57 protein-coding genes and 2 tRNA genes (2 of these 59 only partly in view) are annotated in these 57,671 nt (G+C 50.8%); 25 read left to right on the top strand and 34 right to left on the bottom strand.

Annotated elements, in window-relative coordinates; all coding sequences use genetic code 11:
- The 7 genes from fumD to ydhT all read left to right on the top strand — a co-directional run.
- On the top strand, positions 1–167 hold the 3' portion of the coding sequence (gene fumD / locus HUZ68_RS12085; RefSeq protein ID WP_000528342.1) for a fumarate hydratase FumD. It extends 43 nt beyond the left edge of the window; 167 of the gene's 210 nt are visible here — the last part of the coding sequence; its start codon lies off the left edge, out of view; its stop codon occupies positions 165–167.
- Positions 168–622: 455 nt separating this feature from the next.
- Positions 623–1,249 (top strand): ferredoxin-like protein, encoded by a 627-nt coding sequence (locus tag HUZ68_RS12080; protein ID WP_001070230.1) that lies wholly within the window; start codon positions 623–625, stop codon positions 1,247–1,249.
- Between the two features lie 20 nt (positions 1,250–1,269).
- The gene (locus HUZ68_RS12075) at positions 1,270–3,372 is read left to right on the top strand and encodes an aldehyde ferredoxin oxidoreductase (protein WP_097489813.1); all 2,103 of its coding nucleotides are present in this window, start codon (positions 1,270–1,272) and stop codon (positions 3,370–3,372) included.
- 12 nt (positions 3,373–3,384) lie between these two features.
- Positions 3,385–4,023 (top strand): YdhW family putative oxidoreductase system protein, encoded by a 639-nt coding sequence (locus HUZ68_RS12070; protein WP_162821849.1) that lies wholly within the window; start codon positions 3,385–3,387, stop codon positions 4,021–4,023.
- A gap of 63 nt (positions 4,024–4,086) precedes the next feature.
- Positions 4,087–4,755, top strand: a complete 669-nt coding sequence (locus HUZ68_RS12065) for a 4Fe-4S dicluster domain-containing protein (RefSeq protein WP_001349911.1) — start codon at positions 4,087–4,089, stop codon at positions 4,753–4,755.
- On the top strand, positions 4,752–5,537 hold the full coding sequence (phsC, locus tag HUZ68_RS12060; RefSeq protein WP_097489815.1) for a thiosulfate reductase cytochrome B subunit: 786 nt from the start codon (positions 4,752–4,754) through the stop codon (positions 5,535–5,537). Before HUZ68_RS12065 ends, phsC begins: the two co-directional genes overlap by 4 nt.
- A gap of 3 nt (positions 5,538–5,540) precedes the next feature.
- Entirely contained in the window at positions 5,541–6,353 is an 813-nt protein-coding gene (gene ydhT, locus HUZ68_RS12055) for a protein YdhT (protein WP_000587573.1), read from the top strand.
- Between the two features lie 11 nt (positions 6,354–6,364).
- Here ydhT and HUZ68_RS12050 read toward each other — a convergent pair whose 3' ends face one another.
- The 4 genes from HUZ68_RS12050 to HUZ68_RS12035 form a co-directional block, all read right to left on the bottom strand.
- Positions 6,365–7,969, bottom strand: a complete 1,605-nt coding sequence (locus HUZ68_RS12050) for an FAD-NAD(P)-binding protein (protein ID WP_060616596.1) — start codon at positions 7,967–7,969, stop codon at positions 6,365–6,367.
- A gap of 125 nt (positions 7,970–8,094) precedes the next feature.
- On the bottom strand, positions 8,095–8,400 hold the full coding sequence (locus HUZ68_RS12045) for a monooxygenase (RefSeq protein ID WP_000212657.1): 306 nt from the start codon (positions 8,398–8,400) through the stop codon (positions 8,095–8,097).
- A gap of 107 nt (positions 8,401–8,507) precedes the next feature.
- Positions 8,508–8,584, bottom strand: a tRNA-Val gene (locus HUZ68_RS12040).
- Positions 8,585–8,588: 4 nt separating this feature from the next.
- A tRNA-Val gene (locus tag HUZ68_RS12035) sits at positions 8,589–8,665 on the bottom strand.
- 307 nt (positions 8,666–8,972) lie between these two features.
- Between HUZ68_RS12035 and HUZ68_RS12030 the strand changes: the two genes are divergently transcribed.
- Entirely contained in the window at positions 8,973–10,229 is a 1,257-nt protein-coding gene (locus tag HUZ68_RS12030; protein WP_000534291.1) for an AIDA repeat-containing protein, read from the top strand.
- A gap of 40 nt (positions 10,230–10,269) precedes the next feature.
- On the opposite strand, the gene mdtK is transcribed toward HUZ68_RS12030, so the two are convergent.
- The gene (gene mdtK, locus HUZ68_RS12025; RefSeq protein WP_239594226.1) at positions 10,270–11,643 is read right to left on the bottom strand and encodes a multidrug efflux MATE transporter MdtK; all 1,374 of its coding nucleotides are present in this window, start codon (positions 11,641–11,643) and stop codon (positions 10,270–10,272) included.
- 214 nt (positions 11,644–11,857) lie between these two features.
- On the opposite strand from mdtK, the gene ribE reads away from it, so the two are divergent.
- The gene (gene ribE / locus HUZ68_RS12020) at positions 11,858–12,499 is read left to right on the top strand and encodes a riboflavin synthase (RefSeq protein ID WP_077039201.1); all 642 of its coding nucleotides are present in this window, start codon (positions 11,858–11,860) and stop codon (positions 12,497–12,499) included.
- A gap of 39 nt (positions 12,500–12,538) precedes the next feature.
- On the opposite strand, the gene cfa is transcribed toward ribE, so the two are convergent.
- Entirely contained in the window at positions 12,539–13,687 is a 1,149-nt protein-coding gene (gene cfa, locus HUZ68_RS12015; protein WP_000098896.1) for a cyclopropane fatty acyl phospholipid synthase, read from the bottom strand.
- A gap of 290 nt (positions 13,688–13,977) precedes the next feature.
- Positions 13,978–15,189, bottom strand: coding sequence for a purine nucleoside transporter PunC (punC, locus tag HUZ68_RS12010; protein ID WP_239594224.1), 1,212 nt, complete (start codon positions 15,187–15,189; stop codon positions 13,978–13,980).
- Positions 15,190–15,301: 112 nt separating this feature from the next.
- Between punC and punR the strand changes: the two genes are divergently transcribed.
- Positions 15,302–16,234 carry a DNA-binding transcriptional activator PunR gene (gene punR, locus HUZ68_RS12005; RefSeq protein ID WP_000269501.1) on the top strand — a complete coding sequence of 311 codons (933 nt, stop codon included), beginning with the start codon at positions 15,302–15,304 and terminating at the stop codon, positions 16,232–16,234.
- Here the strand turns inward: punR and purR are convergent.
- Positions 16,231–17,256, bottom strand: a complete 1,026-nt coding sequence (gene purR / locus HUZ68_RS12000; RefSeq protein WP_000190982.1) for an HTH-type transcriptional repressor PurR — start codon at positions 17,254–17,256, stop codon at positions 16,231–16,233. The genes punR and purR overlap by 4 nt on opposite strands.
- Before the next feature lie 298 nt (positions 17,257–17,554).
- Here purR and cydH point away from each other — a divergent pair, with 298 nt between their 5' ends.
- Together cydH and HUZ68_RS11990 are read left to right on the top strand one after the other, a co-directional pair.
- On the top strand, positions 17,555–17,644 hold the full coding sequence (gene cydH / locus HUZ68_RS11995) for a cytochrome bd-I accessory subunit CydH (protein ID WP_000102278.1): 90 nt from the start codon (positions 17,555–17,557) through the stop codon (positions 17,642–17,644).
- A 165-nt stretch (positions 17,645–17,809) separates the two neighbouring features.
- Positions 17,810–18,979 carry an MFS transporter gene (locus tag HUZ68_RS11990; RefSeq protein WP_000701040.1) on the top strand — a complete coding sequence of 390 codons (1,170 nt, stop codon included), beginning with the start codon at positions 17,810–17,812 and terminating at the stop codon, positions 18,977–18,979.
- A gap of 145 nt (positions 18,980–19,124) precedes the next feature.
- On the opposite strand, the gene sodB is transcribed toward HUZ68_RS11990, so the two are convergent.
- Positions 19,125–19,706: a superoxide dismutase [Fe] gene (sodB, locus tag HUZ68_RS11985; RefSeq protein WP_097489818.1), complete on the bottom strand. Its 582-nt coding sequence runs from the start codon at positions 19,704–19,706 to the stop codon at positions 19,125–19,127.
- 127 nt (positions 19,707–19,833) lie between these two features.
- On the bottom strand, positions 19,834–20,661 hold the full coding sequence (gene mepH, locus HUZ68_RS11980) for a peptidoglycan DD-endopeptidase MepH (RefSeq protein WP_000101186.1): 828 nt from the start codon (positions 20,659–20,661) through the stop codon (positions 19,834–19,836).
- A gap of 334 nt (positions 20,662–20,995) precedes the next feature.
- On the opposite strand from mepH, the gene grxD reads away from it, so the two are divergent.
- Positions 20,996–21,343 carry a monothiol glutaredoxin 4 gene (gene grxD, locus HUZ68_RS11975; protein ID WP_000108172.1) on the top strand — a complete coding sequence of 116 codons (348 nt, stop codon included), beginning with the start codon at positions 20,996–20,998 and terminating at the stop codon, positions 21,341–21,343.
- A 50-nt stretch (positions 21,344–21,393) separates the two neighbouring features.
- On the opposite strand, the gene HUZ68_RS11970 is transcribed toward grxD, so the two are convergent.
- From HUZ68_RS11970 to nemR, 5 genes are all read right to left on the bottom strand, one after another.
- Entirely contained in the window at positions 21,394–26,010 is a 4,617-nt protein-coding gene (locus HUZ68_RS11970) for an ATP-dependent helicase (RefSeq protein WP_097489819.1), read from the bottom strand.
- A 92-nt stretch (positions 26,011–26,102) separates the two neighbouring features.
- Complete coding sequence (rnt, locus tag HUZ68_RS11965) at positions 26,103–26,750, bottom strand: ribonuclease T (RefSeq protein WP_001718347.1); 648 nt, start codon at positions 26,748–26,750, stop codon at positions 26,103–26,105.
- A 102-nt stretch (positions 26,751–26,852) separates the two neighbouring features.
- A complete protein-coding gene (gene gloA, locus HUZ68_RS11960) occupies positions 26,853–27,260 on the bottom strand; it encodes a lactoylglutathione lyase (RefSeq protein ID WP_001237796.1) in 408 nt (135 codons plus the stop codon).
- Between the two features lie 80 nt (positions 27,261–27,340).
- Complete coding sequence (nemA, locus tag HUZ68_RS11955; RefSeq protein WP_000093589.1) at positions 27,341–28,438, bottom strand: N-ethylmaleimide reductase; 1,098 nt, start codon at positions 28,436–28,438, stop codon at positions 27,341–27,343.
- Between the two features lie 36 nt (positions 28,439–28,474).
- Positions 28,475–29,074 (bottom strand): DNA-binding transcriptional regulator NemR, encoded by a 600-nt coding sequence (gene nemR / locus HUZ68_RS11950; protein WP_001602597.1) that lies wholly within the window; start codon positions 29,072–29,074, stop codon positions 28,475–28,477.
- A gap of 102 nt (positions 29,075–29,176) precedes the next feature.
- Between nemR and HUZ68_RS11945 the strand changes: the two genes are divergently transcribed.
- From HUZ68_RS11945 to sodC, 3 genes are all read left to right on the top strand, one after another.
- The gene (locus tag HUZ68_RS11945; protein WP_000840481.1) at positions 29,177–29,416 is read left to right on the top strand and encodes a DUF1289 domain-containing protein; all 240 of its coding nucleotides are present in this window, start codon (positions 29,177–29,179) and stop codon (positions 29,414–29,416) included.
- Positions 29,417–29,464: 48 nt separating this feature from the next.
- Positions 29,465–30,361, top strand: a complete 897-nt coding sequence (locus HUZ68_RS11940) for an aldo/keto reductase (protein ID WP_000250661.1) — start codon at positions 29,465–29,467, stop codon at positions 30,359–30,361.
- 80 nt (positions 30,362–30,441) lie between these two features.
- Positions 30,442–30,963: a superoxide dismutase [Cu-Zn] SodC gene (gene sodC, locus HUZ68_RS11935; RefSeq protein ID WP_210179858.1), complete on the top strand. Its 522-nt coding sequence runs from the start codon at positions 30,442–30,444 to the stop codon at positions 30,961–30,963.
- On the opposite strand, the gene HUZ68_RS11930 is transcribed toward sodC, so the two are convergent.
- Genes HUZ68_RS11930 through HUZ68_RS11920 form a run of 3 tightly spaced genes read right to left on the bottom strand, consistent with a single transcriptional unit; the run spans position 30,964 to position 34,072 of the window.
- Positions 30,964–32,976: an FUSC family protein gene (locus tag HUZ68_RS11930; RefSeq protein ID WP_000994280.1), complete on the bottom strand. Its 2,013-nt coding sequence runs from the start codon at positions 32,974–32,976 to the stop codon at positions 30,964–30,966.
- Entirely contained in the window at positions 32,976–33,833 is an 858-nt protein-coding gene (locus HUZ68_RS11925) for an efflux RND transporter periplasmic adaptor subunit (RefSeq protein ID WP_097489821.1), read from the bottom strand. The genes HUZ68_RS11930 and HUZ68_RS11925 overlap by 1 nt, the downstream gene beginning before the upstream one ends.
- 2 nt (positions 33,834–33,835) lie before the next feature.
- On the bottom strand, positions 33,836–34,072 hold the full coding sequence (locus HUZ68_RS11920) for a DUF1656 domain-containing protein (protein ID WP_000670998.1): 237 nt from the start codon (positions 34,070–34,072) through the stop codon (positions 33,836–33,838).
- 200 nt (positions 34,073–34,272) lie between these two features.
- Here HUZ68_RS11920 and slyA point away from each other — a divergent pair, with 200 nt between their 5' ends.
- Positions 34,273–34,707 (top strand): transcriptional regulator SlyA, encoded by a 435-nt coding sequence (gene slyA / locus HUZ68_RS11915; RefSeq protein ID WP_001296943.1) that lies wholly within the window; start codon positions 34,273–34,275, stop codon positions 34,705–34,707.
- Between the two features lie 46 nt (positions 34,708–34,753).
- Here the strand turns inward: slyA and slyB are convergent, their stop codons facing one another.
- Positions 34,754–35,221: an outer membrane lipoprotein SlyB gene (gene slyB / locus HUZ68_RS11910; protein WP_000597196.1), complete on the bottom strand. Its 468-nt coding sequence runs from the start codon at positions 35,219–35,221 to the stop codon at positions 34,754–34,756.
- 273 nt (positions 35,222–35,494) lie between these two features.
- On the opposite strand from slyB, the gene anmK reads away from it, so the two are divergent.
- From anmK to pdxY, 5 genes are all read left to right on the top strand, one after another.
- Positions 35,495–36,604 (top strand): anhydro-N-acetylmuramic acid kinase, encoded by a 1,110-nt coding sequence (anmK, locus tag HUZ68_RS11905; protein WP_094317891.1) that lies wholly within the window; start codon positions 35,495–35,497, stop codon positions 36,602–36,604.
- A 97-nt stretch (positions 36,605–36,701) separates the two neighbouring features.
- Positions 36,702–37,031: a C-type lysozyme inhibitor gene (gene mliC, locus HUZ68_RS11900; RefSeq protein WP_000061974.1), complete on the top strand. Its 330-nt coding sequence runs from the start codon at positions 36,702–36,704 to the stop codon at positions 37,029–37,031.
- A gap of 58 nt (positions 37,032–37,089) precedes the next feature.
- Positions 37,090–37,746, top strand: a complete 657-nt coding sequence (gene pdxH / locus HUZ68_RS11895) for a pyridoxamine 5'-phosphate oxidase (RefSeq protein ID WP_001282319.1) — start codon at positions 37,090–37,092, stop codon at positions 37,744–37,746.
- A 128-nt stretch (positions 37,747–37,874) separates the two neighbouring features.
- Complete coding sequence (tyrS, locus tag HUZ68_RS11890) at positions 37,875–39,149, top strand: tyrosine--tRNA ligase (RefSeq protein ID WP_001295400.1); 1,275 nt, start codon at positions 37,875–37,877, stop codon at positions 39,147–39,149.
- Between the two features lie 61 nt (positions 39,150–39,210).
- Positions 39,211–40,071, top strand: a complete 861-nt coding sequence (pdxY, locus tag HUZ68_RS11885) for a pyridoxal kinase PdxY (RefSeq protein ID WP_001302086.1) — start codon at positions 39,211–39,213, stop codon at positions 40,069–40,071.
- A 43-nt stretch (positions 40,072–40,114) separates the two neighbouring features.
- On the opposite strand, the gene gstA is transcribed toward pdxY, so the two are convergent.
- From gstA to blr, 12 genes are all read right to left on the bottom strand, one after another.
- Entirely contained in the window at positions 40,115–40,720 is a 606-nt protein-coding gene (gene gstA, locus HUZ68_RS11880; protein ID WP_000765749.1) for a glutathione transferase GstA, read from the bottom strand.
- 105 nt (positions 40,721–40,825) lie between these two features.
- The gene (gene dtpA / locus HUZ68_RS11875; protein WP_000100937.1) at positions 40,826–42,328 is read right to left on the bottom strand and encodes a dipeptide/tripeptide permease DtpA; all 1,503 of its coding nucleotides are present in this window, start codon (positions 42,326–42,328) and stop codon (positions 40,826–40,828) included.
- Between the two features lie 610 nt (positions 42,329–42,938).
- On the bottom strand, positions 42,939–43,574 hold the full coding sequence (gene nth / locus HUZ68_RS11870) for an endonuclease III (protein WP_001030339.1): 636 nt from the start codon (positions 43,572–43,574) through the stop codon (positions 42,939–42,941).
- Positions 43,574–44,269: an electron transport complex subunit RsxE gene (rsxE, locus tag HUZ68_RS11865; RefSeq protein WP_001289657.1), complete on the bottom strand. Its 696-nt coding sequence runs from the start codon at positions 44,267–44,269 to the stop codon at positions 43,574–43,576. Before rsxE ends, nth begins: the two co-directional genes overlap by 1 nt.
- Before the next feature lie 3 nt (positions 44,270–44,272).
- Positions 44,273–44,893 (bottom strand): electron transport complex subunit RsxG, encoded by a 621-nt coding sequence (gene rsxG, locus HUZ68_RS11860; protein WP_097489822.1) that lies wholly within the window; start codon positions 44,891–44,893, stop codon positions 44,273–44,275.
- A gap of 3 nt (positions 44,894–44,896) precedes the next feature.
- A complete protein-coding gene (rsxD, locus tag HUZ68_RS11855; protein WP_115740028.1) occupies positions 44,897–45,955 on the bottom strand; it encodes an electron transport complex subunit RsxD in 1,059 nt (352 codons plus the stop codon).
- The gene (gene rsxC, locus HUZ68_RS11850) at positions 45,956–48,178 is read right to left on the bottom strand and encodes an electron transport complex subunit RsxC (protein ID WP_000915761.1); all 2,223 of its coding nucleotides are present in this window, start codon (positions 48,176–48,178) and stop codon (positions 45,956–45,958) included.
- Positions 48,171–48,749: an electron transport complex subunit RsxB gene (rsxB, locus tag HUZ68_RS11845; RefSeq protein WP_239594222.1), complete on the bottom strand. Its 579-nt coding sequence runs from the start codon at positions 48,747–48,749 to the stop codon at positions 48,171–48,173. Before rsxB ends, rsxC begins: the two co-directional genes overlap by 8 nt.
- Positions 48,749–49,330, bottom strand: coding sequence for an electron transport complex subunit RsxA (gene rsxA, locus HUZ68_RS11840; RefSeq protein WP_000133193.1), 582 nt, complete (start codon positions 49,328–49,330; stop codon positions 48,749–48,751). Before rsxA ends, rsxB begins: the two co-directional genes overlap by 1 nt.
- A 76-nt stretch (positions 49,331–49,406) precedes the next feature.
- Positions 49,407–49,847 (bottom strand): DUF2569 domain-containing protein, encoded by a 441-nt coding sequence (locus HUZ68_RS11835; protein ID WP_000214176.1) that lies wholly within the window; start codon positions 49,845–49,847, stop codon positions 49,407–49,409.
- 85 nt (positions 49,848–49,932) lie between these two features.
- Positions 49,933–50,148 (bottom strand): transcription modulator YdgT, encoded by a 216-nt coding sequence (gene ydgT, locus HUZ68_RS11830; RefSeq protein WP_000217950.1) that lies wholly within the window; start codon positions 50,146–50,148, stop codon positions 49,933–49,935.
- A gap of 272 nt (positions 50,149–50,420) precedes the next feature.
- Positions 50,421–50,546 carry a division septum protein Blr gene (gene blr / locus HUZ68_RS11825; protein ID WP_001300888.1) on the bottom strand — a complete coding sequence of 42 codons (126 nt, stop codon included), beginning with the start codon at positions 50,544–50,546 and terminating at the stop codon, positions 50,421–50,423.
- Between the two features lie 242 nt (positions 50,547–50,788).
- Here blr and HUZ68_RS11820 point away from each other — a divergent pair, with 242 nt between their 5' ends.
- A complete protein-coding gene (locus HUZ68_RS11820) occupies positions 50,789–51,829 on the top strand; it encodes an oxidoreductase (protein WP_001282516.1) in 1,041 nt (346 codons plus the stop codon).
- Between the two features lie 34 nt (positions 51,830–51,863).
- Here the strand turns inward: HUZ68_RS11820 and add are convergent, their stop codons facing one another.
- The 3 genes from add to malX form a co-directional block, all read right to left on the bottom strand.
- Positions 51,864–52,865 (bottom strand): adenosine deaminase, encoded by a 1,002-nt coding sequence (add, locus tag HUZ68_RS11815; protein WP_000567490.1) that lies wholly within the window; start codon positions 52,863–52,865, stop codon positions 51,864–51,866.
- A 103-nt stretch (positions 52,866–52,968) separates the two neighbouring features.
- Positions 52,969–54,141: a bifunctional maltose regulon transcriptional repressor/cystathionine beta-lyase MalY gene (gene malY / locus HUZ68_RS11810; protein WP_097490076.1), complete on the bottom strand. Its 1,173-nt coding sequence runs from the start codon at positions 54,139–54,141 to the stop codon at positions 52,969–52,971.
- Between the two features lie 9 nt (positions 54,142–54,150).
- The gene (gene malX / locus HUZ68_RS11805) at positions 54,151–55,743 is read right to left on the bottom strand and encodes a PTS maltose transporter subunit IICB (RefSeq protein WP_097490075.1); all 1,593 of its coding nucleotides are present in this window, start codon (positions 55,741–55,743) and stop codon (positions 54,151–54,153) included.
- Positions 55,744–55,917: 174 nt separating this feature from the next.
- Here malX and malI point away from each other — a divergent pair, with 174 nt between their 5' ends.
- Complete coding sequence (malI, locus tag HUZ68_RS11800; protein WP_000179513.1) at positions 55,918–56,946, top strand: mal regulon transcriptional regulator MalI; 1,029 nt, start codon at positions 55,918–55,920, stop codon at positions 56,944–56,946.
- Between the two features lie 111 nt (positions 56,947–57,057).
- Positions 57,058–57,671, top strand: the 5' portion of a protein-coding gene (hdhA, locus tag HUZ68_RS11795) for a 7-alpha-hydroxysteroid dehydrogenase (RefSeq protein ID WP_000483353.1). Its footprint extends 154 nt past the window's final position; 614 of the gene's 768 nt are visible here — the first part of the coding sequence; the start codon lies at positions 57,058–57,060; the stop codon falls past the right edge of the window.

The raw sequence follows: 57,671 nt of genomic DNA, 5'->3' as shown, positions 1-57,671 counted from the left end.
GCAGAGTTGTCGGTAAAGTTGTGCTGGAAATGCGCGATCTGGGGCAGGAACCAAAGCATATTGTTATCGCAGGCGTATTACGTACAGCATTAGCCAATAAACGCATTCAGCGCAGTGAGCTGGAAAAGCAGGCGATGGAAACCGTCATTAACGCACTGGTAAAATGACCATTCAGGATGAGGCGGTAAGCTTCATCCTGATATTCTTGCTTCAGTTGCGGTCCAGTTAATCATTCTAAATAACAACTGCTGAAATTATACGAATTGCGGTATGTATTTTAATTTATAACGATAATATTATTTTTATTTTCTGCAATGAACGTCACAAATAATTGTCGCTTAAGTTAAATTTATTTCAAATGATAATAAATATCAGTTCACTTATAATTTCTTGCTTTGTAATTTTAATTGATAACGATCAATGTTAAGGGCTCAGAATAATCACATTATTTTTTCTCCTAACCATAAAGGATTAGTTTATCGGCGTTAAATCTTTTCTCATACACTATCGGGTTAGGGAAAATATCTGGTGTTGGGGACAGAGTCAGCAGTGTATTAGTTGAATGCTTAATATCAGGCTGCTGAATTGTCAGCACTGTGTTTGCGAAGAGGATGCGAAATAAATGAACCCGGTTGATCGTCCACTATTAGATATTGGCTTAACGCGATTAGAATTCTTGCGTATATCAGGAAAAGGCCTTGCTGGTCTAACAATTGCCCCTGCGTTACTGTCACTTTTGGGTTGCAAACAGGAAGATATTGATAGCGGCACAGTAGGGTTGATAAATACACCCAAAGGGGTGCTGGTGACCCAGCGAGCGCGATGCACGGGTTGCCACCGCTGTGAAATCTCTTGTACCAACTTCAACGATGGCTCAGTAGGGACATTCTTCTCCCGTATCAAAATCCATCGCAATTATTTCTTTGGCGACAACGGGGTTGGCTCTGGCGGCGGCCTGTATGGCGATCTCAACTATACCGCGGACACCTGCCGTCAATGCAAAGAGCCGCAATGCATGAACGTCTGCCCGATTGGTGCGATTACCTGGCAGCAGAAAGAAGGCTGTATTACCGTCGATCATAAACGCTGTATTGGCTGTAGCGCCTGTACTACGGCATGCCCGTGGATGATGGCCACCGTAAATACCGAAAGTAAAAAATCCTCGAAATGTGTGTTATGCGGTGAATGCGCAAACGCCTGCCCAACAGGGGCGTTAAAAATTATCGAGTGGAAAGATATTACTGTGTGAATCTTGCAAAGGAAAAAATCATGGCTAACGGTTGGACAGGTAATATATTAAGAGTCAATCTCACGACAGGAAATATTACCCTCGAAGATTCCAGTAAGTTTAAAAGTTTTGTCGGTGGCATGGGCTTCGGCTACAAAATTATGTATGACGAAGTACCGCCAGGCACGAAACCTTTCGATGAAGCGAATAAATTAGTCTTTGCTACCGGCCCATTAACTGGATCTGGTGCCCCCTGTAGTTCTCGCGTAAATATCACCTCACTTTCTACTTTTACCAAAGGAAATTTAGTTGTCGATGCCCATATGGGTGGCTTTTTTGCAGCGCAAATGAAATTCGCTGGATACGACGTCATTATTATCGAAGGGAAGGCGAAAACACCGGTATGGCTGAAGATTAAAGATGACAAAGTTAGCCTGGAAAAAGCCGATTTCTTATGGGGAAAAGGGACGCGCGCAACGACGGAAGAAATTTGTCGATTGACCAGTCCGGAAACCTGTGTGGCGGCTATTGGTCAGGCTGGGGAAAACCTTGTTCCTCTCTCTGGCATGTTGAATAGCCGTAACCATAGCGGCGGTGCGGGAACTGGCGCAATTATGGGTTCGAAAAACCTGAAAGCGATTGCGGTTGAAGGGACGAAAGGGGTCAACATTGCCGATCGTCAGGAGATGAAGCGTCTCAACGATTACATGATGACTGAACTTATTGGTGCGAATAACAACCATGTCGTGCCAAGTACGCCGCAATCGTGGGCAGAGTATTCAGATCCCAAGTCACGTTGGACAGCACGTAAAGGGCTGTTTTGGGGCGCGGCTGAAGGTGGTCCGATTGAAACGGGGGAAATTCCGCCAGGCAATCAGAACACGGTCGGCTTTCGTACCTATAAATCCGTTTTTGACTTAGGTCCAGCGGCAGAGAAATACACAGTAAAAATGAGTGGCTGCCACTCTTGCCCGATCCGTTGTATGACCCAAATGAATATTCCTCGGGTGAAAGAGTTTGGCGTGCCCAGCACAGGTGGTAACACTTGTGTAGCCAACTTTGTCCATACCACCATCTTCCCGAACGGTCCGAAAGATTTTGAAGATAAAGACGATGGTCGTGTGATTGGTAACCTGGTGGGTCTGAATCTGTTCGATGACTACGGCCTATGGTGTAACTACGGGCAGTTGCATCGCGACTTTACCTATTGTTACAGCAAAGGTGTATTCAAGCGTGTTCTGCCTGCTGAAGAGTATGCGGAAATTCGCTGGGATCAACTGGAAGCGGGTGACGTTAACTTCATTAAAGATTTTTACTATCGTCTGGCGCATCGTGTGGGTGAGCTGAGCCACCTGGCTGATGGTTCATATGCCATCGCAGAACGCTGGAATTTGGGTGAAGAGTACTGGGGCTACGCGAAAAATAAACTCTGGTCGCCGTTTGGCTATCCGGTTCACCATGCCAATGAAGCGTCAGCGCAGGTCGGTTCCATTGTTAACTGTATGTTCAACCGTGACTGCATGACGCATACCCATATCAACTTTATTGGTTCCGGCTTGCCATTGAAACTGCAACGTGAAGTGGCGAAAGAGCTTTTTGGTTCTGAAGATGCCTACGATGAAACCAAAAACTACACGCCAATCAATGACGCAAAAATTAAATATGCTAAGTGGTCGCTGTTGCGGGTCTGTTTGCATAACGCCGTCACCCTGTGTAACTGGGTCTGGCCAATGACCGTTTCGCCGCTGAAAAGCCGTAATTACCGGGGCGATCTGGCGCTTGAAGCCAAATTCTTCAAAGCGATCACTGGCGAAGAGATGACTCAGGAAAAATTAGATTTAGCTGCAGAGCGTATCTTTACATTGCATCGTGCCTACACGGTGAAACTGATGCAAACCAAAGATATGCGTAATGAACACGATCTTATCTGTTCCTGGGTATTCGACAAGGATCCGCAGATCCCGGTCTTTACTGAAGGTACTGACAAAATGGATCGTGATGATATGCATGCCTCGCTCACGATGTTCTACAAAGAAATGGGCTGGGACCCACAGCTTGGTTGTCCGACCCGCGAAACATTGCAGCGTCTGGGGCTGGAAGATATTGCCGCCGATCTGGCAGCACACAATCTACTGCCTGCGTAAGGAATGGGTGAGATGAACCATCGGGATGAATTGCCGTTAGCGAAAGTCAGCGAAGTTGACGAGGCGAAGCGGCAATGGTTACAGGGGATGCGTCACCCCGTTGATACGGTAACGGAACCAGAACCGGCTGAAATCCTGGCAGAGTTCATTCGCCAGCATTCTGCGGCTGGGCAGCTGGTGGCGCGCGCCGTATTTCTCTCGCCACCCTATTCGGTTGCAGAAGAGGAACTGTCATTTTTGCTGGAAAACATCAAGCAGAACGGAGACTACGCGGATATCGCGTGTATGACGGGAAGCCAGGATGATTACTATTACTCAACGCAGGCCATGAGTGAAAACTACGCGGCGATGTCTTTGCAAGTTGTGGAGCAGGACATTTGTCGCGCCATTGCACACGCCGTTCGTTTTGAGTGCCAGACGTATCCTCGTCCTTACAAAGTCGCCATGCTGATGCAAGCGCCATATTACTTCCAGGAAGCGCAGATTGAAGCCGCGATCGCCGCGATGGATGTTGCACCTGAATATGCCGATATACGGCAGGTGGAGTCATCGACGGCGGTGTTGTACTTGTTTAGCGAGCGATTTATGACCTATGGCAAGGCTTATGGCTTATGCGAATGGTTCGAGGTAGAGCAGTTTCAGAACCCCTGAAATTTCAGGGAGATGTCATGGATAGGGTGGACAGTTGCAGCCACTGCATTAGGGGATAATCAGATGTCCTTCACTCGACGCAAATTTGTTCTGGGGATGGGAACAGTAATCTTTTTTACTGGTTCTGCGTCTTCTCTGTTAGCGAACACGAGGCAAGAAAAGGAAGTTCGGTATGCCATGATTCATGACGAGTCACGGTGCAATGGCTGTAATATTTGCGCCCGCGCATGCCGTAAAACCAATCACGTCCCCGCTCAGGGAAGCCGTTTATCGATAGCACACATTCCAGTCACCGATAACGACAACGAAACGCAGTATCACTTTTTTCGCCAGTCATGTCAGCACTGCGAAGATGCTCCGTGCATCGACGTATGCCCGACAGGGGCGTCGTGGCGTGATGAGCAGGGGATCGTGCGGGTAGAAAAATCGCAGTGCATCGGCTGCAGTTATTGCATTGGCGCTTGTCCGTACCAGGTTCGCTACCTTAACCCTGTCACTAAAGTGGCAGATAAATGTGATTTCTGCGCTGAGTCCCGACTGGCAAAAGGCTTTCCGCCCATTTGCGTCAGCGCCTGCCCGGAACACGCATTGATCTTTGGTCGCGAAGATAGCCCAGAAATTCAGGCGTGGTTGCAGGATAATAAATACTATCAATATCAGCTACCTGGTGCCGGGAAACCGCATCTGTATCGCCGGTTCGGTCAACATTTGATTAAAAAGGAAAATGTATGAACCCGTCGCAACATGTTGAACAGTTTCAGAGCCAGTTAGCGAACTATGTGCCACAGTTCACTCCCGAATTTTGGCCGGTGTGGTTGATCATTGCCGGAGTATTGCTGGTTGGGATGTGGTTGGTGCTGGGGCTGCACGCCTTGCTTCGTGCTCGTGGCGTGAAGAAATCAGCCACCGATCATGGTGAGAAGATTTATCTTTACAGCAAAGCGGTCAGATTATGGCACTGGTCGAATGCGTTACTCTTTGTATTGTTGCTGGCAAGTGGGCTGATAAATCACTTTGCGATGGTGGGCGCAACTGCGGTTAAAAGTCTGGTTGCGGTGCATGAAGTTTGCGGATTTTTGTTACTGGCATGCTGGCTCGGCTTTGTGCTGATCAATGCCGTTGGGGATAATGGTCACCACTATCGCATTCGTCGTCAGGGGTGGCTGGAACGAGCGGCAAAACAAACGCGATTTTATTTGTTTGGCATTATGCAGGGGGAAGAACATCCTTTCCCGGCAACAACCCAGTCTAAATTTAATCCCTTACAGCAGGTCGCCTATGTTGGTGTCATGTATGGATTGCTGCCGTTGTTACTATTGACGGGGCTGTTGTGTCTCTATCCGCAAGCCGTGGGAGATGTGTTTCCTGGCGTAAGATACTGGTTATTGCAGACACATTTTGCTCTGGCATTTATAAGCCTCTTTTTTATCTTCGGTCATCTTTATCTTTGCACCACGGGGCGTACGCCACACGAAACCTTTAAAAGCATGGTCGATGGCTATCACCGGCACTAACGAATGATCATTACACGAGCAGACCTGCGAGAATGGCGTATCGGAGCGGTGATGTATCGCTGGTTCCTGCGCCATTTCCCACGCGGCGGTAGTTATGCCGATATTCATCATGCACTGATTGAGGAAGGATATACGGACTGGGCGGAGAGTCTGGTTGAGTATGCGTGGAAAAAATGGCTGGCGGATGAAAACTTCGCGCATCAGGAAGTTTCCTCTATGCAAAAACTGGCCACAGATCCCGGAGAGAGAGCATTTTGCAGTCAGTTTGCCCGCAGCGACGATCATGCTCGCATCGGCTGTTGTGAGGATAACGCCAGAATCGCAACCGCTGGGTATGCTGCACAAATTGCCAGTATGGGTTATAGCGTGCGGATTGGAAGTGTCGGCTTTAACAGTCACATTGGCAGCTCCGGTGAGCGCGCACGGGTTGCTGTAACCGGCAATTCTTCGCGGATAAGCAGCGCTGGAGATAGCAGTCGGATTGCGAATACCGGAATGCGAGTACGCGTTTGTACATTGGGTGAACGATGTCATGTCGCCAGTAATGGTGACCTGGTGCAAATCGCCAGCTTTGGCGCAAACGCCAGAATTGCCAACAGCGGCGACAATGTACACATCATTGCCAGCGGTGAAAATTCAACGGTAGTGAGCACGGGCGTGGTCGACTCAATTATTCTCGGGCCAGGAGGAAGCGCCGCACTGGCATATCATGACGGCGAAAGAGTTCGTTTCGCCGTCGCCATTGAAGGTGAAAACAATATTCGAGCCGGAGTCCGCTATCGTCTTAATGAACAGCATCAGTTTGTTGAGTGCTGATAGCTTTACCTTTAATCAAACGAAAGACGCCGACGAGCACGGGATGCAGGTTTTACGACCGCCCGAGCCATCGCCTCACCAATTTCTGCACATGCCGTAAGTCCCTGAACGAAAGGCTGGTCGTGCATTAACCAGGGCAACGCGCCGAACGCTACGCGCCCACGAATATCTTCGGGTTGCTGTAACGTATAATCTTCGCCAACATCAGGGATTTCATCCCCTGTTTTCTGTAATTGTTCGCGTAGTCCATGGAAAGGAATATCTTTCACTTTAAGCGGACGCTGCCCGCGGGCATCAATAAAAACGTCAAACGAGTAGCTGTTGTCTTCCGTTTTCAGGACGGTGCGCGACTCATTAATTTCCATTTTGTAGTCTTCACCGAGGGCGAGAATATGAATGATTCCCGCTTCACGTAAGGCAAGCAGCCGACGAATAGACTCTGAAGGGATTGCGGCATAATTATCGATGAAAACCCTGGCAAGGCCTTTACTGAACCGTTTATGGTCGTGTTCATTCAGATGAGGAACAATTTCCTGTACGGCTTCATGCAGGCGCAGAATGACATAACGCCAGGGAACAGTATGTTTTTCTCGTTTATTGCGTTCGACTTCCTGGAGATTTTTTTCTGCCCAGTCAAATGGGTCGCGTTGTTTGCGCTCGGCAAACCAGGCTTGAGCAAAGGAATCGACATTCAGGCTCTCTAAGGCTATGCGTTGGCTCCAGTCTGGATCAGCAAACTTGATTTCCTCTACTATCAATCTAAATACCCGATCCAAAAGGCCCTCTTCACCTTTTTGAATCTCAGCATTTAATGCCTGATCGGTGACGATGTGTAAGGGCTCGTAGGGAATAGGGCAATAGAAATCGGCTTCGGGTAAAATACCCGTGCGCGACATCAACGTGATATTTAGCTTTTCACTTGCGTTATCGCGGTGAAAAACGACGTGTTGTTTATCATCTTCAATGAACGAACCATGCTGAATAGCCACTGCCATTGCCGCATCCAGTCCGCTCAAGGATGTTCCCATAATACCCACGTTACACGCATCGACCTTTGCTTCCATCAGGCCTGACCACGGGCTGGGAAAATACGTTCGGGTTGCTTCTTCTTCATCAGGCCAGACGTGACCCGTGGCAATCACCGCTAAATCAAACGTCTCGCTGGGTAAATCCTGATTTGTAGCGAGCATGACGCCAGCATTTGTAATTTGCAGATCGGTAACCTGGCATGATTCATAAACAGCCACTGCAAATTTTTGCTTTCGTGCCTGGTCTACTAATCGTAAAAATTGATCGCGGAAATATTCGCCCAGCAGAATTCGCGGTAAAAACTGACGATCGTGCAAGGTTTCTTTTTTAACGCCATAACGCTGGAGATGGCTGGCTTCTTGCTTTTGTAGCCATTCGAGATACGTGCAATAAATCGGCGGTATTTCAATACTGGCAATATTTGCCAGCATCATTTTTGAGTTTTCCTCATCACTGTATGGCATCCCGACACCGGCCTCGTCAGCCTGCTCGAAGATAGAAATAGAAAGTGGAGTTTGTTGCTGTAGAAGCGAGGATAAGGTGTAGATCCCCGTAGGCCCGGCACCCACAATAGCAATTTTTTTCATTGTTACTTACCTGTACGCATTCTTTCGAATTTAGTGTTATCAGATAAGTTTGGTTGAGATTTTTAGAATTTGAGAAATTTCAGACAGGGATGAAAAGGGCGCTAACCGCCCTTGATTAAATTCTGTCAGGCGAGTTTTGCCTGATTGATTTGACTCAGTGGCTCATTGACATCGAAAACTTTGGCGACAACTTCCTCAACGCCGAGATTTTTAAGTCGGGCAGTATGTTTTTCCAGATAGGCAAGGGCGCTTTTTTCATCAGTAAAAAGATAGATCCCACCGGCTTCGTGGTTCTTTTCACTTTCTGTCCATACCTTCCACAGAAAACCAGGTTCCTGATTAATCGACTCAGCAAGCGGTTTAAGCTGCTCAGCCATTGCGTCGCCAAATGGGCCATTAAAAGCAAAATGAAGTTGTAACAAAGTTGCCATAGCGATTCTCCTTCTGATAACGCATACGAAGACAGTGTAAATCTTTTAACGTATTGGATACAGAGAAGAAACAGAGGGAAAAAGGAGAAGACCAGATTAAGAAAATCTGGTGCGTCCGAGTGGACTCGAACCACCGACCCCCACCATGTCAAGGTGGTGCTCTAACCAACTGAGCTACGGACGCAGGATGGTGCGTTCAATTGGACTCGAACCAACGACCCCCACCATGTCAAGGTGGTGCTCTAACCAACTGAGCTATGAACGCAACGTTGTAGGTGACAACGGGGACGAATATTAGCGGCAGAGTGGGAAGGTGGCAAGAGGCAAAACGTAATTTTCTGCGCTATTTCGACCGTTTGCAGAGCTTTTAAGCAAATTGGCTATATTTTGTTGATTTGCAAGGGCGATTTTTATTCAGGATCGCATTTACATCTGATACAACCCAATAATTCGTGTATCAGAGTTTAAACAGAGTTGTTTGCCACCATCTCAAATCTGTCGTGGATAAATCCTCCGTAGCCTTTACACTTAGGTAGCAATAAAGGCACACAGATGCAGCAAAGGAATAAATCATGGGATCTGATGCGAAAAACTTGATGAGCGACGGGAATGTGCAAATTGTTAAGACCGGCGAGGTCATTGGCGCGACGCAACTTACTGAAGGCGAGTTGATTGTTGAAGCTGGCGGAAGAGCCGAAAATACCGTGGTCACGGGGGCTGGCTGGTTGAAAGTGGCAACCGGTGGGATCGCCAAATGCACACAGTACGGTAACAATGGCACGCTATCGGTCAGCGACGGTGCCATTGCCACAGATATTGTTCAGTCCGAGGGAGGCGCAATTAGTCTCTCTACGCTCGCTACGGTTAATGGCCGCCATCCCGAAGGTGAATTCAGCGTTGATCAGGGTTATGCCTGCGGTTTGTTGCTGGAAAATGGCGGTAACCTGCGTGTACTGGAAGGACATCGCGCGGAAAAAATCATTCTCGATCAAGAGGGCGGCCTGTTGGTTAATGGGACAACCTCAGCGGTCGTGGTAGATGAAGGTGGTGAATTGTTGGTGTATCCAGGTGGGGAAGCCAGCAATTGTGAGATTAATCAGGGCGGCGTTTTTATGCTGGCCGGGAAAGCCAGTGATACGTTGCTTGCTGGTGGCACCATGAATAATCTCGGTGGTGAAGACTCTGACACTATTGTTGAGAATGGATCCATTTATCGTCTGGGGACGGATGGCCTTCAGCTCTACAGTTCCGGTAAGACGCAAAACCTGTCCGTGAATGTGGGTGGTCGGGCTGAAGTGCATGCCGGTACGCTGGAAAATGCGGTAATACAAGGTGGAACAGTGATCCTGTTGTCACCCACCAGCGCGGACGAAAATTTTGTCGTAGAGGAAGATCGCGCACCGGTTGAACTGACCGGGAGTGTTGCATTACTGGACGGCGCTTCAATGATTATTGGCTATGGCGCAGATCTGCAACAATCAACGATTACTGTACAGCAGGGCGGTGTGTTGATTCTCGACGGCAGTACGGTAAAAGGTGACGGTGTCACTTTTATTGTTGGTAACATCAATCTGAATGGCGGAAAACTGTGGCTGATCACTGGTGCGGCAACGCATGTGCAACTGAAAGTGAAACGCCTGCGCGGAGAGGGAGCGATTTGCCTGCAAACCAGTGCGAAAGAAATCTCACCTGACTTCATCAATGTGAAAGGGGAAGTTACCGGGGATATACACGTTGAGATAACAGATGCCAGTCGGCAAACTCTGTGCAACGCTCTGAAATTACAGCCAGACGAAGACGGGATTGGCGCAACGCTCCAGCCTGCGTAAAAACACAGGCGCAACCCGTGAAGGTTGCGCCTTGTCTTTATTAGCGGGATGCTCGTTGCAGAATGATAACTGACGGCAGACGTTGCAGGAACCGCATACGCAGCATCATCATAATGGCTGCCGACGTCAGGCCAATAATAAAGCCTATCCAGAAGCCTGCTGGCCCTATAGGTTCAACGACCAGATCGGTCAGTGCCAGAATATAGCCGCTTGGCAAGCCCAGCACCCAGTAAGCCGTAAAGGTGATATAGAAAATGGAACGCGTATCTTTATAACCACGCAAAATCCCACTGCCAATCACCTGGATTGAGTCAGAAATCTGATATACCGCCGCCAGCAACATCAAATGCGCAGCCAGCGTTACAACCTCGGGATTGTCGTTGTACAACAGGGCGATTTGCTCCCGCAGTGAAACCGTGAATATGGCCGTCAGGGTTGCCATACAGACACCCACCATAAGCCCGGTCCGCGCAGCGGTTTGCGCATCCAGCGTTGAGCCCTGACCCAGACGATAACCTACGCGGATAGTTACCGCTGCCGCCAGCGACATTGGAAGCACAAACATCAGTGAACTAAAGTTCAGGGCAATCTGGTGTCCTGCGACATCAACAATACCGAGCGGAGACACTAACAGAGCCACGACGGCAAACAGTGTCACTTCAAAGAATAGTGCCAGCGCAATCGGCAAACCGAGTTGAATCAGTCGTTTCATAACCGCAGGATCGGGTTTCGCGGTGCCTTTTTCGTTACGAATATCGCGCATGGAGCGGGCGCGTTTAATGTAAGAAACCATGGCAAGGAACATGACACAATACACCGCCGCAGTAGCCACGCCACAACCAACGCCACCGAGCTCAGGCATACCGAAATGACCATAAATAAAGATATAGTTCACCGGAATGTTCACCAGCAGGCCGATAAAGCCCATTACCATACCCGGCTTGGTTTTTGCCAGACCTTCACATTGGTTACGGGCAACCTGGAAGAACAGATAGCCCGGCGCGCCCCACAACAACGCACGCAGATAACCCACGGCTTTGTCCGCCAGAGCCGGATCGATGTTTTCCATGGAGCGGATAATGTAACCTGCATTCCACAGCACAAGCATAATGAGAACGGAAACAAAACCTGCCAGCCAGAAACCTTGTCGCACCTGATGCGCAATGCGCTCACGTCGACCGGAACCATTTAATTGCGCGATAACCGGCGTTAATGCCAGCAGCAGTCCGTGACCAAAGAGGATCGCCGGAAGCCAGATAGAAGTACCGATAGCGACCGCCGCCATGTCGGTGGCACTATAGCCGCCCGCCATCACGGTATCGACAAAACCCATCGCAGTTTGGGCGATTTGCGCGAGAATCACCGGGATTGCTAATGCTAATAACAGACGCGCTTCACTGATATACTTCTGCACGTGAACACCTTTTATTTGTAGTTATATGAGAGACTAAAAAGCCGCCTGAATGGGCAGCAAAAAGAAGAAGCAGGGGAAATTCAGTCTATTGTAGCGAGGATTTATTAATTCTCCAGTGAAAAAATAGTCATTCTTACCCCTTCACTGGTAAGGGCGTTTGCCACCTGCTATTGTGCTGAACAGAATGTCTTAACTGATTTCAGGAGTTGTAAGTATGTTTACGGGGATTGTACAGGGCACCGCAAAACTGGTGTCGATTGACGAGAAACCAAATTTTCGTACGCATGTGGTGGAGTTACCCGACCACATGCTGGACGGCTTGGAAACAGGTGCTTCCGTGGCGCATAACGGTTGCTGCCTGACCGTGACGGAAATTAACGGCAACCATGTCAGTTTTGACCTGATGAAAGAAACGTTACGCATTACCAATCTTGGCGATTTAAAAGTGGGGGATTGGGTAAACGTTGAGCGTGCGGCGAAATTCAGTGATGAAATTGGCGGACACTTAATGTCAGGTCATATTATGACCACCGCTGAAGTGGCGAAAATATTAACCTCGGAAAATAATCGCCAGATCTGGTTTAAAGTCCAGGATAGTCAGTTGATGAAATATATCCTGTACAAAGGATTTATTGGCATCGACGGTATTAGCCTGACCGTCGGCGAAGTCACGCCAACGCGTTTTTGCGTCCATTTAATTCCGGAAACTCTGGAACGCACGACTCTTGGGAAGAAAAAACTCGGCGCACGCGTCAACATTGAAATTGATCCACAAACTCAGGCAGTGGTAGATACAGTAGAACGTGTGCTGGCGGTACGAGAAAATGCCATGAATCAACCAAGTACAGAAGCCTGAGCTGAAATCGCCCCCGGAGAGGGGGCGATAGAATAGCCTTTAGCGAGCGACTCGAAGGCCGTTTTCAACACCGCGTGAGAACACGACCTGCCAGAGCTGAATATCACGGGCGCGGAAAGCACCTGCACAGGCATTCAGATAATAGGTAAACATTCGTTTAAAGCGTTCACTGTAGTTATCCGCAATTTCTGGCCATGCGGCGAGGAATCGTTCATACCACGCCATCAACGTAGTATCGTAATCAGCACCGAAGTTATGCCAGTCTTCCATCACAAAGTGGGGTTCGCTGGACTGAGCAATCTGGCGTACAGAGGGCAGGCAACCGTTCGGAAAAATATATTTGTTAATCCAGGGATCAACATTCAGATCGGTTTTTTTCGAACCGATAGTATGGAGCAGGAATATACCTTCCGGTTTCAAATTACGATCCACCACCGCAAAATAGGTATCGTAATTTTTCGGTCCGACGTGCTCGAACATCCCCACAGAAACAATACGATCAAACTGGTCGTTCAGGTCACGATAATCTTGCAGCAAAATGGTGACATCCAGGCCTTCACAGCGTTCCTGAGCCATTTTTTGCTGTTCGGCAGAAATGGTGACGCCGACCACGCTTACGTCATAATTAGACGCCATGTAGTGCGCCAGTCCGCCCCAGCCGCAGCCAATATCCAGTACGCGCATCCCTGGTTTTAACTGCAATTTTTCACAAATCATTTTGAGCTTCGCCTGCTGGGCAGATTCCAGATTATCGGCATCTTTCCAGTAAGCGCAGGAATATTGCATGAAGGGATCAAGCATGCGGCTGAACAAGTCATTACCCAAATCGTAATGCTCTTTGCCGACTATCCAGGCACGTTTTTTACTCTGCAGATTGAAGAGACGGGCGCCGGCAATACGCAGCGTGTCTTTGAAATGATGGGGGAGTTGGTTCTCGAGACCTGCGCGTAAGACTTTGCTAAAAAACATATCCAGTCGGTCACATTCCCACCAGCCATCCATATAACTTTCGCCTAACCCCAAAGAGCCTTCTTGCAGAACGCGTTTAAAAAAATCGGGGTTTTTCACACGAATATCCGCCGGGGCAGAACCGTTAATGGCTATACCGGCACGGCTAAGTAATTCGTTGGCGATACGGTACCAGTTGTCATCCGGTACACTGACTTCTTCTATACACGATGAACTCATAGTTTCTCCATCACTGGTCGGTGATCAGAACCTTAAAACAGCGTAGACGCTTTTTGGGCTTTGTGAGAAATCTCGCAGAAAAAACCGCGAGTCTATAATCCGACGTAGAACAGAGGGAAAAGAGGAACCCTTGCCGAAATGACCATCCATAGTGAGTCGGGAACGATCCTGTCCCCGTAAAAACATAATATTTATCGTAGCTTTAACAACTCGAAATTAGTATAGGCCGCTAATTTCAATCATACAACAAAATTTTGTTAGCAGCCTAAGTATAAGTATATCGATATAGATCAGTGTGATTCGCTATGAGCGACTTCGGCATTGCCATGATTCTGGCAGCCAACTTCTTCACAACGTTGCATCATGTAACCCAGCGCGACCAGCACTACTGTTGATAACATCACGCTGGTGGTGGTGAGCAATGGCGTGCTGATACTAATAAGCCAGGAAACTACCAAACTTGCGAGGAAGCACAGACCCAGTTGTAGAGTGTTCTGCAACGCTGCGGCGCGACCAGTTGCGTGTGGGAAGGGACGCAGCGCCTGGGCGACAACAATAGGGTAGATCGCGCCATTGGCAATCGCCATCACACAGAATGGGATCAGGATTTCGACCAGCGACACATGGCTAATGAAGCCTGCAGCCCAGGTCGCAATGACGCTGACTGCAAACAGCACCAGCAACCACGGTAATAACTGCTTGCCTTGCCATTTCTGCAGCGCGGCGCGACAGCCATAACCACCAATCAGAAACGCGATAGTTTGCGGGACATAACTTAAACCAATAACTGCCGGGCTGTAGCCCATTTCACTAAGGATGAACGGTGAACCGGTCAGCCATGCAAAAAAACTGGCTGAACAGGCCGCGTATATCAGCACGTTGCCGCGATAGGTTTTAGAACGTAGCAGGTCGGTAAAGGTCAGACCATCCTGACTATTGTTACGGGCCTTCGTCGTGGGTTTGAGCCAGAAAATAGGCAGAATCAGCACCACGGTAATGGCAAACAGGGTGGCGAAAATCGCTTGCCAGGAAAAATGGACCAGCAGCCAGCTTCCTAACAGAGGAGCCAGGGCCGGAGATAGACCCACCAGCGGCATGATGGTCGCAAAAATTCGGTTAACTTTCTGTGAAGGATAAAAATCCGTCACTAACGCTTGCCAGATAACCGCCGCGGCGCAGACACCCACAGCCTGTACAAAACGCAATACCAGCAGCGTAGCGGCGTTTTCTACCCACAGCATCCCCAGACTACCTAACGCAAAAATTGTCAGGCCGATTAATAACACCGGTTTACGACCATAACGGTCGGAGAGTGGCCCCCACAGAAGCTGGGCTGCGGCAAAACCGGCAAGGAACAGACTAAGGCTGGCACTGACAGCAGACGCAGGCGTTTGCAGGTCGGCCTGTATGGCGGCGAAAGCAGGCAGATACATATCGGTTGCCAGAAAACCGAGTACGCTCAAACCCGCCAGCCAGACTAAAAATCTTTTCCCAGGTTGCATGTATATTCTCTAAATCTCTCAATTAAACACCGCCGCAAAGTGTAGGGAGTGAAATTAGTGTTGTGAAACGGTAATATTTGATGACTGATTTCAAAAATTTTGCAGGCAGACTATGTGGTCAGAATATTCACTCGAAGTTGTTGATGCGGTAGCGCGTAATGGTAGTTTTAGCGCTGCGGCACAGGAGCTGCATCGCGTTCCTTCTGCGGTCAGCTATACCGTGCGTCAGCTGGAAGAGTGGCTGGCGGTGCCGCTCTTTGAACGACGGCACCGTGATGTGGAGCTGACCGCTGCTGGAGCGTGGTTTCTCAAAGAAGGGCGCTCTGTTGTCAAAAAAATGCAGATCACCCGCCAGCAATGTCAGCAGATAGCGAACGGTTGGCGCGGTCAGTTAGCTATCGCAGTGGATAATATTGTCAGGCCAGAACGTACACGGCAGATGATCGTTGATTTTTATCGCCATTTTGATGATGTCGAACTTCTTGTCTTTCAGGAAGTGTTCAACGGTGTCTGGGATGCGCTTTCCGACGGGCGCGTGGAACTGGCGATTGGCGCAACACGCGCGATTCCGGTAGGCGGTCGTTATGCCTTCCGGGATATGGGGATGCTAAGCTGGAGTTGCGTTGTTGCCAGCCACCACCCGCTGGCGTTGATGGATGGCCCATTCAGCGATGATACGTTGCGCAACTGGCCGTCGTTGGTGCGCGAAGACACCTCGCGAACGCTACCTAAACGTATTACCTGGTTGCTGGATAACCAAAAAAGAGTTGTCGTGCCTGACTGGGAATCATCGGCAACCTGTATCTCGGCAGGATTATGCATAGGGATGGTGCCAACACATTTCGCCAAACCGTGGCTTAATGAGGGGAAGTGGGTAGCACTTGAATTGGAAAACCCCTTCCCGGATTCGGCATGTTGTCTGACATGGCAGCAAAATGATATGTCGCCTGCGTTAACCTGGCTGCTTGAGTATCTCGGCGATAGTGAGACGCTGAATAAGGAGTGGCTGCGGGAGCCGGAAGAGACTCCCGCAACGGGTGATTAACGACGATAGTCGCGGAACGGGCCGTCAGCCACGGAGCGGCGTTCAATCAAGCGCGGATGCACTTCAATGGACTGCGGTTCTTCACGTTTGTTGACGATACGATCCAACAGCATGTTGAACGCTGTTTCACCCAGCGAATCTTTTGGTTGGTGGATCGTGGTCAGCGCCGGCGTAAAATAGCGGGCGTTGCGCACGTTATCATAACCGATCAGCGAAACATCCTGCGGGACGCGCAGACCCATTTCATCAGCAGCACAAAGTGCGCCCATTGCCATGATATCGCCACCACAGAAGACGGCAGTAGGGCGATGCGGCTGCGACAGTATTTGCTGCATGGCGCGATAACCAGATTCGGGTTCAAAGTCACCCTGAACAATCCAGCTTTCCGGCACCTTGATCATCGCTTCTTCCATCGCCTTCATAAAACCGGCAAGGCGGCCTGCGCCGGTGTTACGTTCCAGCGGGCCGGGGATGACGCCGATTTCGCGGTGACCGCGTTCAATCAGATAACGCCCGGCCATGTAGCCGCCTTCGAACGCGTTATCAATGACCGCATCGGTGAAGTCAGCTTTTGCTTCACCCCAGTCCATCACCACCATTGGGATATGGCGATACTCTTCCAGCATCGCCAGCAACGGCTCTGGGTACTCAGAACACATCACCAGCAGACCATCGACGCGTTTTTGCGCCATCATCGACAGATAAGCCCGCTGTTTCTCAAGATTGTTCCACGCATTACCCAGAATCAGGGTGTAACCTTTCTGGAAGCAATTTTTTTCAACCGCTTCAATGATCTCGGCAAAATAGGCCGCTTCGCTGCTGGTCGCCAGCAAACCGATAGACTTGGTGTGGTTAACCTTCAGGCTACGCGCCACCGCGCTAGGGGAGTAGTGTAATTCTTTAATCGCTGCCCACACGGCGTTGCGCGTTTCTTCAGCGACGAAACGTGTTTTGTTGATTACGTGTGACACAGTTGTAGTGGAAACGTTTGCTCGTTTCGCTACATCTTTTATTGTTGCCATTCCATTTCACTCCAGACCCTAACTTCAGCTCCTGCAAAATCGCAAGGTAAACGTTTGCCTTTACACACCTTACGCACAACAAAAGTGTTGCGGTACGCCGGAAAAACGACACGGAGCGTCAGGAAGGGGTCAATGGCCAGTACGCAAATAGTGTAAGCGTGGAATTTTGGCCGATCTTGACGAAAAGGGGAAGTGGTAAAAACACTTATCATTATAAATGACGGGAGATTTTTTCATCACAGTGTGTAAAAATGCGTAATATCACTTTTTGTGTGGTAATAAAAAAGGAGAAAACTTGATGAGCACCGACCTTAAATTTTCACTGGTAACAACGATTATCGTCCTCGGTTTGATCGTAGCCGTGGGTTTGACTGCCGCGCTGCACTGATTTCCTCTCGAGGGAGCGCGTTCTCCCTCGCATCTCCTTCCTGTTTGTTAGCAAAATGGCAAAAGTGTTTTCTCTTTTTGTTATTTTCATTTTTTTGTGATTGCTGTCATGCTTTCGCCACTTTAATGAATATCGCGTAATGACGCGAAGAGGTGGAGATAAGGCATGAAAATTAACTATCCGTTGCTGGCGCTGGCGATTGGCGCGTTTGGTATCGGGACAACGGAGTTCTCGCCAATGGGCTTGTTGCCCGTCATTGCGCGCGGTGTGGATGTCTCGATTCCCGCTGCCGGAATGTTAATCAGTGCCTATGCAGTTGGCGTAATGGTTGGCGCGCCGCTGATGACGCTTCTACTTTCTCATCGTGCCCGCCGCAGTGCGTTGATTTTCCTGATGGCAATTTTCACGCTCGGCAACGTACTTTCCGCCATCGCGCCGGATTATATGACCCTGATGCTTTCACGCATTTTGACCAGCCTGAATCACGGAGCATTTTTTGGTTTGGGTTCAGTCGTGGCCGCAAGCGTGGTGCCAAAACATAAACAGGCCAGCGCAGTTGCCACTATGTTTATGGGGTTAACCCTGGCAAATATCGGTGGCGTGCCGGCGGCGACCTGGTTGGGTGAAACCATCGGCTGGCGGATGTCATTTCTGGCAACGGCGGGGCTGGGAGTGATTTCAATGGTAAGTCTGTTCTTCTCATTACCTAAAGGTGGTGCAGGGGCACGACCTGAAGTGAAAAAAGAGCTGGCGGTATTAATGCGTCCGCAGGTGCTGTCTGCATTGCTGACGACGGTACTGGGAGCTGGTGCAATGTTTACTCTCTACACCTATATCTCTCCGGTACTACAAAGTATTACCCACGCAACACCAGTGTTCGTCACGGCAATGCTGGTGCTGATTGGTGTCGGATTCTCTATCGGTAACTATCTCGGCGGCAAACTGGCAGATCGTTCAGTTAACGGCACGTTGAAAGGCTTTTTGTTGTTGTTGATGGTGATTATGCTGGCAATCCCGTTCCTGGCCCGCAATGAGTTCGGCGCAGCTATTAGCATGGTGGTGTGGGGCGCAGCAACCTTTGCGGTCGTACCGCCGTTACAGATGCGCGTGATGCGTGTCGCCAGTGAAGCGCCAGGTCTGTCTTCATCAGTCAATATTGGTGCCTTTAATCTTGGAAATGCGCTGGGAGCAGCTGCTGGTGGTGCGGTAATTTCCGCTGGGCTGGGATACAGCTTTGTGCCGGTGATGGGAGCGATTGTCGCGGGACTGGCATTATTGCTGGTGTTTATGTCAGCCAGAAAACAACCTGAAACAGTTTGCGTTGCTAACAGCTAATTAAACAAAAACGCAGAAGGATAACCTTCTGCGTTACAGTTGCTGACAACGTGCGATTTATCTTGCCGAATACGCTGTTAACGCCTCATCCGCGTTGGCATGGTAAGCGAAGCGCATCAGGCAATGCTGCATTTGCCATCAGTTATTATGCAGCGAGATTTTTCGCTACGAATTCCCAGTTCACCAGCGCCCAGAAGTGCTCCAGATAGCCAGGACGTGCATTGCGATAGTCGATGTAATATGCGTGTTCCCAGACATCAACGGTCAGCAGCGGAGTCGCTTCGGTGGTCAGTGGAGTACCCGCGTTAGAGGTTGAAACGATAGCCAGTTTGCCATCGCTGTTTTTCACCAGCCAGGTCCAGCCAGAACCAAAGTTTTTGATCGCTGCATCAGTAAACTGAGCTTTGAAATCGGCAAAGCTGCCAAAAGATGCGGCGATAGCTTCAGCGACTTTTCCAGTCGGTTCGCCACCGGCGTTCGGTGCCAGGCAGTTCCAGTAGAAAGTATGGTTCCAGACCTGAGCTGCGTTGTTGAATACGCCACCTTCAGAGCTGCGAATAATCTCTTCCAGTGATTTACCTTCAAACGCGGTACCTTTAATCAGGTTGTTCAGGTTAGTGACATAAGTCTGATGATGCTTGCCGTAGTGATACTCGATAGTTTCCGCAGAAATGTGCGGTGCCAGAGCATCTTTAGCATATGGTAGTGCAGGTAATTCGAATGACATTGCTACTCTCCTTTATTATTAATTTGCATACGTACAATAGCCTTATTGTGCGTATGGATAGGGTAGCAAATTAAAAGGTGAGACAAAAGATGAACTTACCCTGTTGCCGTAACAACAGGGTAAAGTTTTAGCGAAGTGTTTTTGGGGTCATTACCCGGCGAGCGCCAACATAGTGGCGCTGCCAGTAGTCTTCACTGAGAGAAGTGATTTGAATTTCCTGACCCGTACGCGGTGACTGAATAAATTTGCCGTTGCCGACATATACGCCGACATGATCGGCTGTACCGCGTCCCTGAGTACGGAAAAAGACCAGGTCGCCGTTTTTCAGTTCACTACGTTCGATTGGCGCTGCATCACGCAGGTGATACATTTCATTCGCCGTACGCGGAATACGAATTTTTACCAAATCTTTATAAGCGTAATAAACCAGGCCGCTGCAATCAAAACCGGTACGCGGTGAGCTGCCACCCCAACGATATGGCTTACCAATTTGCTGCATCAGTTTATTCATTGCCACTTTTGTGGCTTTTTGCACCTTCGCTTTGTGTGCGTCGGCAAGGGTTCCTGACGCGGCATTTTTGACTTTCACACAATGCGATTTATAGCCCTTACGTTTGGTACACTTTTCGGTAAAGCTGGCTGAGGCCGTTTTATTGACGGTATGTTTGCTGCGAGTTTTGGCGTTTTTAGAAGCGGTAATGGAAGATTTTTTAACGGAAGAAGCGGTTTTGCTTTTGGTCGTACTTTTACTGGCGGCTTTTTTCGCTGTTTTCTGGCTGGCTTTCTGGGTCTTTTTGGTGGTTGCCGTGCTTTTCTTTTTATCTGCTTTTTTGGTGATATGAGTGGTAGCAGAACTCTCCCTGGCTTGCTTTGAAGCATGGGCCATAGGCGTTAAAGGCAGGGTGGTAAAAAGTAAAGCACAGAGCGTGATCGAAATACGGTTTATCCGCGCCACTGAGCGTCCCTCTGTTAAGGCAGGTCTATCATGCCTGCGTCTGATTTACAAAACTTGATGATTCTAATGCATAGAAGAAGAGAAAGTTAATAGCTTTTATTGTTAAAAAATACGTTTCGTTGGCGAGCGCAAAAAAATGCAGCAGTGAAAGCTAAAAATGGTTATAAATACGCCAGTTTGCCGTGCATCAGGGAAGAAACGAATATTTGAAATGCAACAAATAGAGCAAAGGGATAAAATAGCAAAAGCGTGATGAAAATGTTATTTTCCGATGCCGCACTGACCCGCTACAATGTCAGATTACTGCCGTAAAGAAGTTTGAGGAAGCAAGACAATGAGCACTACTATCGAAAAAATCCAACGCCAGATTGCTGAAAACCCGATCCTGCTGTACATGAAAGGTTCACCGAAACTGCCGAGCTGCGGTTTCTCTGCCCAGGCAGTACAGGCGCTTGCCGCATGTGGCGAACGTTTTGCCTATGTTGATATTCTGCAGAATCCGGACATTCGTGCGGAGCTGCCGAAATATGCTAACTGGCCGACCTTCCCGCAACTGTGGGTTGACGGCGAACTGGTCGGCGGTTGTGATATTGTGATCGAAATGTATCAGCGTGGCGAACTGCAGCAGCTGATCAAAGAAACTGCCGCTAAATACAAGTCTGAAGAGCCGGACGCGGAATAATCCGTCCTGCAATACTGACGGATGCGAACGGGCATCCGTCAGTCCTTTATCTATCCCCAATCCAGCCCTTGTGGCGAACTTGAAAATCCCGCCTCACGCAGCAGCGTAAACATCGGCGTTTGCCGGACCGGTAGATCATTCACTTCTGTTAGCGTAAAGCGCAGCCGTGGTTCGCGACGCAGTGCGGTAGTCAGCGCGTGGAAAACCTCTGGGGCGAGTAATTCCTCTTTTTCCTGCCAGACCAGCATTTTTTTGCCACCTTGCGCCAGATAGAGTAACAATTTGCCGCCAGAAACGACCACCAGCGCACCCGCCCGACGCGTTGGTACCAGCGTTGCCGGATGTGCAGGCCAGGGCAGAAGATTTCCCCACACATTAGCCGGATCGTTGGCGGAGAGCGCCACTGGTGTATAGTGGCGCGTTTGCGCGGCTTGTGTCGCCAGGTCGCGCAAGCGGTCAATAGTCAGACGTTCAGCGAATTGCGCGCCACCCAGACCTTCTACAAAACGACCTCGCATAATTCGCCCGGAGTCTTCCATACTTCGACAAAGCGTTTGCATCGATGGAAACCCGCCAGGGATATTTTCGGCTATCACCGCCTGACGACTGATGATGCCGTAGCGGTCGAGCATATTTTCCGCCAGCGCCAGCATCCTTTCGGTATCGTTTAGTGGCTCCACCTGCAATAACGACCAGCGTCCAGCCAGATTTGGTGTGTTGTAAGATACCCGCGGCGAGACGGGTTGTGCATAGACAGGACGCCCACGACGAGCCCGGTGACTGCGGCGAGTTGAGGTGCGTGCGTTGGAACTGCTGCGGGTGAGGGCGCGTAACGGTGCCCAAATATCGCTGGTGATGACGCCTTGCCAGACCAGCGCCCATAACGCCTCTTGCAGTGCAGAGGGATCAACCGATTCGCCGATTTTGTCGCGTATCCGTTGGCTGATTTGTTGTGCAAACCAGGCTCCTCCGTCAGCCAGAACCTCGACTATCGCTTGCTGCAGCGCCGAACGATTCGCCTGATCCGCTTCGGCGGGAGTGAACGATTCTGCGGCATATTCCTGTAGATGCAGTGCCACCAGACCGTCATCTTCACCCAGCTTTTTTTGTCCCGACCAGATAACCGCTCCGGTTGCGAGTAATTCATCGAGCATTTCTGGCGAATAGTCGCGTACGCGGGCAGGCAGGATCTGGCTTTCCCAGAGTGAGGCGGGTAAACCGACTCCGGCAAGCTGTTCGATCACCCGCATCACGCCATCTACGCCCTCATAAACGCCTGGCGATGTTGAGGCAAAGAGCGCCGGGCTACCATCGGTGGCGGGTAATACGCCCTGACGTTCCAGCAGCAATCGCGCATAGGTCGTGGCTGCAACGGGACGCGTCGCTTCTCTGGCGGCTTGCAGCGAGCGCAAACGCAGACGACGAAATACTTCATCGCTCACCCAGATGTCTTGTTGCAGATTCATCACCAGACCCTGTTCGCGCAGTTGCTGAAGCTGCTCTTCGACAATGGCAATACCGAGACTAAACTCATGAGCCAGTTGTTCAGCCGTGACCAGAGCATGAGCCCGGAGATAGCGTAGTAAGAGGTCGCGAAGCGGGTAACTGACTCTATGCAAATAAATCTCTGGCAGTGACTCTGGTAGTCGTACGCCGAGGGCATCGCGCAGCCTGGCGGCATCATCCATACAGGCAAGACGCTCCTGTCCGCTAATCATCGCCGGGAAGATTCGTTTTACCGCAAGAAGATTTTCCAGATATGAAACAACCTCTTCACTGCTGCCTGTGTGCCGTTGCGCCAGGTCTTCAACGGTCATTGGCCCCAGTTCGCGCAGCAGGTCGAACAATCCTTCTTCACCTTTCGCTCTTCTGCCAGGAGCCAGTCGTTGCAACTCTTCTTCCACCTGGCGAATGACCTGCGGGTCGAGTAATTCCCCCGGATCGACCTGTCCGAGTAGATTGCGCAGTAACTCGCTGTCCAGCGACAGTACGGATGCCCGGCGCTCTGCCAGCGGGGCGTCGCTCTGGTACATAAATTCCGCGACATAGCCGAACAATAAACTTGTGGCGAAAGGCGAGGGCGTAGTGGTCGTTACATCGGATATTTGAATTTCGCCACCGTTCAGGCGACGCATCAAACGTTCCAGTGCGGGAAGATCATAAACATCTTGCAGACATTCGCGTAGGGTTTCGAGAATGACCGGAAAATCCGGATATCCCTGAGCGATTTCCAGCAACTGACTGGCGCGCAGCCGTTGTTGCCAAAGCGGGGTGCGATGGCCCGGAGTGCGCCCCGGCATTAATAATGCCCGCGCGGCGCATTCGCGAAAACGGGCGGCGAAAAGTGCCGAGCTGCCTACCGCCTCGCGGACAATTTGCAGCAACTTTTCTGGTTCAAACAAAAAAATCGCGGCGTCGGGCAATTTACCATCAGTGTCAGGAATGCGCGCAACAATGCCGTCATCACTGGCGACCACAGACGCGTCAGCGCCCCATAGGGCATGTATTCGCCCGGCAATCGCCAGCGCCCAGGGTTCATGCACCCGTCTTCCATAGGGAGAGTGCAGAATAATACGCCAGTCGCCAATTTCATCACGGCACCGTTCGAGGACCAGATGGCGACTCCCCGGAACGATGCCCGTCGCGTTGCGTTGCTCGTCAATCAACCCCTGAATATTGGCGATCGTATTTTCTTCTGCCAGCCACGGGGGAATAGTCCCGGAAAAGAACGCGCCATCCGCCAGCAAATGAAGAAAATCGCCGATCATCTCGCCTAATTCAGCCGGACGTCCGTTACCTTCACCACGCCAGAAGGGGAGCCGGGCAGAACGACCCGGAGCAGGAGTCACAATCACCTGATCGCGGGTGATTTGCTGTATCCGCCATGAGGTAGCGCCGAGAGTGATAATGTCGTTCACCCGCGACTCATATACCATCTCCTCATCCAGTTCACCCACCCGCCGCGAACCGGCCTGTTCTTCACCTTCGGGTAATAACACGCTATACATGCCACGATCCGGAATGGTGCCACCGCTGGTAACCGCCAACAGCTGAGCGCCAGGTCGGGCGGACAATATCCCGGTCTCCCGGTTCCAGACCAGTTTTGGTCGAAAAGCAGAAAAATCGCCAGAGGGATAGCGCCCGGAAAGCATATCCAGCGTGGCGTCAAAAACACGTCTTGGCAGATCTTTCCACGGTGCGGCACGGCGTACGCGGGAGTACCATTCGTCTACCTGTAATGCATCCATCGCCGCGGCGGCAACGGTTTGCTGCGCAAGGACGTCGAGTGGATTATGCGGCGGTGTCAGGTTTTCCAGCCTGCCTGCGAACATACACTCTACAATGACTGCGGAATCGACTAAGTCACGCCGGGTTCGGGGAAAAAAAAGCCCTTTGGAGATACCTCCTACCTGGTGTCCGGCACGTCCAATGCGTTGTAACCCACTGGCAACAGAAAGCGGCGTTGCCACCTGAATCACCAGATCCACCGCGCCCATATCAATCCCCAGTTCGAGACTGGAAGTTGCGACCACGCAGCGTAATTCACCCGATTTCAGAGCCTGTTCGGTGATTGCTCGTTGTTCTTTAGAGACGGAGCCGTGGTGTGAGCGAGCAATAAAAACGTCGCTACTTTGTACACGGTTAGAGGTTGCGCCGGAGGTCGACTCGAAATGGGCCACATCAACGGCGATAGAAGGGGAACGCTGTAAGCGTGCGGAGTAAAGCTCATTCAATCGTGCCGTCAGTTTTTCCGCCAGCCCGCGTGAATTAGTAAAGACAATGGTCGAGCGATGGCGCAACACTTCATCAAGGATACCCGTTTCAATATATGGCCAGATGGAGCCTTCCCGGCCGGCATGGCTGTCTTCGCCAGTGCCGCTGGCGACCGATGAGACATCATCCATATTGGCGACCGGTACGACAATCCGTATCTGCGGATGGCGCATTGCGGGCGGGTTGACTACCGTAACCGGGCGATCGCCGCCAAGAAATGCTGCCACATCGCTGGCTGAGCGCACAGTGGCAGAAAGGCCAATTCGCTGTGCTGAGGTGTGGAGCAGCGCATCGAGCCGCTCCAGACTTAACGCCAGATGCGCGCCACGTTTACTGCCCGCTACCGCGTGGACTTCATCAATAATTACCGTTTCGACGCCGCGTAGCGTTTCGCGCGCGCGGGAGGTCAGCATCAGATAGAGTGATTCGGGTGTGGTGATCAGAATATCCGGCGGATTACGGGTGAGTTTGCTGCGTTCCTGTGCAGGCGTATCGCCAGTACGGATCCCCACGCGAAGATTGACTTCCGTTTCGCCGCGCCGCCGCCGTTCATCGGCAATACCCTGTAACGGGATCTGCAAGTTGCGCTGAACGTCGGTGCCCAGAGCTTTGATCGGTGAAATATAGAGGATGCGTGAGGTTTTACGTTTATGCGCCTCGCGGGTATCTTCGCCGCCTTCGCGGAATAGCTGATCGAGGGCGTAGAGAAATGCTGCCAGCGTTTTCCCGGAGCCAGTCGGTGCAATCACCAGCGCATGTTCGCCTCGCGCCGCCACATGCCAGGTTTGCGACTGGACAGCGGTCGGCTGTTTAAAGGCGCGAAGAAACCAGTCGCGGGTCGCCGGTGAAAACACGTCCGGCAGGGGCGATGAAGGGTCTGGATTATCTGCCATTAATGCTATTCCCCGTGAATATCATGCATGATGCGTGGAATAGCCTCACTATAGATGCCTGAATCATTGCATGTCATCAGGCATCGACTCGATTACACCTCTTCGGCGGCAGGTAGCGGCCAGCCTCCCAGACGTTTCCAGCGGTTGACGATTTCACAAAACAGCACCGCAGTGCGTTCGGTGTCGTACAGCGCGGAGTGCGCCTGGGTGCTGTCGAAGTCCATGCCAGCGGTCTGGCAAGCCTTTGACAATACGGTTTGTCCGAGTGCCAGCCCGGCCAGTGCAGCAGTGTCAAAAGTGGCGAAAGGGTGGAACGGGTTACGTTTCAGTGAGGCGCGTTCTGCGGCGGCCATCATAAAGCTGTGATCAAAATTGGCATTGTGCGCCACCATAATGGCGCGGTTACAGCCGCTCGCTTTAATACCTTTACGTACAACTTTAAAAATTTCGTGCAGCGCCTCGTATTCGCTGACCGCGCCGCGATCGGGATCGTTCGGGTCAATGCCGTTGAAGGCGAGGGCCTCTGGCTGCAAATTTGCGCCGACAAATGGTTCGACGTGGAAATGTAATGTGGTGTCCGGCATCAGCCAGCCTTGTTCATCCATTTTCAGGGTGATGGCGGCAATCTCAAGCAGCGCATCGGTTTTGGCGTTAAATCCGGCTGTTTCAACATCGATCACAACAGGATAAAAACCACGAAAACGGTCGCACAGACCGGTAAGTTGAGCGTAATCGGACATCTGATTCTCTTAATACGGATAAATTGCAGCGCGCATTATGACAAATATTACTTGTCGATGCAGTAAAGATGCGGGCGCGATGAGTTCACGCCCGGCAGGAGATTAGTTGCCCAGACCGCGACCGGCGTCTTTCTCTTCGATTAACTCAATTTTGTAACCGTCCGGATCTTCCACAAACGCGATAACCGTAGTACCGCCTTTTACCGGACCCGCTTCACGGGTCACGTTACCCCCGTTTTGACGGATTTTTTCGCACGCTTCAGCGGCATTATCTACGCTAAGTGCGATGTGACCATAAGCAGTGCCGAGTTCGTATTTATCCACGCCCCAGTTGTAGGTCAGTTCAATCACCGCTTCTTCGGTTTCCGGGCCGTAGCCAACAAACGCCAGTGAGTATTTGTATTCCGGGTTTTCGCTGGTACGCAGCAGTTTCATGCCCAGCACTTTGGTATAAAAATCGATGGAGCGTTGCAGATCGCCAACGCGCAGCATGGTATGAAGAAGACGCATCTTTTTATCCTCAAAATGGCTAACAGATTCAAAATGTTGTTTTAGTATAGCGGCGGCTTTACGCCGCTCGCAATGTTGGATTACAACGTCGGGTAATCGGTATAGCCTTCCGCGCCGCCACCGTAGAAACTTTCGGCACGCTGTGGGTTAAGCTCAGCTTTGCGCTGCAAGCGGGCGACCAGATCCGGGTTCGCAATCCAGTCACGACCAAATGCCACCGCATCAATTAACCCTTTGCCGATCAGCGTTTCAGCTTTTTCTACTGTGTATGCACCTGCGCCGATAATCGGACCGTGGAAACGGGCGCGTACTTTTTCGCGGAACGCATCAGTATACGGTTCACCCCCCGCCCAATCTGGTTCTGACATATGCAGATAAGCAATGCCGCGTTTACCCAGTTGTTCAATCAGATACAGTGCATCGGCTTCTTCATTCGGGCCGTTATCCGTGTTCTGGAAAGTACCGATTGGCGAAACGCGAATGCCAATGCGATCGGCACCCCATTCTTCAATCCCGGCATCGACCACTTCCAGTACCAAACGTGCGCGATTTTCCACGCTGCCGCCGTACTGATCGGTACGATGGTTTGAAGAAGGGGAAAGGAACTGATGCAGCAAATAACCGTGAGCAGAGTGGAGCTCTACCAGATCAAAACCGGCTTCACGCGCGTTAGCAATGGCCTGACGGAAATCATTGACGATACCTGGAATCTCTTCCAGTTCAAGCGCACGCGGCATGGATGTTTCAACACGGATCGCCTGACCATTTTCATCGCGCAGAGAAGTACGTGTTCCCGCGCTAAGTGCTGAAGGCGCTACCGGTGCCTGACCGCCAGGTTGCAGGCTGGCGTGAGAAATGCGTCCGGTGTGCCACAGCTGGACGGCCATATGACCATTTTCAGCATGAACGCCAGCGGTAATTTTTTTCCATGCGGCAATTTGTTCCGGACTATGGATGCCAGGTGCACCAGCATACCCTTTTGCCTGGGCAGAAATTTGCGTGGCTTCGCTAATAATCAAACCGGCACTGGCACGTTGGCGATAGTATTCCGCCATCAACGGGGTAGGGATGTCACCCGGTTCAATACTGCGCAGACGCGTCAGCGGTGCCATAAAAATACGGTTTGCCGCAGTTATTGCGCCCACTTTCAGTGGGGAATACAGTTTTTCAGATGACATAAAGGCTCCCGGTCGTCTGGTGATAAAAAATGCCTGCTAAACGGCAGGCGTCGCAATAATGGTTTTTACATGGGCCAGCGCGTTTTCCAGTGGCTCGGAATTGCGCGAAATTTTGGCCTGCAGATTCGCGCCAAGCCATAGTGCGTACAGCACTTGTGCCTGTTGTAGCGGTTCGCCACAAAAGGTTAAACAATGGTTCTCACGGCCATTTTCCAGAGCCTGCGAGAGCAGGGCGATCACGCCGCGAGCACCTTTATCCATCGCGCTGCGCATATCTTCTGACAGATCGCACACTTCGGCAGAGAGTTTTACTGTCAGGCAACCACTGATGGTTCCATGTTGGCAAAACTGGTTCAGTGTTTGCTGGTAATAAGCCAGTATGCGGTCGCGGTAGTTACCTTCGCCGGATTGCAGCAACTCAGTCAGTCGCTGGTGATATGCGGCGTAATGACGCTCAAGCATGGCAACGCCAAACGCTTCTTTAGAGCGAAAGTAGTGATAGAAGGACCCTTTCGGCACTTCAGCGGTTTTTAGTAATTCGCTTAGCCCCATCCCGGTGAATCCACGTTGCAGGCAAAGTTGCTCGCCCGTCGCCAGGAGATGTTCGCGAGTATCATGTTCGGTGTGTTTGTTCATGCGTTGGAGTGTAGTAGACCAGTCGGTCTAGTGCAAGCAAAGTTGCTACTTTGGACATTAACAGCTTCAATAATGGTAATAATCTTATCTGAGGAGGGCGAGGTGGCGGAGCAATTAGAGTTCTTTCCCGTCCAGAGCCCGTGCCGGGGAATTTGCCAGTCTGACGAACGCGGGTTTTGTCGCGGCTGTTTTCGTAGTCGGGATGAGCGTTTTAACTGGAATAAAATGAGCGATGGCGAAAAACAAGAGGTGCTGCGCCTTTGTCGGCAGCGATTAATGCGCAAATTACGCGCAAATAAGCCAGCGTCATCAGACGAACCGGAGCAACCATCACTCTTTTGAACCTAATCTTGCGTATACTCCTCTCATATCTGATAAGAGGAAGCGATTATGGTTCAGCGTATTACTATTGCGCCGCAAGGCCCGGAGTTTTCCCGTTTTGTGATGGGCTACTGGCGATTGATGGACTGGAATATGTCCGCCCGCCAGCTGGTCAGTTTTATTGAAGAGCATCTGGATCTCGGCGTGACCACCGTGGACCATGCTGATATTTATGGTGGCTATCAGTGCGAAGCGGCGTTTGGCGAGGCACTGAAACTGGCACCTCACCTGCGTGAACGGATGGAAATCGTCAGTAAATGCGGTATCGCGACGACCGCGCGTGAAGAAAACGTCATTGGTCATTACATCACTGACCGCGATCACATCATTAAGAGCGCCGAACAGTCGCTAATTAATCTCGCGACCGATCATCTGGATCTGCTGTTAATCCACCGACCAGACCCGTTAATGGATGCCGATGAAGTGGCGGACGCGTTCAAACATCTGCATCAGAGCGGCAAAGTGCGTCATTTTGGCGTATCGAACTTTACGCCTGCGCAATTTGCCCTGTTGCAATCACGTCTGCCGTTTACCCTTGCCACTAATCAGGTGGAAATATCCCCGGTGCATCAGCCGTTACTGCTGGATGGCACGCTCGACCAACTACAACAACTGCGTGTTCGTCCGATGGCGTGGTCCTGCCTTGGTGGTGGTCGTCTGTTTAATGATGATTATTTCCAGCAGCTGCGTGATGAACTGGCTGTGGTGGCAGAGGAGTTAAACGCGGGCTCGATTGAACAGGTGGTTTACGCCTGGGTATTACGTTTACCATCGCAGCCGCTGCCAATTATCGGTTCAGGTAAAATTGAGCGCGTACGGGCAGCTGTCGAAGCAGAAACACTGAAAATGACCCGTCAACAATGGTTTCGTATCCGTAAAGCGGCACTGGGGTACGACGTACCGTAAGCACTTTTAGGAATAGCCGCCGTTCAAAAATGTGTCACTGGTTTACACTTATTCAGGAATGCACAATGAACGGAGGTCCTATGAAACGTTTTAGTCTGGCTATTCTGGCGCTGGTTGTTGCAACCGGCGCACAAGCTGCCAGTGAAAAAGTCGAGATGAACCTCGTCACGTCGCAAGGGGTAGGGCAGTCAATTGGTAGCGTCACCATTACTGAAACCGATAAAGGTCTGGAGTTTTCGCCCGATCTGAAAGCATTACCCCCCGGTGAACATGGCTTCCATATTCATGCCAAAGGAAGCTGCCAGCCAGCCACCAAAGATGGCAAAGCCAGCGCCGCGGAATCCGCAGGCGGGCATCTTGATCCACAAAATACCGGTAAACATGAAGGGCCAGAAGGTGCCGGGCATTTAGGCGATCTGCCTGCACTGGTCGTCAATAATGACGGCAAAGCTACCGATGCCGTCATCGCGCCTCGTCTGAAATCACTGGATGAAATCAAAGACAAAGTGCTGATGGTCCACGTTGGCGGCGATAATATGTCCGATCAACCTAAACCGCTGGGCGGTGGCGGTGAACGCTATGCCTGTGGTGTAATTAAGTAATTAAGAGGCCAGCGTACCTTGCGGTGGTGCTTGCTCAAGTTGCGAAAGCGAGCAGTACAGCCGCCAGACAATTGCCGCCAGCTCACGGGCGGCAGGTTGATGATGACGGGCAAGGCTGTCGCAAATCCGCTGTAATTCTTCAAGTGTGGCCGCCAGTGATTTTTGCTGAACGCCACGCTCACTCATCACTCCCCGCAACAGTGAAATACAGTTATCCCGTACTCGCGATAACGGATCGGAACGCGATTCCCAGTCGCGCAATTGCCAGACAACATGAGAACAGTTCAGCAGCACTACACCCCAGCGTAATAACCAACGGCGAGCCAGCGCATCCTGGCTGTTACTCAACTGACTGACGTGATGATAAGTGAGCGATTCAAATTCGCTTTCACTCAGTGTTGGATGGCGGCTTAGCTGATCGACAAAATCCCGGCGCAGCGCGCGAATATGGCGGCGGCTTTTACGAGCATCCGATCCTGGACGCAGAATGGCGAACGCTAGCCAAGCCAGCGCAACGCCAACGATTTTTGCCAGATTATCGTTAAGAAAATCAGCAAAATCATACACCGGGGGATTAGTGACAGCGATAAACGAACCCATAAAAACAATCAGTTGCCCCCACAGTGCGGCAAATTTGGGCATCTGCAATTTAAGAAGCTGCATTGTCGCCAGCAGTGGAAAGAGAAACAGTAAAAATTGCCACAGATCGCTAATCTGGACCATCAGGCCAAATTTGACCACAAAGCTGAATAGCGAAAGTAACACCAGCGTGCGCATCAGCAGTGACAACGACTTAAACGGTGCTGCGACGGCGGAGTAGAGTACGCAGCTAATTGCTGCCAGCGTTAATGCATTGGCACCGGCATCCCATTGCGATGCAATACTCCATGCGCCAATCATCATCAACGTACAAAATGTACGCAGCCCGCTCCACATAGCTTCGGCGTTGTCGGTATGACGAGCCAGAGCGGATGTCCGTGCGAGTCTGGCATGATCATCTACACCGCTTTGCAGACGATGTAATTCCTGACTACTTTGCAGATAAAGGCGGCAAAAATAACGTAGTCGCTGCCAGAAGGCGACGTGCCGGTAGTCGGCGACGTTGGTCGGGCGTAGCGGGGCGATAATACGTGCGACGGTGTAAGCATCTGTTTGCGAACTGGCGAGCGCCGTCAGCAATTGTTCGAGAATTTCTCGCGTGGCACCTGGCGGTGAGGGCCAGTTGAGCAACATACGTCGCAGGCTGGAGATGACACTGGTCATACGTAATTGCTGGTGGAGTAGCGCATTAAGGCGCGCGTTTTGCTGGCGAAAACGATAGTGGCTCCAGAAAGCCTGGATACGCAGCAAATTCATGGTCAGTATCTGCCCAATCACCCCCTCATGTGCTGCACGAATGGCATCGTTTGTTTCAGGCTGCCAGAGTAAACTGGCATGTTCCAGTAATCGGGCGTGCATGTTTTTCAATGCGGTTAAAAGGGCTGTAGCATCGGAACTGCTAGGCAGGATCATCATCATCATGCCGCCGCACAAAATACCGACTATCACCTCGCAAACGCGCGCCTGAGCGATATCCCACAGCTGGCTGGCCTCAGTAATATTAACCATCGGAAAGGCGATGATGGCAGCCGTGTAGCCCGCCAGTTGAAATGCATACGCGACGTTATTCGTGAAGTGCGCACAGGCCCAGGTACAAAAGCCAAGCCACGCCGACATGCTCAATAGAAAAAACCACGGCTCATTGAGCGTATGCCCGGCAAGAAGCAGTGCCGCAATGGCTCCCAGTAAACTGCCAGCGATGCGTCCGAGGCTTTTGCTGATGACACCGCCAACGGTGGGAAAGCTAACCACTGCAGCCGAGGTCATCGCCCAATAGGGTTCATCCAGATTCAAATAATAGGCAACCGTCAGCGCCAGACACATGGCAATGGTATTGCGTAACGCATAACGCCATTGCGCCAGCGTGGCCTTGAACCAGGGCAAATTGCGCAATGACCATGACGATGCGTTCATTATTGACCTACGGCAATGCTACAGGTGGTGCCCGACACCAGCGTGACATCGCCTGGAACTTTATCCAGCGCAAAGCGGACGGGAACGCGTTGGGCGAGACGAACCCAGGGGACGTTAGGTTTCACATCCGGAATAAGGCTTGAGTCACTTTCAACGCTTTGATCATAAATCGCCCGACCGATACTGGAAACGTGACCCCGTAACGTTTTGTTATCACTATAGAGGGTAATTTGTGCTGGTGCACCTTCGCGGATATGGCGCAACTTGGTTTCTTCAAAATAACCAATGACGTAAAACGAGTGGCTGTCGACAAGGGCAAACAGCGGTTTCCCGGTGTCAGCGTAATCGCCGATGCGGGTAGTGAGGTTAGTCACCCAACCACTCACCGGGGCGCGAATTTCCGTTTGCGCCAGTTGCCATTGTGTCTGTTTCAGCGTGGCCTGTGCGGCATTAACACTGGCCTGCATCGCTTTAACATTGAGGTTAGCGGTATCGAGTTCTTCGGCAGAAATAAAATTTTGTGAGAGATGACGACGACGATTCGCTTCGTTATTGGCTTTTGCGAGGTCAGATTGCGCTTTCGCCAGCTGAGCCTGTGCGTTCAGCTCGGCGATCTGAAAGGGCGTTTTATCGATCGTGAGCAGAAGATCCCCCGCGTTAACCAGTTGGTTGTCTTTTATATTCAGCTCAACAATACGTCCCGACACCTGTGGGGTGATATAAACCTTTTCTGCGCGTATTTTCCCGTCGCGTGTCCACGGAGATTGCATGTAATAATTCCACAGCCACCATCCGGCAAGAACCGCAACTATCGCTACAATGATTGTTGAGAAATACTTAATTGTTTTAATTGACATAGTTACCACGCAATCAGTATTGCCAGAGCAAGGCAAACGCAAATCGCAAACAGCGATAAATCCATTAACAAGGGATGCCAGATGTCACCGGCGTAGATCCAGCCACGAAGCAGGCGGTGTACGACAAGCCAGATGACGAATCCAAACGCGAAGGCTTTGAAAAACGGAGGAAAATAGACGGACGCACCGAACACCAGATCTTGTAAGGGCAATCCTGTTGCATTGAGCATAAACTTCACAAAGTAGATTCCTTTACGACCGAATATATTGCGTTAGATTAATAAATATTCTTTAAGTGCGAAAAATTTACGCGCAATTTCTGAAAAATATGTCTGACGGTAACCAAATGCAGCAATACATTTGTTTTAGCAATACAATTGCTGCACACTATTCTAAAAGCCGCATAATATCTTAGCAAGCTAATTATAAGGAGATGAAATTGGAATCGCCACTAGGTTCTGATCTGGCACGGTTGGTGCGCATATGGCGTGCTCTGATAGACCATCGCCTGAAACCGCTGGAGTTAACACAAACCCATTGGGTTACGTTACACAATATTCATCAGTTACCTCCAGACCAGTCGCAAATTCAACTGGCAAAAGCGATTGGCATCGAGCAGCCATCACTGGTCCGTACTCTGGACCAACTGGAAGAAAAAGGGTTAATTTCGCGTCAAACTTGTGCCAGCGATCGTCGGGCTAAACGTATTAAACTGACGGAAAAGGCAGAGCCACTGATCAGCGAAATGGAAGCTGTTATTAACAAAACCCGCGCGGAAATATTACATGGCATCTCCGCAGAGGAACTGGAGCAACTGATTACGCTCATCGCAAAACTTGAGCATAATATCATTGAGTTACAGGCCAAAGGGTGAAATGAAGGGGGCGTGTGGTCAGTAACCTGACCACACGCAAACTTATTTAGCGCGGAGAAACGGTCACCTGACTGCCATTGCTGGCCAGTACGACACGTTGGCCCGGAGAGAAACGAGTGTTGCCTTGTTTCTGTACCACCATGATGGTATTACCATCGTCTTTACGAATTTCCAGCTCGACACCCTGCGTTTTGTTCATTGCACTCTGTACGCCCTGACCAGCTACGCCACCTGCAACAGCGCCTGCTGCAGTAGCCAGAGAACGCCCGGTTCCGCCACCAACAGTATTCCCCAGGAAACCACCAAGAACAGCACCGCCAATTGCACCGATAACGTTGGAATCATCACCGCCCTGAATCTGTACCGGACGTACGTTAACGATGGTGCCATAGCTGACATTCTGTACTTGTTTCGCTTCAGAAGCGGTATAAACATCCCCTGACAGGGTGTCGTTATTAACACAACCGACAAGAGACAGACCTACCATTGAAACAACCAATACGCGTTTAATCATTGAAAAATCTCCTGTTCACCATGAAACGCCACGCAAGCATCCCTCATGGTCAAAGTATATGGCATATGTGAATCCATGGTTACATGTTCTACCAAATATGAGCAAATCATAATGAAAGTAGGATCAACCAATTATAAACAAAACATTCATGATGATTATTGATTTGAAGATAATGTTTTACTACCAACGGTAAAAATCGGTCATTCCGCATGGTATTCACGAAAAGTTTATGTTTGAGTGATGCGCAAACGTCAGATTGAAAAAGGATGAACTATGAAATCGGGCCGCTTTATTGGCGTTATGTCAGGCACCAGCCTTGATGGTGTTGATGTTGTGTTGGCGACAATAGATGAACACCGGGTCGCACAGCTGGCAAGCTTGAGCTGGCCGATCCCGGTGTCTCTGAAACAGGCTGTACTGGATATTTGCCAGGGCCAGCAGCTTACACTTTCGCAGTTTGGACAGCTTGATACTCAACTCGGGCGACTTTTTGCTGATGCGGTCAATGCCTTGCTTAAGGAACAAAACCTGCAGGCGAGAGATATAGTTGCGATCGGCTGTCACGGTCAAACCGTCTGGCATGAACCGACGGGCGTGGCACCACACACTTTACAGATTGGCGATAACAATCAAATTGTGGCACGCACCGGAATTACGGTTGTCGGTGATTTTCGCCGTCGCGATATTGCCTTGGGAGGACAAGGCGCACCGCTGGTACCTGCGTTCCATCATGCCTTGCTGGCTCACCCAACCGAGCGACGAATGGTGCTCAATATTGGCGGCATCGCCAATCTGTCACTGCTCATTCCTGGGCAGCCGGTTGGCGGCTACGATACCGGTCCTGGTAACATGCTGATGGATGCCTGGATCTGGCGTCAGGCCGGTAAACCTTACGATAAAGATGCCGAGTGGGCACGGGCGGGTAAAGCTATTCTCCCACTGCTGCAAAATATGCTCAGCGACCCATATTTCTCGCAACCTGCACCGAAAAGCACCGGACGCGAATACTTTAACTACGGCTGGCTGGAGCGCCATTTACGCCATTTTCCGGGTGTTGATCCCCGTGATGTGCAGGCCACACTGGCAGAACTCACCGCCGTGACCATTTCTGAACAAGTTTTGTTGAGCGGTGGCTGCGAACGATTGATGGTATGTGGTGGAGGTAGTCGTAATCCGCTACTCATGGCGCGTCTGGCGGCATTACTGCCAGGCACAGAAGTCACCACCACCGATGCCGTTGGCATTAGTGGCGATGACATGGAAGCATTGGCTTTCGCCTGGCTTGCCTGGCGGACGCTGGCGGGATTACCAGGAAATCTGCCTTCCGTCACTGGCGCAAGCCAGGAGACGGTACTGGGGGCTATTTTCCCCGCTAACCCGTGATATCAGAGTTAACTGAATTTTTCTTACCGCGTCTGCCGTTACACTTGGAACGTTAGGGAGGGCGTATTGCCCTCCAGACCAGGAAAGTCTTCGGGAAATGTCTATGAAAAAACTGTTACTGATCTGTTTGCCGGTGCTTCTCACCGGCTGTAGCGCCTTTAATCAACTGGTTGAGCGCATGCAAACCGACACGCTGGAATACCAGTGTGATGAAAAACCGTTGACGGTCAAACTGAATAATCCGCGCCAGGAAGTCAGTTTTGTTTACGATAATCAACTACTGCATCTCAAACAGGGCATTTCAGCCTCTGGTGCACGTTACACTGACGGAATCTATGTTTTCTGGTCGAAAGGCGAGGAAGCGACTGTCTATAAACGCGACCGCATCGTCTTGAATAACTGTCAGTTACAAAATCCACAGCGTTGAGATTTTTCCAGGGGCGGCGCACAATAGCGTCACCCACTGACAATCCGTAAAGAAAACCATGTCTGATAACGACGAATTGCAGCAAATCGCGCATCTGCGCCGTGAATACACCAAAGGCGGGTTACGCCGCCGCGATCTTCCCGCCGATCCATTAACCCTTTTTGAACGTTGGCTCTCTCAGGCTTGTGAAGCCAAACTGGCGGACCCTACCGCGATGGTGGTCGCTACCGTGGATGAACATGGTCAGCCTTATCAGCGCATCGTTTTACTCAAACATTACGACGAAAAAGGCATGGTGTTTTACACCAACCTCGGTAGCCGTAAAGCACATCAAATTGAAAATAATCCGCGCGTTAGCCTGCTGTTCCCGTGGCATACCCTTGAACGCCAGGTGATGGTGATCGGTAAAGCAGAACGACTTTCGACTCTCGAAGTGATGAAATATTTTCATAGCCGCCCGCGTGATAGCCAGATTGGTGCATGGGTTTCGAAGCAGTCCAGTCGCATTTCTGCCCGCGGTATCCTTGAAAGTAAATTCCTGGAGCTGAAGCAGAAGTTTCAACAGGGCGAAGTGCCATTGCCGAGCTTTTGGGGCGGTTTTCGCGTCAGCCTTGAACAGATTGAGTTCTGGCAGGGCGGTGAGCATCGCCTGCATGACCGCTTTTTGTACCAGCGTGAAAATGATGCGTGGAAGATTGATCGTCTTGCACCCTGAAAAGATGCAAAAATCTTGCTTTAATCGCTGGTACTCCTGATTCTGGCACTTTATTCTATGTCTCTTTCGCATCTGGCGAAAAGTCGTGTACCGGCAAAGGTGCAGTCGTTATATACATGGAGATTTTGATGGCAAGCAGTAACTTGATTAAACAATTGCAAGAGCGGGGGCTGGTAGCCCAGGTGACGGACGAGGAAGCGTTAGCAGAGCGACTGGCGCAAGGCCCGATCGCGCTCTATTGCGGCTTCGATCCTACCGCTGACAGCTTGCATTTGGGGCATCTTGTTCCATTGTTATGCCTGAAACGCTTCCAGCAGGCGGGCCATAAGCCGGTTGCGCTGGTAGGCGGCGCGACGGGTCTGATTGGCGACCCGAGCTTCAAAGCTGCCGAGCGTAAGCTGAACACTGAAGAAACTGTTCAGGAGTGGGTGGACAAAATCCGTAAGCAGGTTGCCCCGTTCCTCGATTTCGACTGTGGAGAAAACTCTGCTATCGCGGCGAACAACTATGACTGGTTCGGCAATATGAATGTGCTGACCTTCCTGCGCGATATTGGCAAACACTTCTCCGTTAACCAGATGATCAACAAAGAAGCGGTTAAGCAGCGTCTCAACCGTGAAGATCAGGGGATTTCGTTCACTGAGTTTTCCTACAACCTGTTGCAGGGTTATGACTTCGCCTGTCTGAACAAACAGTACGGTGTGGTGCTGCAAATTGGTGGTTCTGATCAGTGGGGTAACATCACTTCTGGTATCGACCTGACCCGTCGTCTGCATCAGAATCAGGTGTTTGGCCTGACCGTTCCGCTGATCACTAAAGCAGATGGCACCAAATTTGGTAAAACTGAAGGCGGCGCAGTCTGGTTGGATCCGAAGAAAACCAGCCCGTACAAATTCTACCAGTTCTGGATCAACACTGCGGATGCCGACGTTTACCGCTTCCTGAAGTTCTTCACCTTTATGAGCATTGAAGAGATCAACGCCCTGGAAGAAGAAGATAAAAACAGCGGTAAAGCACCGCGCGCCCAGTATGTACTGGCGGAGCAGGTGACTCGTCTGGTTCACGGTGAAGAAGGTTTACAGGCGGCAAAACGTATTACCGAATGCCTGTTCAGCGGTTCTTTGAGTGCGCTGAGTGAAGCGGACTTCGAACAGCTGGCGCAGGACGGCGTACCGATGGTTGAGATGGAAAAGGGCGCAGACCTGATGCAGGCGCTGGTCGATTCTGAACTGCAACCTTCCCGTGGTCAGGCGCGTAAAACTATCGCCTCCAATGCCATCACCATTAACGGTGAAAAACAGTCCGATCCTGAATACTTCTTTAAAGAAGAAGATCGTCTGTTTGGTCGTTTTACCTTACTGCGTCGCGGCAAAAAGAATTACTGTCTGATTTGCTGGAAATAATGCATTAAGTGGAAAGGGGGAGTGAGAAATCACTCCCCCTGGTTTTTATACAGGGAACATGATGAAAAATATTCTCGCTATCCAGTCTCACGTTGTTTATGGTCATGCGGGTAACAGTGCGGCAGAGTTTCCTATGCGCCGCCTGGGCGCGAACGTCTGGCCGCTGAACACCGTTCAATTTTCTAATCACACCCAATACGGCAAATGGACTGGCTGCGTGATGCCGCCCAGCCATTTAACCGAAATTGTGCAAGGCATTGCCGCCATTGATAAATTACACACCTGTGATGCCGTATTAAGTGGCTATCTGGGATCGGCGGAGCAGGGTGAACATATCCTCGGTATCGTCCGTCAGGTGAAAGCAGCGAATCCGCAGGCGAAATATTTTTGCGATCCGGTAATGGGTCATCCGGAAAAAGGCTGTATCGTTGCACCGGGTGTCGCAGAGTTTCATGTGCGGCACGGTTTGCCTGCCAGCGATATCATTGCGCCGAATCTTGTTGAGCTGGAAATACTCTGTGAGCATCCGGTAAATAACGTCGAAGAAGCGGTTCTGGCAGCGCGCGAACTCATTGCGCAAGGGCCACAAATTGTATTGGTTAAACACCTGGCGCGAGCTGGCTACAGCCGTGACCGTTTTGAAATGTTGCTGGTCACCGCCGATGAAGCCTGGCATATCAGCCGTCCACTGGTGGATTTTGGTATGCGCCAGCCGGTAGGTGTTGGTGATGTGACGAGCGGTTTACTGCTGGTGAAACTGCTTCAGGGGGCAACGCTGCAGGAGGCCCTGGAACATGTGACCGCTGCAGTATACGAAATCATGGTGACCACCAAAGCAATGCAGGAATATGAGTTGCAAGTGGTTGCTGCTCAGGATCGTATTGCCAAACCAGAACATTACTTCAGCGCAACAAAGCTCTGAAATATCTCATTTCGGCCCACAACGAACTGTGGGCCGACGGCTATTACTTTAAGCCTTCCGCTGACAGCGCGTCTTGTACTTCCGGACGTTCAGCCATACGTTGCATAAATGCCGCAATGTGCTCTAACCCTTCCAGATTCAGTTTCACCGCGTATGCCCAGCGCAGAACCGTAAACAGATAGGCATCAGCAATTGTAAATCTTTGCCCGCAGATCCAGTGCTCATCCTTCAGTGCCTCGTTCACATATTGCAGCTTCTTCTCCAGCTGCGCGCGAACTGTCGGTTTGTACTCTTCCGGTGTATCAGGGCGAAACAGAGGTGTGAAACCTTTATGCAGCTCGGTGGCGATGTAATTCAGCCATTCGATGGTTTTATAGCGGGAAATACTGTTTACCGGTGCCAGCAACTGGCGGTCGGGGACGCTGTCGGCAAGATACTGCATAATCGCTACACCTTCCGTCAGCAAAGTACCGTCATCCAGCAGCAATGCAGGTACCTGTCCCTTAGGGTTAACGGCAAAGTAATCGTCACCGTTTTCGAGACGTTTTTTCATTAAATCCACACTGACGAGCGTAAAATCCTTTCCGCTCTCACGCAGGGTGATATGGGAAGCGAGAGAGCAGGCGCCCGGTTTGTAGAACAATTTCATCGGTAACTCCTTTTGTCTGTGGTTTAAAGTATGGTAGTGCGTTGCTGAACAAAAAAAAAGCCGCTAACGAAAAGTTAGCGGCTTGTAAAAGAGTTTCCCTGAATTTTACGCTACAGCAGCTTTCGCCGCTTTGTCAGCAGCGTCATCCTGCGTCATGCGGTGCAGTTTCGGCGCGGTAAACAGCATCAGTACTGCAATAACGGCAGTAGCGACACCAATCTGCAAGAATACGCGACCATAGACTTCCAGTGACATCAGCGGATCGGTAACGTTATCCGGCACAGCCATCATACCCGCAACATAACCACCAATCAGGTTTGCACCGGCAGTGGTCAGGAACCAGCTACCCATAATGAAGCCCATCAGACGCTGCGGAACGAGTTGTGCAACCATTGCCAGACCCAGACCAGAGATCATCAGTTCCCCGATACTCTGCAGGCCATAGCTTGCGACCAGCCAGCTTACAGACACGATACCTGCGTCAGACGCGAATTTTGCACCCAGCGGCAGAATCAGGAACGCACCAGAACACATCACCATACCGATTGCAAACTTAGTTGGCATCGGCAGAGTATCGCCCATCTTGTTATAGATAGCGGCCAGAATCGGGCTACCAATGATGATCCAGAACGGGTTCAGTGCCTGATACTGCTCAGGTTCTACGGCCAGGCCCAGAATGGTGTGTTCAACGTTACGAATCGCAAAGAAGTTCAGTGACGTTGGCATCTGGCTGTACAGCACGAAGAAGATAATGGCTTCGAGCATCAGGATGAAGGCAACGATCATTTTACGACGCGCAGCACCTTTCATCGCGAAGGCTTCTTTACCGAAGATAACCACGATACCAAAGGCAACAACGCCCAGCGCCATACGCGCAACTTCCTGATTGTGCAGCAGCCAGGTGGCGATAGCGATCAGTGCCACAACACCAATAATGGTCAGCAGCAGGTTACGGTAGTTGATAGGCTCGAAGTCTGGTTTTGAACCGTACTGTTTAACCCAGCGTTGGCAGAAGGCGAAGTTAACGATAGTGATCAGCAGGCCTACAACGCTCAATGCAAACGCAACGCTCCAGCCGTATTTCGCGGCCAGCCACGGCGTAGCAATCATAGAGAAGAAAGAGCCGATGTTGACGGACATGTAGTACATGGTGAATGCACCGTCCAGACGCGGGTCGTTTTTCTCATAGCATGTAGAAAGCAGAGAAGACGGGTTAGCCTTAAACAGGCCGTTACCGACCGCAATAGCCGCCATACCCATATAAACGATACCGGCGTCGTGACCAGACCAGGCAACCAGAGCATAACCAATCGCCAGCACAATAGCGCCAAGCATAATTACGCGTTTAGTACCCAGTACCTTGTCACCTAACCAGCCGCCGATAGCGACCAGACCATAAACCAGGGCACTAAAGGAAGAGAAAAGGGTGATTGAATCCGCTTCAGACATACCCAGTTGTTTAACCAGGTAAACAGCCATAATTCCTTGTAGGCCGTAATAACCAAAACGTTCCCATAACTCAATCGAGAAAATGAGATAGAACGCCTTCGGTTGTTTGAAAGCGTTCAAACTGACGCTTTCAGTTGGTTTTTGGTTTGCAGTGGACACTTTTACCTCTTTTTTTACATCCCATATTAACGGGGGTGCTTTCTCGCGTTATGTCTAAAAAACATACGCGCAATTGTTATAGTGGGAGGGGAAACGGCAGGTAATGTTCACTATCTTGCACTTTCAGACAAGTCCTTTGTAATAATCTGTTACATATAACTGAGGCGGGGAATTCAACCATTCCGGGAAATGTTATCCAGCGTTAAATTTTTCAAAAAACGTAACGGCAGATTTTTTCACTGCATTGAGAGGGGGATGATGGCTTGACGGCGATATGTTCTGCTATTTAGCGTTTTTCCTAGTGAGATAGTCCAGTTTCTGAAAAATAGCCAGTGTAATGTTTTGTAGGTCAATATTTGTTGCGTGTGTAAATTTAAATGATTTTAACCTGATTCTTGCAATGTTTTTACATTGCCACAGCATCGTGATCTTGATCACGAATGAATAGAAAATTTCGCTATTAAAAAAACAATTAACCTGCATTTTTGGTTATCCGCAAACGGATTACCTGATGATAACGCTAAGCAATGGCATCATTGACGTTAAAAAGATGTTTTAAAAGAGGATAAAGAAAGGTTATCAATGGGGTAATCGGTGTTACCCCTTTTCTTCAGATGTCAACTTTCTCTTTGTATTCACAAAGATCTTCAATAATACAAGAGCCACAGCGGGGCTTGCGGGCAATGCAGGTATAACGCCCGTGCAGGATCAACCAATGGTGGCAGTCGACTTTAAACTCTGCCGGAACCACTTTCAGTAGCTTTTCTTCTACCTGTTCGACGTTTTTCCCCGGCGCAAATTGAGTACGATTACAAACGCGGAAAATGTGCGTGTCGACAGCAATAGTCGGCCAGCCGAATGCAGTGTTTAATACGACGTTGGCTGTTTTACGACCTACGCCGGGCAGGGCTTCAAGCGCAGCACGATCTTCCGGAACCTCGCCATTATGCTGCTCCAGTAAGATACGGCAGGTTTTGATGATATTTTCTGCTTTGCTGTTATAAAGCCCAATCGTTTTGATATAGGTTTTCACCCCTTCAACGCCCAGTTCAAGCATCGCTGCAGGCGTATTCGCCACCGGGTAGAGTTTCGCCGTCGCCTTATTAACACTGACATCGGTCGCCTGAGCGGAAAGCAGTACGGCAATCAGCAATTCAAAAGGCGAACTGAAATTAAGCTCGGTGGTGGGATGAGGATTGTTCTCACGCAGGCGAGTGAGGATCTCCAGGCGTTTTGCTTTGTTCATCAGACATTCCCTGTTTCACCGTTTGGCAATGCACGTTCGGCAGCTGCTTCAGTACGGCGCTTTTTCATTCTTTCATCAATCAGGTATTTTCCTGCCAGCATCAGTCCCAGGCCAATAAATGCACCTGGTGGCAGCATCGCCAGCAGGAAAGGGGAGTCGGTGTGGAAAATCTCCACGCGTAATACTTTTGCCCAGCTACCTAACAGCGCATCTGCACCGTCAAACAATGTGCCATTGCCGATAATTTCGCGTAGTGAACCCAGCACGAACATGGCGCAGGTTGCGCCCATACCAATTGAAAAGCCGTCCAGTGCCGAAAGCGCCGGACCTTTTTTGGCGGCGAAGGCTTCAGCGCGGCCCACAACGATACAGTTAGTGACAATCAGCGGAATAAAAATCCCTAATGATTGATACAGGCCAAAGGCGTAGGCGTTGATCAGCATCTGTACAGCGCTGACCACCGAGGCGATGATCATCACGTAAATGGGAATGCGGATCTCGGCTGGCGTCCAGTGACGCAGCGTCGAAATGGTCAGGTTGGTCAGCGTCAGTACCAGCGTAGTCGCAAGTCCTAAACCCAGAGCGTTAGTGGCAGTGGACGTGACCGCCAACAGAGGACAAAGGCCGAGCAACTGGACCAGCGCAGAGTTGTTTTTCCACAACCCCTGAACAATAACGTCTTTAATTTCGCTCACGCTTTATTCTCCACAGGCAGGAAGTTGAGAAAGTTGTGCCGGTAACGTCTGAGCGTACAATCCGGCGCGTTTTACCGCATTAACCACCGCGCGGGGAGTAATCGTCGCGCCGGTGAACTGGTCGAAATCACCACCATCTTTCTTCACCGCCCAGTGCGCATCATCCGCACCACTGATTTTTTTACCCGCAAAATGGGTGATCCAGTCAGAAAGGCGCAGTTCGATTTTATCGCCAAGCCCTGGCGTTTCGTGGTGCTCTGTCACGCGCGTGCCAAGTACCGTGCCGTTAAAATCGGCTCCCACCAGCAGCTGAATCGCACCGGAATAGCCATCTGGCGCGGTTGCTTCCAGAACGGCGGCTACCGGTTTGTCATCCTGTTTGGCGATGTAAACCCGATGCTCACCTTTACCTAACTCTGGCGCAGTTACCAGATAGCAACTCTGTGCCAGCGCATTGTTATAGCGTTCGGCTGGCAGCACCTGATCAAATAACGTCTTTTGTTGCAGACTGGCCTGTTCTGCAATCGTCGTTTTGGTCATCTGGTTGATGGCCGCAGTTAACCCTGTTGAACCCGCTGCAAATAGCGCCAACGTAATGCCGTGTTTTCGGATAGTTTTCAGCATGGTTTACCCTTTGCGATGGCCGTAGACGCGCGGACGCGTGTAGTAATCGATCAGAGGAACCGTGATGTTCGCCAGCAGGACGGCAAAAGCCACGCCGTCAGGATAGCCGCCGTAACTGCGGATCAACCAGACTAATAAGCCCGCAAGCGCGCCGAAAATAAGACGACCACGATTGGTCGTAGAAGCGGTAACCGGGTCAGTCAAAATAAAGAATGCGCCGAGCATGGTCGCTCCAGACAGCAGATGAATTTGCGGTGCTGCCAGTGTTTCTGGTGAGAACAACCAGCCCAACGTTGCGCATAACGCCAGCGTTACTAAGAAGCTGAGGGGAATATGCCAGCGAATCGCTTTCTGCCATAGCAACCATACGCCGCCAGCCAGCCAGGCGAGATTTACCCATTGCCAACCAGCGCCCGCCAGAATACCGCTGTAGATCGGATATTGCATAATCTGTTCAACCGAATGACCGGCACGGACAGAGGTTTTAAATGTATCCAGCGGTGTCGCCTGACTAATGCCATCAATACCTAAGCGTAGTGTGTTCATATCACCACCACTGGCGGTATGTCCGCTGAAAATAACCTGTATGGCGTCGATAAAACCAGGGATGTTGACCGCAATTTCATGTGGCGGTAACCAGCTGGTCATCTGCACCGGGAAGGAGATCAGTAAGACCACATAACCAATCATTGCCGGATTAAACGGGTTTTGCCCCAGACCGCCATACAACTGTTTAGCGATGATCACCGCAAACACCGTACCCAGCACGACCATCCACCATGGCGCGAGGGGGGGAATACTTACCGCCAGCAATAAGCCTGTCAGCAATGCTGAGTTATCTTTCAACGTTGCGGCTACCGACTGCTTGCGTAGTTTGAGTACGAGAGCTTCGGCTAACAGAGCACTAACCGATGCCAACAGGATCTGAACGAGAGTACCCCAACCAAAAAACCACAGTTGCGCTGCGATTCCTGGCACGGCTGCGAGCAACACCAACAGCATAATGCGCGATGTCTGGCGCTGGTTATGGGTATAAGGGGAGCTAGCTATTCTGAATACCATTTAGTCCTCGTTTACAACCTTCTGCTGGGCGGCTTTTTTGGCCTGAGCGCGGGCAATAGCCGCGGCAACTGCCGCTTTGCGCGGATCAACCTGTTCTTCTGGTTCTGCGTTAGTCTGTTGCTGTTCCAGCTTGCGCGCTTTGGCACGGGCAATAGCGGCTTCGACGGCGGCTTTGCGCGGATCAACCTGTTCTTCTGGTTCCGCATTAGCCTGTTGCTGTTCCAGTTTGCGCGCTTTGGCTCGGGCAATAGCGGCTTCGACGGCGGCTTTGCGCGGATCAACCTGTTCTTCTGGTTCCGCATTAGACTGTTGCTGTTCCAGCTTGCGCGCTTTGGCACGGGCAATAGCGGCTTCGACGGCGGCTTTGCGCGGATCGACCTGTTCTTCTGGTTCCGCATTAGCCTGTTGCTGTTCCAGCTTGCGCGCTTTGGCACGGGCAATAGCGGCTTCGACGGCGGCTTTGCGCGGATCGACCTGTTCTTCTGGTTCCGCATTAGCCTGTTGCTGTTCCAGCTTGCGCGCTTTGGCGCGGGCGATAGCTGCTTCAACGGCAGTTTTACGTGGATCAGCAACGGTTGCTGCGTCGTTAGTTTGCTGCAGTTCTGCCTGTTTCGCTCTGGCTTGCGCTTTACGGGCTTCCCGTGCTGCAATAATTGCACTGTTATCCGGGCGTTCGCCCGCTTTAATCACAATAGGCTGTGTAGCCTGGGCCTGTTTCTCTTTCACCCGCGCCAGAGCGGCAGCAATCGCATCTTTATCTTTGGCTGCAGGTTGAACGGCTGCGCTCTTATGTCGTTCAAGGCGAGCCGCTTTTTCGCGCTCCAGACGAGCCTGGCGCGCTTCGAAACGCGCTTTGGCTTCTGCGGCGCGCTTTTCTTCCTGACGAATAGCCGCAATTTCAGCTTTTTCCTGACGGAAATATTGCACCAGGGGAATATTGCTCGGGCAAACCCACGCGCAAGCCCCACATTCAATGCAATCAGCAATGTTATGCGTGGTAGCTTTATCGTGTTGCTGACCTTTGCTGAACCAGTACAACTGTTGCGGCAAAAGATCCGCAGGGCAGGCGTCAGCACAGGCGCTACACCGGATGCAGCTTTGTTCTTCCTGTGGTTCGCCAAGTTCATTGGCAGAGGGAGCCAACAGACAGTTGGTAATCTTTACGACCGGGACATCCAGCCATGGCAAGGTAAAGCCCATTAGCGGGCCACCCATAATCACCATTTGATCGGCAGAGGGGCAGAATCCGGCATCATTCAATAAATGACGCACTGGCGTCCCCAGCCGTGCCCAGACGTTGCCCGGGCGAGCGATTGCTTCGCCAGTCAGGGTTACAACACGCTCGGTAATCGGCTCGCCATCAATAACGGCACGTTTCACTGCATAAGCAGTGCCGACGTTTTGCATTAATACGCCGATATCGGATGAACGCCCGCCATGTGGAACCTGCTTCCCGGTCAGAATGTAGGTTAATTGTTTAGCACCGCCAGAAGGATATTTGGTTGGAATCACCCGCAGAGAAATATCGTTAGAGTCCGCCAGCACCGCGCGCAGCATGGAAATCGCCTGCGGTTTGTTATCTTCAATGCCGATAAGAATTTCGCGTGGCTGCAGAATATGCGCAAGAATGCGAATACCCTCTACGACCTGAGCCGCGCAATCCTGCATCAAACGGTCATCGGCGGTAATGTACGGCTCGCACTCAGCCGCGTTGATAATCAACGTTTCAATCTTATCTCCGCCACCCTGCAATTTAACGCCTGTCGGGAATCCTGCACCGCCCAGCCCGGCTACACCAAACTGATGTATGCGCTCGATTAACTCTTCGCGACTGCGAGTGCGATAATCGGCCCAGCCGTCGCGCGGGATCCAGCAGTCTTCACCATCGGCATCAATAATCACGCTTAATTCAGCTAAAGCTGAAGGATGAGCCGTAGAGTGGGGCGCAATAGCCGTAACGGTACCCGAGGTGGGCGCGTGAACAGGCAGCATTTTGCCGCGACCACGGGTAAGCGGCTGGCCGCGCAATACTTTATCGCCGACGCTAACGCACAACTCACCTTCAGCGCCAATATGCTGTTTCAGTGGAATAACAAAACGCTGCGCCAGTGGTACCTGGCGCAGGGGTGTACCGTTGGACTGGGTTTTCATCTCCGGTGGATGGATGCCGCCGTTGAAATCCCAGATTTTATTTTTTCTGAATGCAGAGAATAACTTAAGCATGGTGTTCCACGGGAATGATACGCACGGGAATGGTGTTCAGATCCCATTTCCAGGAGTCAGGTGTTTCTGCGACCGGTTGCAACGAGATGCAGTGCGTCGGGCACGGATCAACACATAAATTGCAGCCCGTACAGAGATTACTCATTACCGTATGCATGGCACGGGTAGCGCCAACGATGGCGTCTACCGGACAAGCCTGAATACATTTAGTGCAGCCAATACAGTTATTTTCATCAATAACCGCCACCATCCGCGCAGGCGTTAGCTCTTGCGCTTCGCCATCCAGCGGCTGCGGCTCGACATTAAGCAACTCGGCAATTTTTAGCATCACAGCTTCGCCACCTGGGGCGCAACGGTTGATTTTTTCACCGTTACAGCTGATGGCTTCCGCGTAGGGGCGACAGCCGGGATAACCGCACTGACCACACTGGCTCTGCGGTAAGATTTCGTCAATTTTCTCAACGACCGGATCGTCTTCCACCGCAAAACGGCGGGAGGCATAACCCAGAATGGCGCCAAACGCCAGGCCCAGCAGGCTCACGGCGGCAACGGCAATCCAGATAGCATTCATTACAACTTCACCAAACCACTAAAGCCCATAAAGGCCAGAGACATAAGACCTGCGGTAATTAACGCAATGGCATTACCGCGAAAAGGTGCCGGGACATCAGCCACAGCAAGGCGTTCGCGGATGGCGGCGAAGAGCACCATCACCAGCGAGAAACCGACAGCGGCGGAAAAACCGTACAGCGCCGACTGCAAGAAATTGTGCCCGAGATTGATATTCAGCAACGCCACGCCGAGCACTGCACAGTTGGTGGTGATAAGCGGCAAAAAAATCCCCAGCAGACGGTAAAGCACCGGGCTGGTTTTGCGCACCACCATCTCGGTGAACTGCACGACCACAGCAATCACCAGAATAAATGCCAGGGTGCGCAGGTAAATCAGATTAAGTGGGATCAAAATCCACGTATCGATAAGCCAGGCGCAAATAGACGCCAGCGTCATCACAAACGTTGTTGCCAGCCCCATGCCCATCGCGGTTTCCAGTTTTTTGGAAACCCCCATAAACGGACAGAGACCGAGAAACTTGACCAGTACAAAGTTATTGACCAGTACAGTTCCGACAAACAGTAACAGGTAGTCAGTCATTTTTCGGCCTGAAATAAAAAAGCCGCCTATTATCCGTTAATCCAGAGCAGGCGACAACAGGTTAACTGTAAGGTTATTACGGATTCACAAACGTCGCTTTTACCCGCGACGAGCGTTTGAAATAGGGGACGATCAATGCGGTTGCCAACAAAGTAAACAGCAACTGGCGAACGGCTATGCCATCTTCCACGGGTGAAAAAGCGAATGCTTTTACTGCCAGCAATACGGAAATAAGCAGCCAGATAATATAGTGTTTAGGAACACAACGCCGACGTTTAAAGAAAGCGATGGTCAACCACAGTGTGTAATACCACATGGCGATAGCGGTAATAAAAGAAACGCCCCATAAGATTTGTGTCGTCAGTGCTTGTCCGCCGAGCGTTTGAAATGTTTGCGGAGAAGATAACGCAGCGGTATACAGCAACAACGCCAGCGTCGTACTCAACAGAGCGACTAAAAGCCAGGCCAACGGGCCAAGCAACCAGCCTCCAATACGTTGTGGCGTTGTGGTGGTCATAGGTTCTCCAGAATAGCGACGCAAACAGGCAAATCTAATTTTAGGGGCGTTATTATAAGGCTTTTATAACCGATCGCTACTTTCTTTATTGGACATAGTGCCAGACGGACTTCGGTACCTGGCCGAGGTCAAACAAACGCCCGCCAGAAACCAGCTCTGCGCGACGGTGATCGGCAGCACGATACATATTGATCAGTTCCTGATCGTCCGTCAGGGTGTAATTAAGATGGTCGTAGAGTTTTTCCAGACTTTCGAGTGAACTGATTTTGCGAAATTTTAATAAGTAGTCCTGAACAGTCATAAAAGGTCCATAAAATAATTAATACCAAAGGGGTAGGTATTATTAGTGATGATAAAATTTCACCAAAAGTGAACGCTTGTGTTATTACAATAATAAGAATGCGCTGATGGCAAATATTCAGGGATGAAAAACTGCTCTGAAAAGAGTAACGCGCTTTACTATCCCTGACAATCACCAACAACATCGAACAAGATAATAAATTCCTGGTTTAATATCCGACAAGTGAAAACATGCACCCGGACGGGCAGCATGTCGCTCCACAAGTGCAGAGCTTACTTGTGTTGTACCGAAGCACTCTGTTCAGGTGGCTGATAGTTGTCAATGTGACTCGCCACGCCAAGAAGAATGACTGAAACGACAAGAACGATCCAACCTGTTAATTCAATAAGACGATTCATTACAGCCCACATCTCTCTTGATTGATCCATTAACTTCAGGGGGTAAATGTTACTTAGCAATAATAGCTCCAGCAAGATTTTTACTGAGGTTTTTGCGATATTTAGCTTTTGTCGTTGGAAAATTCGCTATTTTTTTGACTTAAGTTAAACAACATCCCTTATTGCTGGCAGGTTATTAAACTGTTGAGCGTGGGTAAAGGATAGTGTCAAATAGCCATCATACTTCAATGAGAGGCAATGACATGAGCGACAACATCCGTGTTGGGTTGATTGGGTATGGTTATGCGAGCAAAACCTTCCATGCGCCCCTGATTGCGGGCACGCCCGGGCTGGAACTGGCGGTAATCTCCAGCAGTGATGAAACAAAAGTAAAAGCCGACTGGCCAACGGTTACGGTTGTCTCTGAGCCGAAGCATCTGTTTAACGATCCCAACATAGACCTGATTGTCATTCCTACACCCAACGATACCCATTTCCCGTTAGCCAAAGCGGCGCTTGAGGCGGGTAAACATGTGGTCGTTGATAAACCCTTTACCGTGACACTGTCACAAGCGCGAGAGCTGGATGCGCTGGCAAAAAGCCTGGGGCGTGTGCTGTCTGTATTCCATAACCGTCGCTGGGATAGCGATTTCTTGACGCTAAAAGGTTTACTCGCGGAAGGCGTGCTGGGTGAAGTTGCTTACTTTGAGTCTCATTTTGACCGCTTCCGTCCGCAGGTGCGCGATCGTTGGCGTGAACAGGGCGGCCCAGGCAGCGGTATCTGGTACGATTTAGCACCACATCTTCTTGATCAGGCCATTACGCTTTTTGGTTTACCGGTCAGCATGACGGTAGATTTGGCACAGTTACGGCCCGGAGCGCAGTCGACCGATTATTTCCACGCCATCTTGTCCTATCCACAGCGGCGAGTCATTTTACACGGTACCATGCTGGCAGCCGCTGAGTCAGCACGGTATATCGTGCATGGATCCCGAGGCAGTTATGTGAAATATGGCCTCGATCCACAGGAAGAACGTCTGAAAAATGGCGAGCGTCTACCGCAGGAAGACTGGGGCTACGATATGCGTGATGGCGTACTTACCCGCGTGGAAGGTGAGGAACGTGTCGAAGAAACGCTGTTGACGGTGCCTGGGAATTATCCGGCTTACTATGCGGCTATTCGTGATGCGTTAAATGGCGATGGTGAAAATCCGGTTCCGGCAAGCCAGGCAATCCAGGTAATGGAGTTGATTGAGCTGGGCATCGAATCCGCCAAACATCGCGCGACTTTGTGCCTTGCATGAAAAATGGATGGTGCAATTTGCACCATCCATTTTGTTACTTCGCGGCGACTTTTTCTCGCAGTGCGCGTTTTTCCTCAGCGCTGAGGAAAGCCATTTCCAGACCATTAATCTGTGCCTGGCGGATTTGCTCGCGGGATAACCCAGCAGCTGGCGCGGCAACGGTATATTCGTGAATGATATCCACTCCCTGTACGCCGGGATCGTCAGTGTTAATGCTGGCACGAATGCCATGCTCAAGGAACGTTTTCAGCGGATGTGCAGCCAGCTCTGCTACGGTGCTGGTCTGAATATTGGAGGTCAGACAGGATTCAATACCAATTTGTTGCTCGGCGAGAAAATCCATCAGCGCCCGATCTTCAATGGCTTTTACGCCATGTCCAATACGCTCCGCACCCAGTTCACGAATCGCCTGCCAGATGCTTTCCGGCCCGGCAGCTTCGCCTGCATGGACGGTAATATGCCAGCCCGCATCACGCGCGCGGTTGAAGTGAGAAAGGAACAGACTTCCCGGGAAACCAAGTTCATCACCGGCTAAATCAAGTGCGGTAATCTGGTCACGGTGGGCTAAAAAGGCCTCCAGCTCTTGCTGACAGGCGGCTTCGCCGAAGGTCCGGCTCATAATGCCGATAAGCTTCGCCTGCACACCAAAGGTGCGGCAACCTTCACGTACGCCATCGATCACCGCTTCGACAACACCCGCTACAGGCAGCTGATGTGCCATTGCCATGTAGCCTGGTGAAAAACGCAGCTCGACATAGTGCAGGCCGTGACGGGCTGCATCTTCAATGTTTTCAAATGCCACGCGGCGACAGGCATCAAGAGAGGCGAGAACTTTAACGCCCCAGTCAAGTTTGGTCAGAAAGCTCACCAGATCGGGTTCGTTGGCAATGACCTGAACGTGGGGAATCAGTGTTTCCAGGGATTGTGCAGGAAGCGAGATATTATACTGGCGGCCAAGTTCAAGAATGGTCTGGGGACGAATGTTGCCATCAAGGTGGCGATGGATATCAGTTAATGGCAGGGTGGTATCAATCATGGTCGCACTCTTTTTCTGAATATAAAAGTGCGCACCATTATAAAAACAAAGCAGGGTAAAAATCCACGATTGCGCAACGATTTTTTACGTTGCGCAATTGGGGTTAGCGAACAGCGCGGATGGCGTTTATTAATCCAGCCACACCTTTTTCCAGTTTCGAACGTGGGCAGCCGGCATTGAGACGGACAAAACCACGACCTTCTTCACCATAGGTATACCCCGGCATGATCGCGACTTTTTCTTGCTCGATAAGCGCTTTTTGCAACGCGTTGTCGTCAATATTCAACGGACGTAGATCAAGCCAGGCCAGATAAGTGGATTGCGGGATCTGCCAGTTGAGTTCAGGAAACGCGGCGTTCATTTTATCTGAGATATACGTCAGGTTATCTTTCAGATAGACGCGTAAGGCATCCAGCCACGGTGCACCTTGCTGATAGGCGGCGATATGGGCAGTTAACGCCAGTACCGAAGGGGAAGAAAGCCCATCACGTCCTTTCAGTGCCGATAAATAGGCATCACGGCTGCTGCTATTTTCTATAATCCCGTAAGCACCGGTCAGCGCGGGAATATTGAAACTTTTCGAGCCCGACGTCAGCAACGCCCAGTCTCCCCGCGCCACATTACTCCAGGGAATATGCGGCTGCTCGCCCCAGACCATATCCATATGGATTTCATCGGAAATAACCCGCACACCATGACGCTCGCACAGGTCAGCCATGATCTCCAGCTCATCGCACGTCCACACTTTTCCGGTAGGATTCTGTGGGCTACACAGGAGCATAATTTTACATTCTGGTTTCGCCAACACGGCTTCCAGCTTGCCCATATCGCAAAACCAGCCGTCAGCCTGCTTCTCTAAAGCAACGGGCATTACTGTGCGCTGATTACCTTCAATGGCCTTGTAAAATGCGTCATAGGCGGGTGTGTGGATCACCACGCCTTCACCTGTTTCAGACCACTGACGAATCAGTTCTGAGACCATATAGATAACAGAAGGGCCATACACCACCGACTGAGGATCGATGGCGGTGTAATGCTGGGTGGAAAACCAGTGGGCAATAGCCGCGAGAAACTCATCGTTCTTCCAGCGGCTGTAGCCAAACACGCCGTGCATCAGGCGCTGATTCAGCGCCTCGATAATGCAGGGGGCAGTGGCAAAATCCATGTCTGAAATCGTGAACGGTAACAGGTCAGCAGTGCCGAAACGGTCAGCGACATAATCCCACTGCGTACACCATGTGCCATGACGATCCACGACCTTTGAAAAATCGAACATATCTTATCCTTATGCCTGGACAGTATGCATCAGACCGGCCATTTCATCTTTTACTGACTGAACTTGTGGCCCGATAACAACCTGCAGGTTATGTTGATTAAGTTGTACTACGCCAATTGCCCGATTGTCCTTCAGTGCCTGCACATTAACAAGCGACATATCTTTAACAGACAAACGCAGACGGGTAATGCAGTTATCGAGGCTGACAATATTGTCGGCACCGCCTAATGCTTCGAGGATTGCAGGAACGTTGTAACCTGATTTACCCGGCGCACCGGCAACGGCTTTTTCGATTGAACTGGCAACTTCGCTATCGCGTCCCGGGGTTTTCAGATTGAAGCGGGTGATAGCGAAACGGAAGATGACGTAGTAAACGACAAACCAGATTGCCGCCACCACTGGCACCATGTACCACTTGGTTGACAGACCATGCAAAATACCGAACACCACAAAGTCGATGATATTGCCGTCGGTATTACCGATGGTGACGCCGAGCACAGACATGACGGTGAAGCCGAGGCCAGTTAACAGCGCGTGGATAACATACAGAACTGGCGCTACGAACAGGAACAGGAATTCCAGCGGTTCGGTCGTGCCGCCAACGACACAGGCGATCAGGCCAGAAATCAGCAGCCCTTTAATTTTATGGCGATTTTCCGGGCGCGCGCAGTGATACATCGCTAACGCTGCACCTGGCAGACCGCCGAGAAACGCAGGCATTTTGCCTTGCGAAAGGAAACGCGTGGCGCTTTCAGAAAAACCGTGAGTGGTCGGGCAACTCAATTGCGCCTGGAAGATGGTCAATGCGCCGCTGACGGTTTGACCGCAGACTTCCTGCGTGCCACCTGCGTCGGTAAAGCGAATTAATGCCACCAGAATGTGATGCAGACCAAACGGCAACAGCAGACGTTCACCGGTACCAAACAGCATCGGTCCGAAATCACCCGCGCTATTGATCATATGGCCTAAGCCGCTAATACCCATGGCGAAAATCGGCCAGACTAATGGAATCACCAGGCCGACAAGGCCCATCACCAGCGAGGAGATAATTGGTACGAAGCGCGTACCGCCGAAGAATGCCAGCGCATCCGGCAGGCGGATATTATGGAATCGCTCATGCAGCATCCAGACGATAATACCGGCGATCACCGCACCGAGGATCCCGGTGTCGATCGACTGGATCCCAAGAATGCTCTGGATGTTATTGGCTTTCAGAAACGCGGCATCCGTGGTTGGCAGAATGCCTTTATTGGTCAACCAGAAGTTTACCGCGAGGTTCATTACCGCATAACCGACGAAGCCAGCGAATGCCGCTACGCCTTTGTTTTCGCGTGCCAGGCCCAGCGGGATGGCAATACAGAACATGACTGGCAGGAAACTAAAAGCAAACGAGCCAATCTTACTCATCCAGGTAAAGATAGCCTGCAACACGGGATTGCCCAGGACCGGGATCAGGGTGATGACATCGTGGCTACTAAGGGAACTACCAATGCCGAGCATAATGCCGCAGAACGACAATAATGCCACGGGTAACATGAAGGTTTTGCCTAACTGCTGGAAGAACTCCCACAGTGTGACTTTCGGTGCTGTTTTCGCCGTCATAAAACGACTCCTCGTAGAGAACAATCTGGATTCAGTAAATTGCGCGAGAAGATAAAACGTTTTATCAAATTTTAGTGAGGCATAAATCACATTACGCAACGATAATAGCGGGTATAAGATAAATAAAAGGTAAAACGTTTTATCTGTCACATAATCAGGGAGTAGGTCATCTGCATGGCTACCGCCAAAAAAATAACCATTCATGATGTTGCGCTGGCTGCGGGCGTGTCGGTAAGTACCGTTTCGCTGGTGCTTAGTGGCAAAGGGCGAATCTCTACCGCCACAGGAGAACGCGTTAACGCCGCCATTGAAGAGCTGGGATTTGTGCGCAATCGCCAGGCGTCGGCGCTGCGCGGCGGGCAAAGCGGCGTCATTGGTTTGATCGTCCGTGATTTATCTGCGCCGTTTTACGCCGAATTGACGGCCGGATTGACGGAAGCTCTGGAAGCGCAGGGACGGATGGTTTTTTTGCTTCACGGCGGTAAAGACGGCGAGCAGCTGGCACAGCGGTTTTCACTGTTACTGAATCAGGGTGTCGATGGTGTGGTAATTGCCGGGGCTGCAGGAAGCAGCGATGACCTGCGACGGATGGCAGAAGAAAAAGCTATCCCGGTGATTTTCGCTTCCCGTGCCAGTTATCTTGATGATGTTGATACGGTTCGCCCGGACAACATGCAGGCTGCACAGTTGTTGACGGAGCATCTCATTCGCAATGGGCATCAGCGGATCGCCTGGCTGGGAGGGCAAAGTTCCTCATTAACCCGTGCAGAACGGGTGGGGGGCTATTGTGCAACTCTACTAAAATTTGGCCTGCCGTTTCACAGCGATTGGGTGTTGGAGTGCACTTCCAGCCAGAAGCAAGCCGCGGAAGCTATCACGGCGCTTTTACGTCATAACCCGACCATCAGTGCCGTGGTTTGCTATAACGAAACTATTGCGATGGGGGCATGGTTTGGTTTGCTGAAAGCAGGGCGGCAAAGCGGGGAAAGCGGAGTCGATCGTTACTTTGAGCAACAGGTTTCGCTGGCGGCATTTACCGATGCGACACCAACCACACTTGATGATATACCCGTTACCTGGGCCAGCACGCCTGCGCGGGAACTTGGTACCACACTTGCGGATCGCATGATGCAAAAAATCACCCATGAAGAGACGCATTCACGCAATCTTATTATTCCCGCCCGGCTCATTGCGGCGAAATAATCCTCTCTTTATCTGCTATACCTGGTAGTGTCCTTTCCTCAAGGTTAATGATAAAAAATGTGGCACACAGGCGGTGCCTTTTATTTTTACTGAAGTTCACAGGAGGTTTATGTGTTTAATTCTGACAACCTGAGACTCGACGGAAAATGCGCCATCATCACAGGTGCGGGTGCAGGTATTGGTAAAGAAATCGCCATTACATTCGCGACAGCTGGCGCATCTGTGGTGGTCAGTGATATTAACGCCGACGCAGCTAACCATGTTGTAGACGAAATTCAACAACTGGGTGGCCAGGCATTTGCCTGCCGTTGTGATATTACTTCCGAACAGGAACTCTCTGCACTGGCAGACTTTGCTATCAGTAAGCTGGGTAAAGTTGATATTCTGGTTAACAACGCCGGTGGCGGTGGACCTAAACCGTTTGATATGCCAATGGCGGATTTTCGCCGTGCTTATGAACTGAATGTGTTTTCTTTTTTCCATCTGTCACAACTTGTTGCGCCAGAAATGGAAAAAAATGGCGGTGGCGTTATTCTGACCATCACTTCTATGGCGGCAGAAAATAAAAATATAAACATGACTTCCTATGCATCATCTAAAGCTGCGGCCAGTCATCTGGTCAGAAATATGGCATTTGACCTGGGTGAAAAAAATATTCGGGTGAATGGCATTGCGCCGGGGGCAATATTAACCGATGCCCTGAAATCCGTTATTACACCAGAAAT

Source organism: Shigella dysenteriae (assembly GCF_022354085.1).
Taxonomy (GTDB): domain Bacteria; phylum Pseudomonadota; class Gammaproteobacteria; order Enterobacterales; family Enterobacteriaceae; genus Escherichia; species Escherichia coli.
Note: the sequence above shows the minus strand (reverse complement) of the source record. Positions and strands in the feature narration are given on the sequence as shown.

Coding starts and splice junctions, on each gene's coding strand:
- HUZ68_RS12080 (WP_001070230.1), top strand. CDS start 623: ATGAACCCGGTTGATCGTCCACTATTAGATATTGGCTTAACGCGATTA.
- HUZ68_RS12075 (WP_097489813.1), top strand. CDS start 1,270: ATGGCTAACGGTTGGACAGGTAATATATTAAGAGTCAATCTCACGACA.
- HUZ68_RS12070 (WP_162821849.1), top strand. CDS start 3,385: ATGAACCATCGGGATGAATTGCCGTTAGCGAAAGTCAGCGAAGTTGAC.
- HUZ68_RS12065 (WP_001349911.1), top strand. CDS start 4,087: ATGTCCTTCACTCGACGCAAATTTGTTCTGGGGATGGGAACAGTAATC.
- phsC (WP_097489815.1), top strand. CDS start 4,752: ATGAACCCGTCGCAACATGTTGAACAGTTTCAGAGCCAGTTAGCGAAC.
- ydhT (WP_000587573.1), top strand. CDS start 5,541: ATGATCATTACACGAGCAGACCTGCGAGAATGGCGTATCGGAGCGGTG.
- HUZ68_RS12050 (WP_060616596.1), bottom strand. CDS start 7,969: ATGAAAAAAATTGCTATTGTGGGTGCCGGGCCTACGGGGATCTACACC.
- HUZ68_RS12045 (WP_000212657.1), bottom strand. CDS start 8,400: ATGGCAACTTTGTTACAACTTCATTTTGCTTTTAATGGCCCATTTGGC.
- HUZ68_RS12030 (WP_000534291.1), top strand. CDS start 8,973: ATGGGATCTGATGCGAAAAACTTGATGAGCGACGGGAATGTGCAAATT.
- ribE (WP_077039201.1), top strand. CDS start 11,858: ATGTTTACGGGGATTGTACAGGGCACCGCAAAACTGGTGTCGATTGAC.
- cfa (WP_000098896.1), bottom strand. CDS start 13,687: ATGAGTTCATCGTGTATAGAAGAAGTCAGTGTACCGGATGACAACTGG.
- punC (WP_239594224.1), bottom strand. CDS start 15,189: ATGCAACCTGGGAAAAGATTTTTAGTCTGGCTGGCGGGTTTGAGCGTA.
- punR (WP_000269501.1), top strand. CDS start 15,302: ATGTGGTCAGAATATTCACTCGAAGTTGTTGATGCGGTAGCGCGTAAT.
- purR (WP_000190982.1), bottom strand. CDS start 17,256: ATGGCAACAATAAAAGATGTAGCGAAACGAGCAAACGTTTCCACTACA.
- cydH (WP_000102278.1), top strand. CDS start 17,555: ATGAGCACCGACCTTAAATTTTCACTGGTAACAACGATTATCGTCCTC.
- HUZ68_RS11990 (WP_000701040.1), top strand. CDS start 17,810: ATGAAAATTAACTATCCGTTGCTGGCGCTGGCGATTGGCGCGTTTGGT.
- sodB (WP_097489818.1), bottom strand. CDS start 19,706: ATGTCATTCGAATTACCTGCACTACCATATGCTAAAGATGCTCTGGCA.
- grxD (WP_000108172.1), top strand. CDS start 20,996: ATGAGCACTACTATCGAAAAAATCCAACGCCAGATTGCTGAAAACCCG.
- HUZ68_RS11970 (WP_097489819.1), bottom strand. CDS start 26,010: ATGGCAGATAATCCAGACCCTTCATCGCCCCTGCCGGACGTGTTTTCA.
- rnt (WP_001718347.1), bottom strand. CDS start 26,750: ATGTCCGATTACGCTCAACTTACCGGTCTGTGCGACCGTTTTCGTGGT.
- gloA (WP_001237796.1), bottom strand. CDS start 27,260: ATGCGTCTTCTTCATACCATGCTGCGCGTTGGCGATCTGCAACGCTCC.
- nemA (WP_000093589.1), bottom strand. CDS start 28,438: ATGTCATCTGAAAAACTGTATTCCCCACTGAAAGTGGGCGCAATAACT.
- nemR (WP_001602597.1), bottom strand. CDS start 29,074: ATGAACAAACACACCGAACATGATACTCGCGAACATCTCCTGGCGACG.
- HUZ68_RS11940 (WP_000250661.1), top strand. CDS start 29,465: ATGGTTCAGCGTATTACTATTGCGCCGCAAGGCCCGGAGTTTTCCCGT.
- sodC (WP_210179858.1), top strand. CDS start 30,442: ATGAAACGTTTTAGTCTGGCTATTCTGGCGCTGGTTGTTGCAACCGGC.
- HUZ68_RS11930 (WP_000994280.1), bottom strand. CDS start 32,976: ATGAACGCATCGTCATGGTCATTGCGCAATTTGCCCTGGTTCAAGGCC.
- HUZ68_RS11925 (WP_097489821.1), bottom strand. CDS start 33,833: ATGTCAATTAAAACAATTAAGTATTTCTCAACAATCATTGTAGCGATA.
- slyB (WP_000597196.1), bottom strand. CDS start 35,221: ATGATTAAACGCGTATTGGTTGTTTCAATGGTAGGTCTGTCTCTTGTC.
- anmK (WP_094317891.1), top strand. CDS start 35,495: ATGAAATCGGGCCGCTTTATTGGCGTTATGTCAGGCACCAGCCTTGAT.
- mliC (WP_000061974.1), top strand. CDS start 36,702: ATGTCTATGAAAAAACTGTTACTGATCTGTTTGCCGGTGCTTCTCACC.
- pdxH (WP_001282319.1), top strand. CDS start 37,090: ATGTCTGATAACGACGAATTGCAGCAAATCGCGCATCTGCGCCGTGAA.
- tyrS (WP_001295400.1), top strand. CDS start 37,875: ATGGCAAGCAGTAACTTGATTAAACAATTGCAAGAGCGGGGGCTGGTA.
- pdxY (WP_001302086.1), top strand. CDS start 39,211: ATGAAAAATATTCTCGCTATCCAGTCTCACGTTGTTTATGGTCATGCG.
- gstA (WP_000765749.1), bottom strand. CDS start 40,720: ATGAAATTGTTCTACAAACCGGGCGCCTGCTCTCTCGCTTCCCATATC.
- nth (WP_001030339.1), bottom strand. CDS start 43,574: ATGAACAAAGCAAAACGCCTGGAGATCCTCACTCGCCTGCGTGAGAAC.
- rsxG (WP_097489822.1), bottom strand. CDS start 44,893: ATGCTGAAAACTATCCGAAAACACGGCATTACGTTGGCGCTATTTGCA.
- rsxD (WP_115740028.1), bottom strand. CDS start 45,955: ATGGTATTCAGAATAGCTAGCTCCCCTTATACCCATAACCAGCGCCAG.
- rsxC (WP_000915761.1), bottom strand. CDS start 48,178: ATGCTTAAGTTATTCTCTGCATTCAGAAAAAATAAAATCTGGGATTTC.
- rsxB (WP_239594222.1), bottom strand. CDS start 48,749: ATGAATGCTATCTGGATTGCCGTTGCCGCCGTGAGCCTGCTGGGCCTG.
- rsxA (WP_000133193.1), bottom strand. CDS start 49,330: ATGACTGACTACCTGTTACTGTTTGTCGGAACTGTACTGGTCAATAAC.
- HUZ68_RS11835 (WP_000214176.1), bottom strand. CDS start 49,847: ATGACCACCACAACGCCACAACGTATTGGAGGCTGGTTGCTTGGCCCG.
- ydgT (WP_000217950.1), bottom strand. CDS start 50,148: ATGACTGTTCAGGACTACTTATTAAAATTTCGCAAAATCAGTTCACTC.
- blr (WP_001300888.1), bottom strand. CDS start 50,546: ATGAATCGTCTTATTGAATTAACAGGTTGGATCGTTCTTGTCGTTTCA.
- HUZ68_RS11820 (WP_001282516.1), top strand. CDS start 50,789: ATGAGCGACAACATCCGTGTTGGGTTGATTGGGTATGGTTATGCGAGC.
- add (WP_000567490.1), bottom strand. CDS start 52,865: ATGATTGATACCACCCTGCCATTAACTGATATCCATCGCCACCTTGAT.
- malY (WP_097490076.1), bottom strand. CDS start 54,141: ATGTTCGATTTTTCAAAGGTCGTGGATCGTCATGGCACATGGTGTACG.
- malX (WP_097490075.1), bottom strand. CDS start 55,743: ATGACGGCGAAAACAGCACCGAAAGTCACACTGTGGGAGTTCTTCCAG.
- malI (WP_000179513.1), top strand. CDS start 55,918: ATGGCTACCGCCAAAAAAATAACCATTCATGATGTTGCGCTGGCTGCG.